This is a genomic window from Streptomyces sp. NPDC104096 (assembly GCF_055584385.1).
This window is the reverse complement of record NZ_JBVJMD010000001.1, coordinates 1-54501: the sequence shown is the minus strand read 5'-3', so window position 1 is coordinate 54501 and position 54501 is coordinate 1. Positions and strand designations below refer to the sequence as shown.

The 54501-nt window shown below is 71.5% G+C and carries 58 protein-coding genes (1 of these 58 only partly in view); 17 read left to right on the top strand and 41 right to left on the bottom strand.

The window, feature by feature from the left end; genetic code table 11:
* Positions 1–175, bottom strand: partial view of an AMP-dependent synthetase/ligase gene (locus ACZ60B_RS00290; RefSeq protein WP_469382922.1) — the start only. It extends 1748 nt beyond the left edge of the window; the window shows 175 of its 1923 coding nt (coding positions 1–175); it begins with the start codon at positions 173–175; its stop codon lies off the left edge, out of view.
* Positions 176–520: 345 nt separating this feature from the next.
* Here ACZ60B_RS00290 and ACZ60B_RS00285 point away from each other — a divergent pair, with 345 nt between their 5' ends.
* Positions 521–1426: a MaoC family dehydratase gene (locus ACZ60B_RS00285; RefSeq protein ID WP_469382920.1), complete on the top strand. Its 906-nt coding sequence runs from the start codon at positions 521–523 to the stop codon at positions 1424–1426.
* Here ACZ60B_RS00285 and ACZ60B_RS00280 read toward each other — a convergent pair.
* From ACZ60B_RS00280 to ACZ60B_RS00245, 8 genes are all read right to left on the bottom strand, one after another.
* The gene (locus tag ACZ60B_RS00280) at positions 1423–2187 is read right to left on the bottom strand and encodes a TetR/AcrR family transcriptional regulator (protein ID WP_469382918.1); all 765 of its coding nucleotides are present in this window, start codon (positions 2185–2187) and stop codon (positions 1423–1425) included. The two genes, ACZ60B_RS00285 and ACZ60B_RS00280, sit on opposite strands and share 4 nt — an antisense overlap.
* A 73-nt stretch (positions 2188–2260) precedes the next feature.
* Entirely contained in the window at positions 2261–2572 is a 312-nt protein-coding gene (locus tag ACZ60B_RS00275; protein WP_469382917.1) for a DUF4229 domain-containing protein, read from the bottom strand.
* 98 nt (positions 2573–2670) lie between these two features.
* Positions 2671–3195, bottom strand: a complete 525-nt coding sequence (locus ACZ60B_RS00270; protein ID WP_469382915.1) for a GNAT family N-acetyltransferase — start codon at positions 3193–3195, stop codon at positions 2671–2673.
* Positions 3196–3282: 87 nt separating this feature from the next.
* Entirely contained in the window at positions 3283–4446 is a 1164-nt protein-coding gene (gene mqnE / locus ACZ60B_RS00265) for an aminofutalosine synthase MqnE (protein ID WP_469382913.1), read from the bottom strand.
* A gap of 60 nt (positions 4447–4506) precedes the next feature.
* Positions 4507–4962, bottom strand: a complete 456-nt coding sequence (locus tag ACZ60B_RS00260; RefSeq protein WP_385777524.1) for an Lrp/AsnC family transcriptional regulator — start codon at positions 4960–4962, stop codon at positions 4507–4509.
* Between the two features lie 93 nt (positions 4963–5055).
* Positions 5056–5703: a UbiX family flavin prenyltransferase gene (locus ACZ60B_RS00255; RefSeq protein WP_469382911.1), complete on the bottom strand. Its 648-nt coding sequence runs from the start codon at positions 5701–5703 to the stop codon at positions 5056–5058.
* A gap of 121 nt (positions 5704–5824) precedes the next feature.
* Positions 5825–6727, bottom strand: coding sequence for a menaquinone biosynthesis prenyltransferase MqnP (mqnP, locus tag ACZ60B_RS00250; RefSeq protein ID WP_469382909.1), 903 nt, complete (start codon positions 6725–6727; stop codon positions 5825–5827).
* The gene (locus tag ACZ60B_RS00245; protein WP_469382907.1) at positions 6724–8175 is read right to left on the bottom strand and encodes a menaquinone biosynthesis decarboxylase; all 1452 of its coding nucleotides are present in this window, start codon (positions 8173–8175) and stop codon (positions 6724–6726) included. The genes mqnP and ACZ60B_RS00245 overlap by 4 nt, the downstream gene beginning before the upstream one ends.
* Positions 8176–8263: 88 nt before the next feature.
* Between ACZ60B_RS00245 and ACZ60B_RS00240 the strand changes: the two genes are divergently transcribed.
* A complete protein-coding gene (locus ACZ60B_RS00240) occupies positions 8264–8662 on the top strand; it encodes a PLD nuclease N-terminal domain-containing protein (RefSeq protein ID WP_469382905.1) in 399 nt (132 codons plus the stop codon).
* 11 nt (positions 8663–8673) lie between these two features.
* Positions 8674–9126 carry a hypothetical protein gene (locus ACZ60B_RS00235; protein ID WP_469382904.1) on the top strand — a complete coding sequence of 151 codons (453 nt, stop codon included), beginning with the start codon at positions 8674–8676 and terminating at the stop codon, positions 9124–9126.
* A gap of 43 nt (positions 9127–9169) precedes the next feature.
* On the opposite strand, the gene ACZ60B_RS00230 is transcribed toward ACZ60B_RS00235, so the two are convergent.
* Positions 9170–9937, bottom strand: a complete 768-nt coding sequence (locus tag ACZ60B_RS00230) for a CDP-alcohol phosphatidyltransferase family protein (RefSeq protein WP_469382902.1) — start codon at positions 9935–9937, stop codon at positions 9170–9172.
* Positions 9938–10136: 199 nt separating this feature from the next.
* Here ACZ60B_RS00230 and ACZ60B_RS00225 point away from each other — a divergent pair, with 199 nt between their 5' ends.
* On the top strand, positions 10137–10586 hold the full coding sequence (locus tag ACZ60B_RS00225) for a nucleoside deaminase (RefSeq protein WP_469383529.1): 450 nt from the start codon (positions 10137–10139) through the stop codon (positions 10584–10586).
* Positions 10587–10611: 25 nt separating this feature from the next.
* Here ACZ60B_RS00225 and ACZ60B_RS00220 read toward each other — a convergent pair whose 3' ends face one another.
* The 10 genes from ACZ60B_RS00220 to hemL all read right to left on the bottom strand — a co-directional run bounded on the left by ACZ60B_RS00220 (position 10612) and on the right by hemL (position 20616).
* The gene (locus ACZ60B_RS00220) at positions 10612–11019 is read right to left on the bottom strand and encodes an SRPBCC domain-containing protein (protein ID WP_469382900.1); all 408 of its coding nucleotides are present in this window, start codon (positions 11017–11019) and stop codon (positions 10612–10614) included.
* Between the two features lie 38 nt (positions 11020–11057).
* Positions 11058–12020: a CU044_5270 family protein gene (locus tag ACZ60B_RS00215; RefSeq protein ID WP_469382898.1), complete on the bottom strand. Its 963-nt coding sequence runs from the start codon at positions 12018–12020 to the stop codon at positions 11058–11060.
* Positions 12017–12622 (bottom strand): RNA polymerase sigma factor, encoded by a 606-nt coding sequence (locus tag ACZ60B_RS00210; protein ID WP_469382897.1) that lies wholly within the window; start codon positions 12620–12622, stop codon positions 12017–12019. The genes ACZ60B_RS00215 and ACZ60B_RS00210 overlap by 4 nt, the downstream gene beginning before the upstream one ends.
* Positions 12623–12699: 77 nt before the next feature.
* A complete protein-coding gene (ccsB, locus tag ACZ60B_RS00205) occupies positions 12700–13779 on the bottom strand; it encodes a c-type cytochrome biogenesis protein CcsB (RefSeq protein ID WP_469382896.1) in 1080 nt (359 codons plus the stop codon).
* Positions 13776–15494, bottom strand: coding sequence for a cytochrome c biogenesis protein ResB (gene resB, locus ACZ60B_RS00200; protein WP_469382894.1), 1719 nt, complete (start codon positions 15492–15494; stop codon positions 13776–13778). Before resB ends, ccsB begins: the two co-directional genes overlap by 4 nt.
* Before the next feature lie 3 nt (positions 15495–15497).
* Positions 15498–16271, bottom strand: coding sequence for a cytochrome c biogenesis CcdA family protein (locus tag ACZ60B_RS00195; protein ID WP_469382892.1), 774 nt, complete (start codon positions 16269–16271; stop codon positions 15498–15500).
* A 1-nt stretch (position 16272) separates the two neighbouring features.
* On the bottom strand, positions 16273–16905 hold the full coding sequence (locus tag ACZ60B_RS00190; protein ID WP_469382890.1) for a TlpA family protein disulfide reductase: 633 nt from the start codon (positions 16903–16905) through the stop codon (positions 16273–16275).
* A 114-nt stretch (positions 16906–17019) separates the two neighbouring features.
* The gene (locus tag ACZ60B_RS00185) at positions 17020–18381 is read right to left on the bottom strand and encodes a polysaccharide deacetylase family protein (protein ID WP_469382889.1); all 1362 of its coding nucleotides are present in this window, start codon (positions 18379–18381) and stop codon (positions 17020–17022) included.
* A gap of 181 nt (positions 18382–18562) precedes the next feature.
* Positions 18563–19210 carry a histidine phosphatase family protein gene (locus ACZ60B_RS00180; RefSeq protein WP_351617517.1) on the bottom strand — a complete coding sequence of 216 codons (648 nt, stop codon included), beginning with the start codon at positions 19208–19210 and terminating at the stop codon, positions 18563–18565.
* Between the two features lie 74 nt (positions 19211–19284).
* On the bottom strand, positions 19285–20616 hold the full coding sequence (gene hemL / locus ACZ60B_RS00175) for a glutamate-1-semialdehyde 2,1-aminomutase (protein ID WP_469382887.1): 1332 nt from the start codon (positions 20614–20616) through the stop codon (positions 19285–19287).
* 481 nt (positions 20617–21097) lie between these two features.
* On the opposite strand from hemL, the gene ACZ60B_RS00170 reads away from it, so the two are divergent.
* Complete coding sequence (locus ACZ60B_RS00170) at positions 21098–21724, top strand: hypothetical protein (protein ID WP_469382885.1); 627 nt, start codon at positions 21098–21100, stop codon at positions 21722–21724.
* Between the two features lie 115 nt (positions 21725–21839).
* Here ACZ60B_RS00170 and ACZ60B_RS00165 read toward each other — a convergent pair whose 3' ends face one another.
* Entirely contained in the window at positions 21840–22613 is a 774-nt protein-coding gene (locus tag ACZ60B_RS00165) for an MBL fold metallo-hydrolase (RefSeq protein WP_469382884.1), read from the bottom strand.
* 89 nt (positions 22614–22702) lie between these two features.
* On the opposite strand from ACZ60B_RS00165, the gene ACZ60B_RS00160 reads away from it, so the two are divergent.
* Positions 22703–23395, top strand: a complete 693-nt coding sequence (locus ACZ60B_RS00160; RefSeq protein ID WP_469382882.1) for a CGNR zinc finger domain-containing protein — start codon at positions 22703–22705, stop codon at positions 23393–23395.
* A gap of 31 nt (positions 23396–23426) precedes the next feature.
* Here ACZ60B_RS00160 and ACZ60B_RS00155 read toward each other — a convergent pair whose 3' ends face one another.
* From ACZ60B_RS00155 to ACZ60B_RS00140, 4 genes are all read right to left on the bottom strand, one after another.
* On the bottom strand, positions 23427–24869 hold the full coding sequence (locus tag ACZ60B_RS00155; RefSeq protein WP_469382880.1) for a HAMP domain-containing sensor histidine kinase: 1443 nt from the start codon (positions 24867–24869) through the stop codon (positions 23427–23429).
* Positions 24870–25715, bottom strand: coding sequence for a response regulator transcription factor (locus ACZ60B_RS00150; RefSeq protein ID WP_469382878.1), 846 nt, complete (start codon positions 25713–25715; stop codon positions 24870–24872).
* A 145-nt stretch (positions 25716–25860) separates the two neighbouring features.
* Positions 25861–26451 (bottom strand): FMN reductase, encoded by a 591-nt coding sequence (locus ACZ60B_RS00145; protein ID WP_469382877.1) that lies wholly within the window; start codon positions 26449–26451, stop codon positions 25861–25863.
* Complete coding sequence (locus tag ACZ60B_RS00140; protein WP_469382875.1) at positions 26448–27563, bottom strand: LLM class flavin-dependent oxidoreductase; 1116 nt, start codon at positions 27561–27563, stop codon at positions 26448–26450. Before ACZ60B_RS00140 ends, ACZ60B_RS00145 begins: the two co-directional genes overlap by 4 nt.
* Positions 27564–27687: 124 nt before the next feature.
* On the opposite strand from ACZ60B_RS00140, the gene ACZ60B_RS00135 reads away from it, so the two are divergent.
* Entirely contained in the window at positions 27688–29232 is a 1545-nt protein-coding gene (locus ACZ60B_RS00135; protein ID WP_469382874.1) for an MFS transporter, read from the top strand.
* Positions 29233–29286: 54 nt separating this feature from the next.
* Here ACZ60B_RS00135 and ACZ60B_RS00130 read toward each other — a convergent pair whose 3' ends face one another.
* On the bottom strand, positions 29287–30177 hold the full coding sequence (locus tag ACZ60B_RS00130; RefSeq protein WP_469383527.1) for an NADP-dependent oxidoreductase: 891 nt from the start codon (positions 30175–30177) through the stop codon (positions 29287–29289).
* Between the two features lie 176 nt (positions 30178–30353).
* Here ACZ60B_RS00130 and ACZ60B_RS00125 point away from each other — a divergent pair, with 176 nt between their 5' ends.
* Positions 30354–30770, top strand: coding sequence for a winged helix-turn-helix transcriptional regulator (locus tag ACZ60B_RS00125; protein WP_469382872.1), 417 nt, complete (start codon positions 30354–30356; stop codon positions 30768–30770).
* On the opposite strand, the gene ACZ60B_RS00120 is transcribed toward ACZ60B_RS00125, so the two are convergent.
* On the bottom strand, positions 30767–31246 hold the full coding sequence (locus ACZ60B_RS00120; protein WP_469382871.1) for a MarR family winged helix-turn-helix transcriptional regulator: 480 nt from the start codon (positions 31244–31246) through the stop codon (positions 30767–30769). The two genes, ACZ60B_RS00125 and ACZ60B_RS00120, sit on opposite strands and share 4 nt — an antisense overlap.
* 198 nt (positions 31247–31444) lie before the next feature.
* Positions 31445–31882, bottom strand: coding sequence for a hypothetical protein (locus tag ACZ60B_RS00115; RefSeq protein ID WP_469382869.1), 438 nt, complete (start codon positions 31880–31882; stop codon positions 31445–31447).
* Positions 31883–32141: 259 nt separating this feature from the next.
* On the opposite strand from ACZ60B_RS00115, the gene ACZ60B_RS00110 reads away from it, so the two are divergent.
* Positions 32142–32480, top strand: coding sequence for a YnfA family protein (locus tag ACZ60B_RS00110; protein WP_469382867.1), 339 nt, complete (start codon positions 32142–32144; stop codon positions 32478–32480).
* 175 nt (positions 32481–32655) lie between these two features.
* On the top strand, positions 32656–33432 hold the full coding sequence (locus tag ACZ60B_RS00105) for an SDR family NAD(P)-dependent oxidoreductase (protein WP_469382866.1): 777 nt from the start codon (positions 32656–32658) through the stop codon (positions 33430–33432).
* 112 nt (positions 33433–33544) lie between these two features.
* Here the strand turns inward: ACZ60B_RS00105 and ACZ60B_RS00100 are convergent, their stop codons facing one another.
* The 3 genes from ACZ60B_RS00100 to ACZ60B_RS00090 form a co-directional block, all read right to left on the bottom strand.
* Positions 33545–33868: a hypothetical protein gene (locus ACZ60B_RS00100; protein WP_469382865.1), complete on the bottom strand. Its 324-nt coding sequence runs from the start codon at positions 33866–33868 to the stop codon at positions 33545–33547.
* Entirely contained in the window at positions 33856–34146 is a 291-nt protein-coding gene (locus tag ACZ60B_RS00095; protein ID WP_469382864.1) for a hypothetical protein, read from the bottom strand. The genes ACZ60B_RS00100 and ACZ60B_RS00095 overlap by 13 nt, the downstream gene beginning before the upstream one ends.
* Positions 34147–34237: 91 nt before the next feature.
* Positions 34238–35431: an RtcB family protein gene (locus tag ACZ60B_RS00090; RefSeq protein ID WP_469382862.1), complete on the bottom strand. Its 1194-nt coding sequence runs from the start codon at positions 35429–35431 to the stop codon at positions 34238–34240.
* A gap of 226 nt (positions 35432–35657) precedes the next feature.
* Here ACZ60B_RS00090 and ACZ60B_RS00085 point away from each other — a divergent pair, with 226 nt between their 5' ends.
* From ACZ60B_RS00085 to ACZ60B_RS00075, 3 genes are all read left to right on the top strand, one after another.
* Entirely contained in the window at positions 35658–36521 is an 864-nt protein-coding gene (locus ACZ60B_RS00085; protein WP_469382861.1) for a DUF3558 domain-containing protein, read from the top strand.
* A gap of 118 nt (positions 36522–36639) precedes the next feature.
* Positions 36640–37590, top strand: a complete 951-nt coding sequence (locus tag ACZ60B_RS00080) for a DUF3558 domain-containing protein (RefSeq protein ID WP_469382859.1) — start codon at positions 36640–36642, stop codon at positions 37588–37590.
* 152 nt (positions 37591–37742) lie between these two features.
* The gene (locus tag ACZ60B_RS00075; protein WP_469382858.1) at positions 37743–39056 is read left to right on the top strand and encodes a DUF2637 domain-containing protein; all 1314 of its coding nucleotides are present in this window, start codon (positions 37743–37745) and stop codon (positions 39054–39056) included.
* A 92-nt stretch (positions 39057–39148) separates the two neighbouring features.
* Here ACZ60B_RS00075 and lysS read toward each other — a convergent pair whose 3' ends face one another.
* The gene (gene lysS, locus ACZ60B_RS00070; protein WP_469382857.1) at positions 39149–40915 is read right to left on the bottom strand and encodes a lysine--tRNA ligase; all 1767 of its coding nucleotides are present in this window, start codon (positions 40913–40915) and stop codon (positions 39149–39151) included.
* A 141-nt stretch (positions 40916–41056) separates the two neighbouring features.
* Here lysS and argS point away from each other — a divergent pair, with 141 nt between their 5' ends.
* On the top strand, positions 41057–42823 hold the full coding sequence (gene argS, locus ACZ60B_RS00065) for an arginine--tRNA ligase (protein ID WP_469382856.1): 1767 nt from the start codon (positions 41057–41059) through the stop codon (positions 42821–42823).
* Between the two features lie 103 nt (positions 42824–42926).
* Here argS and ACZ60B_RS00060 read toward each other — a convergent pair whose 3' ends face one another.
* The 5 genes from ACZ60B_RS00060 to ACZ60B_RS00040 are packed head-to-tail and all read right to left on the bottom strand — an operon-like array spanning position 42927 to position 47648.
* Positions 42927–44495 carry a serine/threonine-protein kinase gene (locus ACZ60B_RS00060; RefSeq protein WP_469382854.1) on the bottom strand — a complete coding sequence of 523 codons (1569 nt, stop codon included), beginning with the start codon at positions 44493–44495 and terminating at the stop codon, positions 42927–42929.
* A 56-nt stretch (positions 44496–44551) separates the two neighbouring features.
* The gene (locus ACZ60B_RS00055) at positions 44552–46519 is read right to left on the bottom strand and encodes a P-loop ATPase, Sll1717 family (RefSeq protein WP_469382852.1); all 1968 of its coding nucleotides are present in this window, start codon (positions 46517–46519) and stop codon (positions 44552–44554) included.
* Between the two features lie 48 nt (positions 46520–46567).
* Positions 46568–46885 (bottom strand): type II toxin-antitoxin system PemK/MazF family toxin, encoded by a 318-nt coding sequence (locus ACZ60B_RS00050; RefSeq protein ID WP_469382850.1) that lies wholly within the window; start codon positions 46883–46885, stop codon positions 46568–46570.
* Positions 46873–47088 carry a hypothetical protein gene (locus ACZ60B_RS00045; RefSeq protein ID WP_469382848.1) on the bottom strand — a complete coding sequence of 72 codons (216 nt, stop codon included), beginning with the start codon at positions 47086–47088 and terminating at the stop codon, positions 46873–46875. Before ACZ60B_RS00045 ends, ACZ60B_RS00050 begins: the two co-directional genes overlap by 13 nt.
* 8 nt (positions 47089–47096) lie before the next feature.
* A complete protein-coding gene (locus ACZ60B_RS00040; protein WP_469383568.1) occupies positions 47097–47648 on the bottom strand; it encodes a hypothetical protein in 552 nt (183 codons plus the stop codon).
* Between ACZ60B_RS00040 and ACZ60B_RS00035 the strand changes: the two genes are divergently transcribed.
* Together ACZ60B_RS00035 and ACZ60B_RS00030 are read left to right on the top strand one after the other, a co-directional pair.
* A complete protein-coding gene (locus ACZ60B_RS00035; RefSeq protein ID WP_469383524.1) occupies positions 47602–47727 on the top strand; it encodes a DUF397 domain-containing protein in 126 nt (41 codons plus the stop codon). The genes ACZ60B_RS00040 and ACZ60B_RS00035 overlap by 47 nt on opposite strands.
* Before the next feature lie 81 nt (positions 47728–47808).
* Positions 47809–48594, top strand: a complete 786-nt coding sequence (locus tag ACZ60B_RS00030; RefSeq protein WP_469382846.1) for a DUF4253 domain-containing protein — start codon at positions 47809–47811, stop codon at positions 48592–48594.
* A 19-nt stretch (positions 48595–48613) separates the two neighbouring features.
* Here ACZ60B_RS00030 and ACZ60B_RS00025 read toward each other — a convergent pair whose 3' ends face one another.
* The 3 genes from ACZ60B_RS00025 to ACZ60B_RS00015 form a co-directional block, all read right to left on the bottom strand.
* Positions 48614–49516, bottom strand: a complete 903-nt coding sequence (locus ACZ60B_RS00025; protein ID WP_469382844.1) for an SAM-dependent methyltransferase — start codon at positions 49514–49516, stop codon at positions 48614–48616.
* Positions 49517–49624: 108 nt separating this feature from the next.
* On the bottom strand, positions 49625–50617 hold the full coding sequence (gene hemB / locus ACZ60B_RS00020) for a porphobilinogen synthase (RefSeq protein WP_469382842.1): 993 nt from the start codon (positions 50615–50617) through the stop codon (positions 49625–49627).
* A 166-nt stretch (positions 50618–50783) separates the two neighbouring features.
* Entirely contained in the window at positions 50784–51272 is a 489-nt protein-coding gene (locus ACZ60B_RS00015) for a hypothetical protein (protein WP_469382840.1), read from the bottom strand.
* Between the two features lie 270 nt (positions 51273–51542).
* Here ACZ60B_RS00015 and ACZ60B_RS00010 point away from each other — a divergent pair, with 270 nt between their 5' ends.
* Positions 51543–52964 carry a helix-turn-helix domain-containing protein gene (locus ACZ60B_RS00010; RefSeq protein WP_469382839.1) on the top strand — a complete coding sequence of 474 codons (1422 nt, stop codon included), beginning with the start codon at positions 51543–51545 and terminating at the stop codon, positions 52962–52964.
* Between the two features lie 70 nt (positions 52965–53034).
* On the opposite strand, the gene ACZ60B_RS00005 is transcribed toward ACZ60B_RS00010, so the two are convergent.
* On the bottom strand, positions 53035–54057 hold the full coding sequence (locus ACZ60B_RS00005; RefSeq protein ID WP_469382837.1) for a helix-turn-helix domain-containing protein: 1023 nt from the start codon (positions 54055–54057) through the stop codon (positions 53035–53037).
* Positions 54058–54501: the final 444 nt, after the last annotated feature.

The window sequence follows — 54501 nt, the reverse complement described above, 5'->3', positions numbered from 1 at the left end:
CCGCCTCGGCGTTGTCGAAGGGCAGGTCGGCGAGGGACCCGTGGGTCACCGGCGGGGCCAACGGCGGTACGTGCGCCTCCCGTACGGCACCGTTCAGCCGCCGTGTCTCGGGCTCCACGAGCCGTGGCCCTGCGGCGTCGGCGAACGCGGCGGAGGTCGGAAAGGGAGTGGACACGGGCGGCTCCTGTGGCGTGCGGCGATGAGGCCGCCGCTTGCGTTCGTACGCGCCTCGCGCGCCGAGGCGGTCACCGGCGAGGGCCCGCGAAGAGGGGGTTACCGGCGGTCAGGCAGGAAGCGTACGAGGCTCCTGTGATGAGGCTGTGCCGGTTACGGGTCGGTCCGGGGCCAGGGATGTGCAACATCGGCAAGGACGTGAGGAAGGTTCACGTCCGGTGTCCGACCGCGGGTTCTCCATGGGCGCCGAAGGCGTCTTCTCATCCCTCTCCCCCTCCCGACCTTGACTTACCTGCGGTAACCTTACTCCAGAGTCAGCATTTTGGACCCGAGCGGGGAGTGGGACATGACCGACCGCAGTGCGCGCATCGCCGACCCCGCGCCCGGCCGGCTGCTCACCCGTCCCCCCGCGCTCGCCCCGCTGCTGGCCCGCGGCGCCCTGCGCTCCGCCTTCCGGCGCCCGGCCCCCGACGCCGCGTTCCCGCGCACCCGCCTGGTGCTGCCGGACCTGCGCGTCGACCTCGTACGGCTGGCCGCGTACGAGCGGGTGTGCGGCTTCGCCACCGGCGAGGACGCGCTGCCGATCACCTACCCGCACGTCCTCGGCTTCCCGCTGGCGATGCGCCTGATGAGCGGCCGGGACTTCCCGCTGCCGCTGCCGGGCCTGGTCCACACGTCGATCGAGATCACCCGGCACACCGCCCCGCCTGTCACGGGCGTCTACGAACTCGGCGCGTACGTGGCGGGGTTGGCGCCGCACCGACGCGGCACCGAGGCCACCGTGGTGACCGAGGCACGGGCCGGCGGCGCCGTCGTCTGGGAGTCGCGGAGCACATATCTGGCGCGGCACCGCACGGCCGGATCCACCACCGCGTCACGGTCGTCCGACGGCGAGCCGGGTCCCGATCCGCTCCCCGTGGTCGCCGAGTGGCGCCTCGCCGCCGACCTGGGGCGGCGCTACGGTGCCGCCTCCGGCGACCGCAACCCCATCCATCTGCACCCGCTCACCGCCCGCCTGTTCGGCTTCCCGCGCACCGTCGCGCACGGCATGTGGACGGTGGCCCGCTGCCTCGCGGCGCACGGCACCCCGCCTTCCGCCCGGGTGCGGGCGGAGTTCCGGGCGCCCGTGCTGCTGCCCGGGACGGTGGAGTACGCGGCGGCGGACGGACGCTTCGAACTGAGGGGAGCGGACGGGCGCGTCCATGTGCGCGGGCAGGTGGGCCCGCCCGTACCGGGCTCGGACGGGCCCTAGCCGACCCGCCCCTGGTGCTCGGGCTCCGTGGGTGACCACGGGCGTCCCTCCATCAGGTTGCCCAGGCCCGCCCAGGCGAAGTTCATCAGGGTGGCCGCGGCCTGCCGGGCCGAGACGCCCTCGGTGGTGTTGGCCCAGGCCGCCAGGGACTCGGCGGCACCGACGAGGGCCTCGGCGAGCCCGGCCACCTCGCGCTCGGGCAGGTCGGCGTCGGGCCGGTCGGGGTCGGGCAGATCGAGGCCGGACAGGGCGGGTTCCCGCCGGTCGGGGTCCTGGGCGCGGTCGCTCGCCCCGGCGCAGCCGGGGGACCGCGGGTGGGCCTCCCGCGCGGCGGCCCCGATCAGCCGGGTCACGAACGCGACGATCTCCTCGCGCATCGCCGTGACCTCGGCGGCGAACCGCTCGCCGTGCGTACGGGCCTGGAGGTGCAGCACGGACCAGGCGTCGGGGTGCTGCGCGGTGTGGGTGAAGAACGCCCGCAGCCCGTCCCAGAGCTGGCGGTCGGCGCCGAGCCCCGGCCGCACCCCCGACTGCACGGCCTCCGTGAGCGCGGCGGCCTCCCGGCGGATGCAGGCGGTGAAGAGGTCTTCCTTGGAGTTCAGGTACAGATAGACCAACGGCTTCGACACACCGGCGACTTCGGCGATCTCGTCCATCGACGCGGCCGCGTAGCCCCGTTGGCCGAAGATCCGCACAGCGGCGTCCAGCATCTGCTGCTCACGGACCGCACGCGGCATCCGCTTGGTCTTCACGGCACCCATGGGGAAAGGATAGTTGGGCGCCGCAGCCATCCCGTGGGACGCGAAGGCCGGGCCGCCCGGGAGGGCGGGCGGCCTAGGAGGCCTGGCGCTGTGCGGCGGAGGCGTTCTCCGCGGCGTCCGCCGCATCGTCCTCCTGGGACCGGCTGGTCTCGAGGTTGGCCTTCATCCGGTCCACGCGTCCCGAGACCTGGACGGAGGCGCGGTCGCGCTCCTTGCGCAGCACCACGAAGCTGATGGGCGCCGAGATCACCAGGGCCAGCAGGGCGACCCACATGATGTTGGAACCGCCGAGGCCGTGCGGAACGACACCGGCGTAGACGAGGCCCCAGACGACCACGAAGCAGCCCGCGAAAATCCCGAGGCGCATCAGCGTGTAGCGGAGCATCTCAATCCACTCTTCCGTCTCGAATACTTCCGAACGTCCCATAGGGCGTCGTCCAGTGAAGCATGCCGGGTCCCCGGCCCCACAGCCGGGGCGGGCGGTCACAGCAGGGGCAGCAGCATGGTGATGTCGTCGCGGTCGTCCCCCGGCGCCACCCGGATCGCGTCGGGCACCCGCCCGACCTCCTTGTAGCCGCAGGAGCCGTAGAACCGCTCCAGGTCGTTGCCGCCGCGGCAGGTGAGCCGGATCGCGTCGATGCCGGCGAAGGTGCGGGCCGAGTCCGCCGCGGCCGCGAGCAGGTCGCGGCCGTACCCCTTGCCCTGGTGCCGCGGGTGCACCATCACCGTGTACAGCCACACCCAGTGCTTCATCAGCCGGTGGGTGTTGAAGGTGAGGAACGCGGTCGCGGCGACGTCCCCCCGCTCGTCGTGCCCGACCAGCAGCCGGGTGCGGCCCTCGGCCATGGCCACGAAGTGCTTGACGAGTTCCGGGCGTATGTCCTCCCGCACCACGGGCGGTACGAAGCCGACGGAGCCGCCCGCGTTGGACACATCGGTCCACAGACCGAGGATGCCGTCACGCAGGGCGGGATCGACGGCGGGATCGAGAGTGAAGGTAAGGGACATACATGGAGTGTACGCATTACATGACGTCACCCGGGCCGCCGCACGCCCCGCCCCGACCCCCTCGTCCCGCCGTCTCGGACCGCCGTCTCAGACCCGCATCGGCTGGGGGGACTCGCGGCGCGCCGGGTCCGGTCCGTCGTACTCGCGGATGATCTCGTAGCGCGTGTTGCGCTCCACCGGGCGGAAGCCCGCGTCGCGGATCAGGTCGAGCAGGTCGTCCCGGGTGAGCTTGTTCGGCGTGCCGTAGTTGTCGGCGTCATGGGTGATCTTGTACTCGACGACCGAGCCGTCCATGTCGTCCGCGCCGTGCTGAAGGGCGAGCTGGGCGGTCTGCACCCCGTGCATCACCCAGAAGACCTTCACGTGCGGCACGTTGTCGAACAGCAGCCGGGAGACCGCGAACGTCTTCAGCGCCTCGGCACCGGTGGCCATCTGGGTGCGCGCCTGGAGCCGGTTGCGGACCTTGCCGTCCTTCATGTCCACGAAGTCGTGCTGGTAGCGCAGCGGGATGAAGACCTGGAAGCCGCCGGTCTCGTCCTGGAGCTCACGCAGCCGCAGCACGTGGTCGACGCGGTGGCGGGGCTCCTCGATGTGCCCGTACAGCATCGTGCACGGGGTCTTCAGACCCTTCTCGTGCGCGAGCCGGTGGATGCGCGACCAGTCCTCCCAGTGGGTGCGGTGGTCGACGATGTGCTGCCGGACCTCCCAGTCGAAGATCTCGGCGCCGCCGCCGGTCAGGGACTCCAGACCGGCGTCGATGAGCTCGTCGAGGATCTCGGAGGCGGTCAGCCCGGAGATGGTCTCGAAGTGGTGGATCTCGGTCGCCGTGAAGGCCTTGAGCGAGACGTTCGGCAGGGCGGCCTTCAACTCGCGCAGGGAGCGCGGGTAGTACCGCCACGGCAGGTTCGGGTGCAGCCCGTTGACGATGTGCAGCTCGGTGAGGTTCTCGCCCTCCATCGCCTTGGCGAGGCGGACGGCCTCCTCGATGCGCATCGTGTACGCGTCCTTCTCGCCCGGCTTGCGCTGGAAGGAGCAGTACGCGCAGGACGCGGTGCACACGTTCGTCATGTTGAGATGACGGTTGACGTTGAAGTGCACGACGTCGCCGTTCTTGCGGGTGCGCACCTCGTGCGCGAGACCGCCGAGCCACGCCAGGTCGTCCGACTCGTACAGCGCGACGCCGTCCTCACGGGTGAGCCGCTCACCGGCCCGGACCTTGTCCTCCAGCTCGCGCTTGAGCCCGACATCCATGTGTTTCTGCCTCTCCCTTTCGACCTGCCGACGAACCCTGCCAACCGTACGCCCGAGGTCCTAGACCTCTTCCGGCAGCTCGCCCACCCGGTTCTCCCACTTCGTGGACAGCACGATGGTGGTACGGGTCCGGGAGACGCCCTTGGTCCCGCTGAGCCGGCGGATGATCCGCTCCAGGCCGTCCACGTCACTGGCGCGCACCTTGAGCATGAACGAGTCGTCGCCCGCGATGAACCAGCAGTCCTCGATCTCGCTGAGGTCCTTCAGCCGCCGGGCCACGTCCTCGTGGTCGGCCGCGTCGGACAGCGAGATGCCGATCAGGGCGATCACGCCGAGCCCGAGGCTGGCGGCGTTCACGGTGGCGCGGTATCCGGTGATGACCCCGGCCGCCTCCAGCCGGTTGATGCGGTCGGTGACGCTGGGTCCCGACAGGCCGACGAGGCGTCCCAGCTCCGCATAGGAGGCCCGGCCGTTCTCCCTCAGGGCCTGGATGAGCTGCCTGTCCACCGCGTCCATGCGATCGAAGCCTTCCGATGAATGGGTCCGGGCGGCGCCCGGACCTCCTGAAGTCGAGGATGGTGCTGGTACTGCCTGGCCGCCGTGGGCCGCTCAGGCCGGGCGGGAACCGCCGAGCTCGCCCTGCCAACGGCGGTAGAGGGTGTGCCCGACGCCCGCCGCGTCGAGGACCCGGCCGGCGACGAAGTCCACCAGGTCCTGGATGTGGGTGGCGCCCGCGTAGAACGCCGGGGAGGCCGGTACGACACTGGCGCCCGCGTCGTCCAGGGCGACCAGGTGCCGCAGGGTCTGGCCGTTCAGCGGGGTCTCCCTGACGGCCACGACGAGACGGCGGCGCTCCTTGAGCGTGACGCTCGCCACCCGCTGGAGCAGGTCCTTCGACAGACCGAGCGCGACCCCCGCGACACACGCCGTCGAGGCCGGCACGATCAGCATCCCCTTCGCGGGGTACGACCCCGAGGACGGGCCCGCGGCCAGGTCTCCGGCGTTCCAGTACCGCACCCCGTCGAGGTCCGCCTCGAAGGTGTCCGGCTTGCCGTCCGCGCCCCGCGCCAGCCACTCCCGCAGGTCGTCGCGCCAGTGCGCGTCCCGGAAGGAGATACCGGTCTCGTCCAGCAGGGTGAGCCTGGAGGCCCGGCTGACGACCAGGTCGACGCTCTCGCCCGCGGCGAGCAGCGCACGCAGGACGGCGGCGGCATACGGCGTACCGGACGCGCCTGACACCCCCACGATCCAAGGCACGCGCTCTGTTTCTCCTGCGTTCACACCTTGAGCGTACCGGCGCGCCGCACGGTGCTCAGGACCGGCCGCCCGCCTTCGGGTCGACGGGGGGCGAGGGAGCCGGTGGGGATCGCCGGCCGGGTCAGACGGTCAGACCCCGGACCAGGAGGTCCAGCAGCGCGCACACGAACAGGGCGATGCCGATGAAGCCGTTGACCGAGAAGAACGCCCGGTTCAGCCGGGACAGGTCGGTCGGCCGGACGATGGTGTGCTCGTAGAGGAACGCGCCCGCGACGATCACCAGGCCCAGCCAGAAGAACGCGCCCGCGTCCGTGGCCAGCGCGTACCAGACGAACAGCGCCGTCGTGATCGCGTGGCAGGCTCGCGCCCCCCAGATCGCGGCCGGGATCCCGAAGCGGGCCGGGACCGACCTGACGCCGATCTCCCGGTCGGTCTCGACGTCCTGGCAGGCGTAGATCAGGTCGAAGCCGCCGATCCAGACGCCGACGGCGAGACCGAGGATCACCGCGTCCCAGGACCACTCGCCGGTGACCGCCAGCCAGCCGCCGACCGGGCCCATCGCCTGGGCCAGACCGAGGATGGCCTGCGGGAAGTTCGTGAACCGCTTGCCGTAGGGGTAGACCACCATCGGGATCACCGCGACGGGCGCCAGGGCCAGGCAGAGCGGGTTGAGCAGGGCCGCCGAGCCGAGGAAGACGACCAGGGCGATCAGGGCACCCGTCCAGGCGTGCCGCACCGACATCGCGCCGGTCACCAGCTCGCGGTGGGCGGTCCTGGGGTTACGGGCGTCGATCTCGCGGTCGATGATCCGGTTGACCGCCATGGCGAAGGTGCGCAGGCCCACCATGCAGACGGTGACCAGGAGCAGACCGCCCCAGTGGATGTTCCCGTCCAGCTCGAACATCGCGGTCAGCGCGGCGATGTAGGCGAAGGGCAGCGCGAAGACCGAGTGCTCGATCATCACCAGGCGCAGGAACGCCTTGGTGCGGCCCGGCTGCGGGATCGCTGCGGAGGCGCTGCTCACAGTCCGTATTCCTTCCAGCGGCGGTCCACCATGGCCGCCGTATCGGGGTCCGACAGGACCATCTCCGGCCACCCGCCGTCCCTGGTGTAGCCCTCCTCGGGCCACTTCCGGGTCGCGTCGATGCCCGCCTTGCCGCCCCAGAACTGCTGGTAGGAGGCGTGGTCGAGGTGGTCCACGGGCCCCTCGGCGACGGTGAGGTCGCGGGCGTAGTCGGTGTTGCCCAGCGCCCGCCAGGCGACCTCGTGCAGGTCGTGCACATCGCAGTCGGAGTCGACGACCACGATCAGCTTGGTCAGCGACATCATGTGCGCGCCCCAGACGGCGTGCATCACCTTCTGGGCGTGCTTGGGGTACTTCTTGTCGATCGAGACGATCGCGCAGTTGTGGAAGCCGCCCGCCTCGGGCAGGTGGTAGTCCACGATGTCGGGGACGATGATCTTCAGCAGGGGCAGGAAGAAGCGTTCCGTCGCACGGCCGAGCGGTCCGTCCTCGGTCGGGGGCCGCCCCACGACGATCGACTGGAGCAGCGGCCGCTTGCGCATCGTCACGCAGTCGATCTTCAGCGCGGGGAAGGGCTCCTGCGGGGTGTAGAAGCCGGTGTGGTCGCCGAAGGGACCCTCGGGGAGCATCTCGCCCGGCTCCAGCCAGCCCTCCAGGACTACCTCGGCCTGCGCCGGGACCTGGAGCGGTACCGTCTTGCAGTCGACCATCTCGATCCGCTTCCCCGCGATGAACCCGGCGAAGAGGTACTCGTCGATGTCACCGGGCAGCGGCGCCGTGGACGCGTACGTCACGGCGGGCGGGCAGCCGAACGCGATCGCGACCGGGAGCCGCTCGCCGCGCCGGGCCGCCACCTGGTAGTGGTTGCGGCTGTCCTTGTGGATCTGCCAGTGCATGCCGATCGTGCGCCGGTCGTGGCGCTGGAGGCGGTAGAGACCCAGGTTGCGGATCCCGCTCTCCGGGTCCTTGGTGTGGGTCAGCCCCAGGTTGAAGAAGGAACCGCCGTCCTGCGGCCAGGTGAAGAGCGCGGGCAGCCGGTCGAGGTCGACGTCGTCCCCGTGCAGCACGACCTCCTGCACCGGGGCGTCCTTGACCTTCTTCGGCGGTACGTGCGTCATCGCGCCGAGCTTGCCGAACGCCTCGCGCACCCCGACGAACCCGTGCGGCAGCTCGGGCCGCAGCAGGCCGCCGATCTTGTCGGAGATCTCGCCGTACGACTTCAGGCCGAGCGCCTTCAGCAGCCGCCGGTCGGTGCCGAAGACGTTCATCGCGAGGGGCATGTCGGAGCCCTTCACGTTCTCGAAGAGCAGCGCCGGGCCGCCCGCCTTCTGGACCCGGTCGACGATCTCCCCGACTTCCAGATACGGGTCGACCTCGGCCTTGACGCGCTTGAGGTCTCCCTCGCGCTCCAGGGCCCTGAGCAGGGAGCGAAGATCGTCGTAAGCCATGCGGTCCAGTATCCGGTACGGGCTACTCTGACCCCGTCACCGGGGGCCCGTGCCGCCCCGCCGTCGCTCACTGGGGGATCGTTCGACCATGCTCAGGTATCTGCCGTTCCTGCTGGTGCTGGCCCTGTGGATCTACGCCTTCATCGACTGCCTGAACACGCCGGAGGAGGAGGTCAGAGGCCTGCCCAAGGTGGTCTGGGTCATCATCATCCTGCTCTTCGGCGAAGTGCTGGTCGGTCCGATCGCCTGGCTGGTCGCGGGCCGCAACCGCGGGGTGCCCGCCGGGGGTTCCACCCCTTCCGAATGGCACCGCAACCACCGGACGACGTTCGTCGCGCCCGACGACAACCCCGAGTTCCTCAAGTCCATCAAGGCCGAGAACCGCAAGGACGAGGCCCTGCTGAAGGACTGGGAGGCCGACCTGCGGCGGCGCGAGGAGGAGCTGCGCCGGCGCGAGGAGCGGACCGGGTCCGACGAAGAGTCCTGACGGCACAACAGGTGAGCAGAGGACAGAACTGGGCGCTCGCCGCCGTGGTGGTGCTCCCGGTGGCCTTCCTGGGCTGGGGGGCCTGGTCGTTCGCCACGGCCTTCGGGGGTGACCCGATGAGCCGGGCGGAGAGCGTCCCGTGCGAGGACGCCATGCGCTTCGCGGACCACGACGGGCTGCCCGAGGGGGCCCACGACGCGAAGTGCACCGCGCTGAGCTGGCTGGACACCCAGTACACGGTGCGGTTCACGATCGCGCGGACGCAGCTGGACGCCTGGCTGGAGGAGTCCTATCCCGACACGCGCCTCACGGCGGCGGAGTGCGACGGGGAGCCGTCGGCCGACGTCTGCGCGCACATCGAGCTGAACCCGCCCGCCCAGGGCGGGGCGGTGGCGATCGACATCGGCGTGCGGTACGCCGACGCCTCGACCGCGGTCGTGGAGTTCGCGCCCTTCGACGTGTGACCGGGCCGGGCGTCCGCCTCGCCCGGCCCAGGGCCCGCCCGGCTCAGCGCAGCCGGGACGACGACAGGATCGACAGCAGGTGGGCCGGGACCATCACCCAGGTGATGACGGCGAGCGCGCCGAGCGCCCAGCGGGTCGGTTCGATCCCGCCCGCCGCCGCGTCGGCGACGGCCGCGGCCAGCAGGACCAGGGACGCCTCGATGCCGTTGGTGACCCGGTGGATCTTGAAGGCGGCGGCCAGGCGCCGGACCGTGGCCACACCCTGCGAGCGCGGCCGGGTCGCCTCGTCGTCGGCGACGGTCAGCCCGCGCCGGGCGCGTGCCACGTCCACCAGGTCGGTCGAGGCCTTCAGCAGCACGACGCCGAGGGCGGCGGCTATGCCGACCGAGAGCCAGCCGCCGAAGCCCGACTCGGCGGCGCGGTAGCCGGCGCCCGCGAACAGGGCCGCGTCCGCCAGATAGGCGCCGAGCCGGTCGACGTAGATGCCGGTCGCGCTGTTCTGGCCCTTCCAGCGGGCGACCTCGCCGTCGACACAGTCGAAGAGCAGGAAGAGCTGCATCAGGACCACCGCGAGGACCGCGCCGGTCAGGCCCGGGATCATCAGCGCCGCACCGGAGGCGACCCCGCACACCACCATCGTCCAGGTGAGCTGGTCCGGGGTGACGGGGGTGCGCACCAGCTGGCGGGTCAGTCGCAGCGAGATCCTGCGCATGTACAGCCGGCCCGCCCAGTGCTCGCCGTTGCGGCTCGCCAGCTTGGCCTGCGGCTGGCAGACCTCGCGCAGCTCCTCCAGAACCGGCGCAGCAACCATGGAACTTCCCTCCCGACCGGGCCCGAGTGCCGCCGACGCGGCAATGATCGGGCCAGGGTACAGAGCGGGTTTCCGCGGCTTCGCCCAGGGCTTGCCGGGCGGGGGCTTCCCGCTTGTTGCCCCGATGTCCCGGTCCCAGCACAGTGGAGCGATGGATCCCCGGCAGAGTGACCACAAGGACCGGTCGGCCGCTGAACGCATGGACCGGTCGGCCGCCCGCGCCTGGCTCGCCACCGCCCTCGCCGAGGCGCGCACCGGTCTCGCCGAGGGCGGCATCCCGATCGGCGCCGCGCTCTACGGCGCCGACGGGGCCGTCCTGGGCCGTGGCCACAACCGGCGCGTCCAGGACGGCGACCCCTCGACGCACGCGGAGACGGCCGCGTTCCGGGCGGCCGGCCGACAGCGGTCGTACCGCGGGACGACGATGGTGACCACCCTCTCCCCGTGCTGGTACTGCAGCGGGCTGGTCCGCCAGTTCGGCATCTCCCGGGTGATCGTCGGCGAGGCGGTCACCTTCCACGGCGGCCACGACTGGCTGGCGGAGCACGGCGTGGAGATCGTGCTCCTGGACGACGCGGAGTGCGTCGCACTGATGCGGGACTTCGTCAGGGACAACCCGGCCCTGTGGAACGAGGACATCGGCGAGTGAGCCCCGGCCGCCGCCGTGAGCCGGGCTAGGGCCCGTCCATCATTTCGACCAGTCGTTCGAATTTTTCCCGCCAGGACGGCTCGGTGCCGGTCCCGCTCTCCTCGCGGAACTCGTGCCGGAACCGCAGACAGGTCCCCGCGTCCCCGTCCCGCTCCAGGTGGAAGCGGATCCTGCCGCCCCCCTCCACCGTGTACTCGGCGACCCGCTCCACGTCCCACGCGGTGACCCGCCCGCTGCCCAGCCCGCGCAGGGTGACCGCGCCGTCGAGCCGGGGTTCGAGGACCTCGGCCTCGGTGAACCAGCCCGCCAGCCCCTCCGCCCCGGCCAGCGCGGGCCAGACCCGCTCCGCCGGCACCGGCAGCCGCACCGTGAAGTGCAGGGTGTGCTCGTTCCCGTGCGTCACGCTGATGCCCTGCTCGACGGAACCGGCCATGACACCAGCGTGACCCCGACCCGCGCGATGCGCACCCCTTACGGGCGCTGCCCCGCCTTGTCGACGATCGCCCGGCGCCGGACGGCGGTGTCCTGGACGACCGTGCCCTTCTTCACACCCGCGTGGTCCCGGGTGACGGTCTGCCGCTCTCCGAGCAGCTCATGGGTCTTCTCGTCGAAGATCCACTCGACCCGGACCGGGTCCTCGGTGTCCTCGCGCGCGATGGCGACGCCGTGCCGTCCGAGCGCGTCGACCGCGTCCTCGGCGACGGTCACCCCGGGAATCCGGGCGACCGCCCGGTAGAGCGCCGCGCTCTGCGCCGGCGGCACGATCGCTGTGCTGATCATGCTGCCGGCCAGGAGGAACACGGCCTGATGCCGGTCCTGGACAAAAGTCCTGTCCTTCCAGGTGACGGCGTGGAGGGTGAATCCCGTCCCGGACACTTTGGCCAACCAGGCGTACATCCCGTCCGGGGTCGTGGGCAGGGACTTCAGGTGGTTGTAGCTGGACGACCAGTCGTGGAACGGGCTCTCGGGCGGGAGAGCCGACCGGGAGCGATCTCCCCTCGGGTCGGCCGCATCCCGGATCAGGCCGTCCTGCCGGGCGTCCACGGACTCCCAGGTCTCCACGCGGTGCAGCGGCACGATCTCGGTCGTCTTCCCGTCCGCCGACCGCTTCGCGTACGACATCCGGGTGTCGACGTACACGAACTGGTCGTCCCGGATCCTGCCGTACGCGTTCTCGTGCTCGGCCGCCAGCGCGATGTCCTCCAGGAGCGTCGCCGACGCCGAGGTGGGCGGCTCGACGCCGCCCGACGACGGCAGGGCCGTGAAGGCGACCGCCGCGGCGGTGGCCACGGCCGCCGCCGCGAGCGCGGGCCGCAGCCAACGGCTTCTCGTGCCCGAGGACGCTTCGTCGGTGTGCCGGATCTCGGTCATCAGATGCTCCTTGAGGAGTCGGTGACGGCCCGGCGGAAGGTCGTGCTCCGGAAGCTCGGTCATGGGTTTCCCTCCTTCAGGGCCCCGACCGCGGTGCCGCGGTCACCTCTCATCTGTCCGCTCGTATGCGGTGGTTCCAGGTGTTTCGCGAGCTTTGCCCTGGCCCGCGAGAGCCTCGACCGCACGGTCCCGACGGGCACCCCCAGCGCCTCCGCGGCGGCCCGGTAGTCCAGCCCGGACCACACGCACAGCGCCAGCACCTCCCGCTCGGCCCGTCGCAGCCTCGTCAGGGCCGTCCGTACGACGGCCAGCCGCTCGGCGTCGTCGACCCGGCCGGCCACCTCGTCGGCGAAGTCCCGTACGGCCTCGTCGCGCGGGAGGCGGGCCACGGCCGCCGCGTGCCTGCGGGCCGCGCGGCGGGTGTTGCGCGTGACGTTGGTGGCGATGCCCAGCAGCCAGGGGCGCAGGGAACCGCCGTCCGCGTCGAGCCGCCCGCGCAGCCGCCAGGCGTCCAGGAAGGTCAGCGAGACGATGTCCTCGGCGGCCGTCCACTCCCCGGTGAGCCGGTAGGCGTGGTTGTACACGGAGCGCGCGTAGGCGTCGAAGAGGTCGCCGAAGGCGTCGTGGTCCCCCGCGCGGATGCGTCTTCGCAGATTCGTGTCCACACCCCTCTGCCTGTCCGTACGACAAAGGCCGGTTCCCATGACCTGGGTCACGGGAACCGGCCTTCACCGGAGGGCGGTCAGACGCCCGCGTACGAGTGCTTGCCGGAGACGAAGATGTTGACGCCGTAGTAGTTGAAGAGCCAGCAGCCGAAGGCGATCAGCGCGATGTACGCGGCCTTGCGGCCCTTCCAGCCGGCCGTGGCGCGGGCGTGCAGGTAGCAGGCGTAGGCGACCCAGGTGATGAACGCCCAGGTCTCCTTGGGGTCCCAGCCCCAGTAGCGGCCCCAGGCGTCGCCCGCCCAGATCGCGCCCGCGATGATCGTGAACGTCCACAGCGGGAAGACGGCCGCGTTGACGCGGTAGGAGAACTTGTCGAGGGACGCCGAGGCGGGCAGCCGCTCCAGGAACGAGGTCGCGAAGCGGCCGGGCTCGCCGCCCTGGGCGAGCTTGTTCTCGTAGGAGTCCTTGAAGAGGTAGAGGATCGTGCCGACCGCGCCGACGTAGAAGACCGCGCCGCACAGGATCGCCGTCGAGACGTGGATGTACAGCCAGTACGAGTGCAGGGCGGGCACGAGCTGGTCGCTGGCGGTGTACAGGACCGTGACGGCCACACCGAGGTCGAGCAGGACCGTGGTGATCAGGAACAGGCCGAGCCAGCGCACGTTCTTCTTCAGCGCGAGCAGCGCGAGGTACACGCCGACGGCGACCGTGGAGAAGGTGATGTTGAACTCGTACATGTTGCCCCACGGCGCCCGCTCCACCGAGGCCGCGCGGGCGATCACACCGCCCAGCTCGACGAGGAAGGCGAGCACGGTGAGCGAGATGGCGATCCGCCCGTACAGGTCGCCCTGCACGTCGCCGCCGTGCGCGCCCGGCCCGTCCGGCACGTCGCGGGAGCCGGTCGCGGACCGCACGACGACCTTCGGCCGCTCCAGCACCGCCGTGCCGCCGGCCGTCTGCACGGTGACGGCGGGGCCGCTCTTCGCGGCCGGCGCGGAGGTCAGCGCGGCGGCGGTGCGGCCGACCTTGCTGCGGCTGCCGAAGAGCCATTCGGCGATGTACGCGAAGAAGGCCAGGGTGTAGACGGCCATCGCCGAGTAGATCAGCGTGTTGCTGATGTTCGCGAGGTGTTCGTTGGTCGCGGTGGCGAGAGTCACTTCTTCTCAGCCCCTTCGGCAGGTACGGCTGGGGTGTCGGGGGATTCGGACGGGTCGTCGGGCTCGGGGGCCCCGGGGGCCTGGTCGTACAGGGTCCCGGCGAGGTCGCCGAGCTCCTCGGGCAGCTTCGCGGACTCGCTGCGGCCCAGGCCGCCCATCTCGACGACCGTCACCCCGTCCGCGCCGCGCGTGGCACGGACCCACACCCGGCGGCGCTGGATGAACAGGGAGCCCGCCAGGCCGAAGATCGCGGCGGTCGCGCCGGCCAGTGCCCAGCCGCTGCCGGGCTGCTGCGTGACCTGGAAGTTCGCCCATTCCTTGGTGCCGTCGTAGGTGATCGAGCCGGCGCCGTTCGGCAGGGTCATGGTCTCGCCGGGCTTCAGGTTCTGCCGGAGCTGCTGCTTCTTGGCGTCCTCGAAGTACTTCATGTGCTTCTTGTCGAGCTGGTACACGCTCTGCGGGATGCCCGAGTCGACCCCGAGGTCGCCGTGGTACGGCGCCAGGTTCAGCACCGGGTTCAGCATCGCCGGGAACTGCGAGGACACCACGCTGCCGCCGCCGTAGGTGGGCAGGAAGAACGCCTGGAAGCCGAGCTGTTCGGACACGCCCTGGGCGTTCTTGTAGCCGTCCATGACCTTGATGGCGCCGGAGGAGGTGACGTTGGAGTCCAGCGGCAGCAGCGGTACGGCGTTGTGGAAGACGACGTCGCCCTTGCCGTCCCTGACGGTCACCACGGGGGCGTAGCCGTGGGCGGTGAGGTAGACCTTCGAGTCGCCGATCTCCAGCGGCTCGTTGACCTTGACGGTGGTCCTGCGCTCCTTGCCGTAGGCGCCCTCGCTGTAGGTGACGGCCGCCTGGTAGGTGCGCGGGGTGCCCTTGTTGGGGCCGGTGAGCTCGTAGGTGCCGGTGAACTTCTTCAGGACGAAGCTGAACGGCACCAGGTCGTCCGTGCCGAAGAGGTTGCCGGACTTGAAGTCGTCGTAGGAGATGAGCGTGTTGGAGAAGCCGTCGCCCTCGACGACCAGCTTGTTGCCCTCGGACTTGAACAGCTGGCCCCAGGCGAAGGCGGTCAGCATCACGATCAGCGCGATGTGGAAGGCGAGGTTGCCGACCTCGCGCAGGTAGCCCTTCTCGGCCGCGACGGCGTCGCCCACCGGGTGGGCGCGGAAGCGGCGCTTCTTCAGCAGCGCGAGCGCGGCCTCGCGGACCTGCTCCGGCGAGGCCTCGGTGCGCCAGGTCGTGTACGCGGGCAGCCGGGTCAGCCGCTTGGGCGCGCCCGGCGGGCGGCCGCGCAACTGACCGACGAACTGCCAGGTGCGGGGCACGATGCAGCCGATGAGGGAGACGAACAGCAGGATGTAGATCGCGGAGAACCACACCGAGCTGTAGACGTGGAAGAGCCCGAGCCGGTCGTAGACCGCGGCGAGGGTCGCGTGGGCGTCCCGGAAGTCGGCGACCTTCGTCGCGTCGGTCCCGGACTGCGGGATCAGCGAGCCGGGGATCGCGCCGAGCGCCAGCAGCAGGAGCAGCAGCAGCGCGACCCGCATGGAGGTGAGCTGCCGCCAGAACCAGCGGGCCCAGCCGACGACGCCCATACCGGGCGGGTTCGCCGACGACTCCAGGGGCGCGGTGGACAGCTGGGAACCGGCGGCGCCGAGGTCGTCGGGGGCGGTCGCGGCCCCGTCGGTCGGCGTGCCGGTCGTCGTCTTGCTCATGGATCAGATCCCCACAGTGAAGCCGGTGGACCAGGTCTGGAGGTCCTGCACGATGTGGTCCCACGCGCCGGTCAGCAGCAGCAGACCGGTCACGATCATCATGGTGCCGCCGATGCGCATCACCCAGGCGTAGTGGCGCTTGACCCAGCCGAAGGCGCCGAGCGCCTTGCGGAAGGCGACCGCGGCGAGCACGAAGGGCACACCGAGGCCCAGGCAGTAGGCGACGGTCAGTATGGCACCGCGGCCCGCGCTCGACTGCTGGGCGGACAGGGCCAGCACCGAGGAGAGGGTCGGCCCGATGCACGGCGTCCAGCCGATGCCGAACAGCGCGCCCAGCAGCGGCGCGCCGACCAGCCCCGTCACGGGCCTGCGGTGGAAGCGGAACTCCCGCTGGGTGAGCCAGGGCATCAGCCCCATGAAGAAGACGCCCATGAGGATCATGAGCACGCCCAGCACCTTGGTCAGGACGCCCTTGTTGTCCTGCAACGTGGAGCCGAAGTAGCCGAACAGCGCTCCGCCGGAGACGAACACGGCCATGAAGCCGAGCACGAAGAGCGAGGCGCCCGCGACCATCCGGCCGCGCCGGGCCTCGGCCAGGTCGGTTCCGGTGACCCCGGTGACGTAGGCCAGATAGCCGGGTACGAGCGGCAGGACGCACGGGGAGAAGAAGGAGATGAGGCCGGCGAGCAGGGCGAGCGGCAGGGCGACGAGCAGGGCGCCGTTGAGCACGGTCGGGTTCGGGTCCGTCGCCGCGGCGAGCAGGGACACTCCGGTCACGTCACTTCTCCGCGAGGACCGGGGAGATCATCTTGCGCAGCTTCTCCTCGCTGAGCGCGGACAGCGAGCGGGCGGCGATCTTCCCGTCCCGGTCGAGGACGAGCGTGGAGGGGATCGCCTGCGGGTTGAGGGTGCCCTTGGCGAAGCGGAGCATCAGCTTGCCCGTCGGGTCGTACAGGCTCTGGTAGCTGACGCCGTACTGCTTCTCGAAGGCGCGGGCGGGGCTGGTGCTGGTGTCGCGGGTGTTGATGCCGACGAACTGCACGCCCTGGTCCTTGAGGTCCTGGTGGACCTTCTCGAAGCCGGACGCCTCGGCGCGGCACGGCGGGCACCAGGAGCCCCACACGTTCAGGACGACGACCTGGCCCTTGTACGCGGCGACGTCGAGCTGCTTGCCGTCGACCGTCTCACCGGACAGGTCGGGGGCGGCGGCCCGCTCCCCCTTGTCGGCGGTCGCGATGCCGTCCTCGCCCAGGACGAAGTTGGTGTCGCCGCCGCCCCCGGACGTGCCCCCGGACGTGCAGGCGGACAGCAGCAGCGCGGCCACGGCGGCACCGACGGTGCTCAGGGCGGCGGCGCGGCGCGGGCGGATCCTGGTCGTCGAACGCGAGGAGGTGCGGGTGGCGGCACTCATGTGAAAAGTTTCGCATGGCCGTTCCGGGGATCTCGGGCACCCCCCTTGCGGGCGGAAACCCGCATTTCAGGCGGCGCTTCGGACGGCTTCCGCGGCTGCGGTCCAGAGGGTCTTTCAGGTGGCCGTGGCGGGGGGCGTCGCCGTGGCGGGGGCGGAGTTCGCGGGGGCGCCGGTGGGGGCGACGGGGGTGCCGGGGGTGTTCGCCGGGGCGGGACCGAGGAACTCCTGCCAGCCGCCGGCCGGCCGCTGGCCCACGTCCAGCGTGCGCAGCTTCGCCAGCACCTCCGGCCGCTGTACGTCGAGCCAGTCCGTGAACTGCCGGAAGGAGACCAGCCGTACGTCCGCGCCCTTCTCCTTCTCCCGCGCGATGTGCAGGAAGGCCTGCTCCACGGCGTCCATGTAGATGCCGCCGTTCCAGTGCTCGAAGTGGTTGCCTATGAAGAAGGGAGCCCGGTTCGTCTCGTATGCCCGCTGGAAGCCGGATATGTACGCCTGGGCGGCCTGCTGACGCCAGTGCGGGTAGTTGTGGGCGGGCGCGTTGGTGGAGTTGACCGACTGGTTGGCGAGGATGTTGTAGTCCATGGAGAGGACCTCGAAGCGGTGCCCGGGGAACGGCATCTGCTGCAACGGCAGATCCCAGATGCCCTGCCGCTTGCCGGGCCAGACCTGCCGGCCGCCGGGCGAGGAGGCGTCGTAGCGCCAGCCGAGTTCGCGGGCGGCGGGCAGCAGGTTGTCCTGCCCGAGCAGACAGGGCGTACGGCCGCCGACGAGTTCCTTGTCGTAGTCGAAGGGCAGCGGCTCCAGATCGGTCCAGCCGGTGTTGGTCCGCCACTCCTTCACGAACGCCTTGGCCTGGGCTATCTCGCTCTTCCACTGCCGCGGGGTCCAGTGGCCGACCGAGCCGCTGCCGCCGCAGAAGTGCCCGTTGAAGTGGGTGCCTATCTCGTGGCCCTCCAGCCACGCGCGGCGGATGTTGGTGAGCGTCGCGCGGACGTGGTCGTCGGTGAGGTAGCCGATGTCGGAGGCGCCGCGCGGGTTGTTGGGCGGGTCGTAGAGCCGCTTCTTCGACTCGGGCAGCAGGTAGAGCCCGGACAGGAAGAAGGTCATGCTCGCGCCGTGCTCCTTGGCGAGGTCCAGGAAGCGCGGGAAGAGGCCGTTGCCGACCTCGCCGGCTCCGTCCCAGGAGAAGACGACGAACTGCGGCGGCTGCTGCCCGGGTTCCAGCGGCACGGGGGCGGCGGGCTGGTGCGGCTGACGGCCGCTGAAGGAGGTCGAGCCGTCGCCGAGGGGGCGCGCGATGTGGGTCGGCTGTCCGCCGGGGGTCGCGGAGGGGCTCGCGGAACCCCGGGGGCTCGCGGAACCGTCGGCGCGGGTCGGGCCCTTGGAGGGTGTGGAGGTGCCGCACGCCGCGAGGCCGGCGGCGGTCGCGGCGCCCGCGCCGAGAGCGAGTGCTCCCCTTCGAGTCGGATTGCGCATGGCATCCCCCGTTCGTCGCGTTCTCTGGTGGTCACTCATTCAGAGGACGCGACGAACGAGGAGGTTCCGCGCGATCACACGGATCTCGCGACGGCTGTCACGAACGGGCCATGGAACACCGGAGGTCGCTTTCGCGTCGGCGTCAGCGCCCCCGCAGGTACCCCTGGGTCCGTACCGGCGGCTATGCCCCGAAAGCCTTGCCCTGCCCCTTGACCGGCTTGGCGCCGGCGAGGAGATGGGCCGGGACGAGATCGCGGGCCGGCTCGGTGTAGCCGACGGAGACGATCTTGTCGCCCTGGTACGTGAAGGTCGTCAGCGAGGCGAGCGTGCACTGGCGCTTGCGCGGATCATGCCACAGCCGCCGCCGCTCGACATAGGAGCGCACAATCCAGATCGGCAGCTGGTGACTGACCAGTACGGCCTCATGGCCGCGGGCCGCGTCCTTGGCCGCGTCCAGCGCCCCCATCATCCGTACGACCTGGTCGACGTAGGGCTCGCCCCAGGACGGCTTGAACGGGTTGACCAGGTGCTTCCAGTTGTCGGGCTTGCGCAGCGCGCCGTCCCCGACACCGAAGGTCTTGCCCTGGAAGACGTTGTCGGCCTCGATGAGCCGGCCGTCGGTGGCGAGGTCGAGTCCGTGCGCCTTGGCGATCGGCGTCGCCGTCTCCTGCGCCCGCTCCAGCGGGGAGGCGACGACGTGGGTGACGTCGCGGGAGGCGAGGTGCTCGGCGACCCGGTCGGCCATCTGCCGCCCGAGCTCGGACAGGTGGTAGCCGGGCAGCCGCCCGTACAGGATCCCGTCCGGGTTGTGGACCTCGCCGTGCCGCATGAGGTGGACGACGGTGAGTTCGCCGTCGCTCGCGCCGGTGCCGCGACCGGCGGTGCCGTTGCCGTTGCCGATGCTCACGCCGTGGCCTCCGCGGCCGCTCGGGCCGCCGCCGGGAGGGCGTCGGCGATCCGCTGGAGGGCACGCTCGTCGTGGGCCGTGGAGACGAACCAGGACTCGAAGGACGAGGGCGGCAGATAGACGCCGTTCGCCAGCAGCGACTGGAAGAAGGCGGTGAAGCGGAAGGACTCCTGCGCCTTGGCGTCCTCGTAGTTGCGGACCGGGCGGTCCGTGAAGAAGACGGAGAACATGTTGGAGGCGGTCTGCAGCGTGTGCGCGACGCCCTCCTTGCCCAGGGCCTCGGAGACCAGTGCCTGGATCTGCCGCGACACGGCGTCGACCTTGGCGTACGCGGCGTCGTCGAGCAGGCGCAGCTGGGCGAGGCCGGCGGCGGTGGCGACGGGGTTCCCGGAGAGGGTGCCCGCCTGGTAGACCGGCCCGGCGGGCGCGAGGTGCTCCATGACGTCGGCGCGACCACCGAAGGCGGCGGCCGGGAAGCCGCCTCCCATGACCTTGCCGAAGGTCATCAGGTCGGGCTTGACCCCGTCGACGCCGTACCAGCCGGCCCTGCTGGTGCGGAAGCCGGTCATCACCTCGTCGGAGATGTACAGCGCGCCGTTCTGCGCGCAGGCGTCCTTCAGGCCCTGGTTGAAGCCGGGCAGCGGCGGTACGACGCCCATGTTGCCCGGCGACGCCTCGGTGATCACGCAGGCGATCTCACCCGGGTGCCGGTGGAACGCCTCGTGCACGGCCTCCAGGTCGTTGTACGGCAGCACGATGGTGTCGCCGGCCTGGGCGCCGGTGACGCCGGGGGTGTCGGGCAGCGCGAAGGTGGCCACCCCGCTGCCGGCCGCGGCCAGTAGGGAGTCGACGTGCCCGTGGTAGCAGCCGGCAAACTTGATCACCTTGGCCCGCCGGGTGAACCCGCGCGCGAGCCGGATCGCGGACATGGTGGCCTCGGTGCCGCTGGAGACCAGCCGCACCTGCTGTACGGGCTCGACCCGCGCGACGATCTCCTCGGCGAGCGCGACCTCGCCCTCACCGGGAGTACCGAAGGAGGTGCCGCGGGAGACCGCGGCCTGCACCGCGGCGATGACCTCGGGGTGCGAGTGGCCGAGGATCATCGGGCCCCAGGAACAGACGAGGTCGACGTATTCCCGACCGTCCGCGTCGGTCAGGTACGGACCGGTGCCGGACACCATGAACCGGGGCGTACCGCCCACCGCGCGGAAGGCGCGGACCGGGGAGTTCACCCCGCCCGGCGTGACGACGGCCGCGCGGTCGAACAGGGCCTGCGAGGCAGGCGCTTCGTAGGGATAGGGCGCTCCTGAAGAGGGCGATTCGCTCATGACCTGCGACTTCTCCGACCTTCTCCGACTTGTTCGGACTCCGCTTGCTGCGTGACCTCCTCAGAGTAGGCCAGGGCCGGGGGACGGCAGGGAGCAGCGGGGCGCCCCGCGCACCGGCCGGACGGCGGGTCGTGACCGACCGTGCCCGAGCCGGAACGGTCCGAGCGGGGAGACGGCCGACCGGGACCGGCCCGGGCAAATCGGTGGACCGCCCCGTACCATCTGCGAAACTGGCACCTGATACACAGAGCAACGGACGGACCGAGCCGTGCCGGACCGCGCGCGCCTGCCCGGGCTCGCTCGAAGGCCTGCCCGGGAGCTCGCCCAGGGGCTCGTACAGGGCTCGTTCTCGGCTGGGAAGATCCTGTGGGCCGTTGTTTCGGCGCACGTTTCGGCGAGCGACCGTGGGGGAGGTCACTGTCACGATGATCGGGTTGCGCGGCGGGGGCCACGCGTCCTAGAAAAGCAGTCGGGTGGAGATATGCATCGCGGTGGCGGGCTGGGCGAAGGGACCGACGGTCTGGGTCCTCGACGCGCCCAACGGGGAAAACACCGGCGCGAGGCGGAGGAGCCGCACGAAACACTTCAGGCACATGGTGCACCGTTGGAGTCCGACCGGCTCGACCGTGAGGTCGGCCGGCTCAGGGCCGGTAGCAGGAATGGTGGTCGGGTGGGGGTGACGTACAAATACTTCGGCGCGCCTGACGGCGCGACGGCGGCCCGCGTCCCGATCTCGATGCGTCCCGAGGAACTCGGCGGCGACGAGCTCGGCATGGGCGGCATGTTCACCAAGATCAAGCCGGAGACGATGGCGGCCATGGTGCTGACCGGCATCCAGGGTGTCCCCCTCAACAAGGTGCCGCCCCTGGAACTGGTCGTCCTGCACCCCGACTACGCGGTCGTGAAGCTCCCGACCACGGTCGTCGACCCCCTGCGCGAGGTGGGCGAGGAGGCGGTGGGCGCGGCGGCGTTCATCTGGTCGACCGTGCCGGACCGGGGCGGCCCGCGGGACGCGTTCAACGTCTACCAGCTCCTGCACGAGTGGCAGGACTTCTCCCACCGACTGCACGAGGCGGGGCACCAGCCGTACTGCCTGGTGTGGCCGTGACCTGAGGTTTCTTACGAACGGGCGGAGCTTGCGGGCTCCGCCCTCGCCGTCTGTGCGCCCAGCGGTCCCGCCCAGGCCTTTCGCTCGGATCAGCCCGGCGTCGCGCGGTGCCGGTTCAGTCCAGTTGCAGCCGGTCCGCCAGTCCCGCCGCCTCGAACGCCGCGACCAGGTCCTCGCGGGTCTCCGTGAAGTGCGCCCAGCTGTCGCAGTGCGCGGGTACGACCCGACGGGCGCCGAGGATCGCGGCGGCCTCGGCGGCTCCGGCACCGTCGAGGACGAGCAGGGCGCCGTCGAAGAGCGGCTGGATGCGGGGCGCCCCCGCGAAGAGCACGGCGGTGTCCACCGGGCCGAACCGGCCCGCGATCTCCCTGACCAGGTCGAGCGAGGCGTTGTCGCCACTGACGTAGACCGTGGGCAGGTCGTCCGAGGTCAGCAGGAAGCCGATGACCTCGCCGGAGATCGGCTCGGCGCCCTCGGGACCGTGCAGGGCGGGGGCGGCCGTGACGGTGACGGCGCCGCCGTCGGGCCGGTCCAGTCGCGCGGACTCCCAGGGGGCCAGCCCGCGGGCCGTGCCGCCCAGGCGGCCCGCGCCGCCGCGGGTGGTGAGGGTGAGCGGCACGTCCGCGAGCAGGGCCCGGCCGGAGCGGTCGAGGTTGTCGGGGTGCTCGTCGTGCGAGAGCAGCACCGCGTCCACGGGGCCGAGGTCGCCCGGCTCGACGGGGGACGGGACGGTCCTGGTCAGGGTCGGACCGCCGGGGGTCGGGTAGTGACCGGTCCCGTCGAAGGTCGGATCGCTGAGGAAGCGCAGTCCGCCGTACTCGATCAGGGCGGTGGGGCCGCCGAAGACCCGGACGGGAATCTGCTCGGTGGTCGCGTCGACAGGGGACATCAGAAAGCACCTCACGGATTAGAAGTCACTTATCCGTGAGGAACCGTAGTCGCTTCTCACGGATGGGCGCAAGACGTACCATGAGAGCCATGCGGAAGAACGAGGCCGGGAAGCCTGCCGAGCACGAGGAGGCCCAGAGGGCCGTGACGTCCGAGGAGGGCGGGATACCGGTCGCGCCCGGAGCGGACCGCTATCCCGCCCTCGACCTCGCCAACAGCGCCGTCGCGCTGACCGGCGGGCAGGTCCTCGATCTGCTGGGCACCCCCGCCGCCGCGACCCGCTGGCTCGTCGACCACGGTCTGGCGCCGGCCGACGCGGAACTGCGGGAGACCTGCGCCGCCCAACTGCGCTCGCTGCGCGAACAGATCCGCGCCCTGGTCTCCTCCCGGGTCGACGGCCACCCCGCCCCCGGCAGCGCCCTGAACGGTCTCAACGACGCGCTCACCCGGGCGCCCGCGGTCTCCCTGCTGCAGTGGGACGCCGCCCGCGGTCTGCACCGGGCCCTGTCCCACCCGACCACCCGGATCGTCGAGCGCGCCCTGGCGACCCTCGCCGCCGACGCCGCCGACCTGCTCACCGGCCCCGACGCGGACCGGCTCACCGCCTGCGGCTCCCCGCCCTGCAACCGCTATCTGCTGCGGCACGGCCGCCGCCACTGGTGTTCCACCCGGTGCGGCGACCGCGCCCGCGCCGCCCGCGCCTACGCCCGCCGCACCGGCGCAGACACCGGCACTGGCACCGGCACCGGCACCGGCACCGGCACCGGCACCGAGGAGAACTGACCTCGCCGGGACGGGACGAGCGGGAGCGGGCTCAGGATTCGCCCCGCCCTCGCCCCTCCACCGGTCCCCCGCCCACCGTGAACCCGATCACCGAGCCGCCGCCCTCCCGCCGGAAGGCGAACGGCGCGCCTTCGTGCGCCAGGGCCACCTCCCGCACGATGGACAGGCCCAGACCGGAGCCGGGCAGGGCACGGGCGTCGGCGGCACGGTAGAAGCGGTCGAAGATCCGGATCAGGTCGGCGCCCGCGATGCCGGGGCCCCGGTCGAGGACCTCCACCCGGACCGTGCCCGGCCGGGCCGGGCCCGCGATGTGCAGCTCGATGGGCGCGGTGCCGTCGCGGTCGAACTTCGTGGCGTTCTCCACGAGGTTGGACATCGCCCGCTGGAGCAGCCCGGGCCGCCCGTGGGCCGTGGTGTCGCCGCTCACGCGCAGCACGATCTCCCGCCCGGTGCGGCGCCGGGCGAGACCGACCACGTCCTCGGCGATGTCGGCCAGGTCGACCGGCTGGGCCGGCTCGGCGTCGGACTGGCCCGCGGCGAGGTCGACGAGCTCGTTGACCAGATCGGTCAGCTCGCGCGCCTCCTGGGTGAGGTCGGCGACCAGATCCTCCCGGGTGGCGGGCGGGAGTTCGTCGATCCTGCGCAGCAGCGAGATGTTCGTACGCAGTGAGGTGAGCGGGGTCCGCAGCTCGTGGCCGGCGTCCTGGACCAGCCGGCGCTGGTCCTCCTCCGACTGGGCGAGCCGGCCCAGCATCCGGTCGAAGGCGCGACCCAGCCGGCCCACCTCGTCGTATCCGGTCACCGGCACCTGCACGCCCAGGCGGCGGGTGCGGGCGACGTCCTCGGCGGCGGAGGTGAGGACGACCAGCCGGCGGGTGACGCGCCGGGCCAGCCACCAGCCGAACAGCCCGGCCGCGGTGACGACGGCCGCCATCAGCACCAGGGTGCGCTGCTGGAGCGTGCGCAGCAGGTCCTCGGTGTCGCTGAACTCCTGCGCGACCTGGACCGCGCCCCGGCCGCCGCCCAGGGAGACGGTCGCGACCCGGTAGACGTCGTTGCCGACGTCGACGTCCTTGTGCTCGGCGACCAGCCCGGCGGTGGCGGCCGCGGCGGCCGTGCGGTCGGCGTCGGCGACCGGCAGGCCCGGACTGCCCCGGTCGACGACCGCGCCGTCCGGGCCGAGCACCTGCACATCGGTGCGCGGGGGCCGTACGACGTCGTGGCCGGGCGCGGAGGAGGAGAAGTCGTCGGGTGTCATGCGGTGCTGGCCGACCTCGTCGCGCAGGTCCTGCACGACCTCGTCGAACACGGTCTGCTGGTCCACCCGCACGAGACGGGCCGCCGCGCTGTACGACAGGATGCCGACCAGCACGGTGACGGCCGCGGCCACCGCCGCGAACGACACCGCGAGGGTGGTGCGCAGCGAGAGCAGACCGGGCCGTCGCCAGGTCAGCAGCCGCCGGAAACGGCCCACTCAGTCCTCCCGCAGCACATAACCCACACCGCGCACCGTGTGGATCAGCTGCGGCGCGCCGGGCTCGTCGAGCTTGCGGCGCAGGTAACCCACGTACACGGCGAGGTTCTTGGAGCCGGGCCCGAAGTCGTAGCCCCAGATGCGGTCGTAGATGGTGGAGTGGTCGAGGACGATGCCCGCGTTGCGCACCAGCAGTTCCAGCAGCTCGAACTCGGTGCGGGTGAGCTCAAGTTCACGTGTGCCGCGCCAGGCCCGGCGCGCCTGCCGGTCCATCCGCAGACCGGCCGCCTCGATGTGCCGGCCGGGCTGCGAGGGGCCCGGCACCGAGCCGGACGCCGGACCCGGGGAAGCGCCCGGCGCCGTACCCGCTCCCGCTCCGGTCGACGGATCGGCCGGCGATCCGGCCGGCCCGGACGGGATGCCGGGCGCCCCGGCCGGGGCCTCGCCCGCGGTGTCGGCGGGGGCCGGGGTCTCGACCGGGGTGGTGCGGCGCAGCAGCGCGCGCAGCCGGGCGAAGACCTCCTCGACGTCGAAGGGCTTGACGACGTAGTCGTCGGCTCCGGCGTCCAGGCCCGCGATCCGGTCGGCGGTCTCCACCAGCGCGGTCAGCATCAGGATCGGGGTGCGGTCGCCCTCGGCACGCAGCACCCGGCAGACCTGGAGTCCGTCGATGCCGGGCATCATCACGTCGAGGACGAGCACGTCCGGCGGGGTGCGGTGGGCGTGCGCCAGCGCCTCGACGCCGTCGGCGACCGCGGTGACCTGGTAGCCCTCCAGGGCCAGGGCGCGTTCCAGCGCGTGGCGGATGGCGCGGTCGTCTTCGGCGAGCAGCACAGTCTGGGGCACGGACCCAGTCTGCCAAGCATCGCGGGTCGGACGACCTGATGATCTTGCCCAGGCCGCCCTTCTTACTGGCCTCTCACCCGCCCGGCCGCAACCCGCGCCGGGCGGCCTCCCACCCCGCCCGGCCGCGACCGGACCGGGCGGCCGTTCACCCCGCGGACCGCAGGGCGGCGAGCCGCTCGGCGAACGGCACCACGTCGAGGTCGTCCCTGACCGGCGCGGCCGCCGACAGCCCCCGCGTCAACGCGGCCAGTTCCCCCGCCGCCCGCTCGATCCGCCCCTCCAGGCCCTCCGCTCCCCAGTCCTCCGACGCCGCGTACACGCCCGTCGGCACGACCACCGCCCGCAGGTACGCGAACATCGGCCGCAGCGCGTGCTCCAGCACCAGCGAGTGCCGTGCCGTACCCCCGGTCGCCGCGATCAGCACCGGCTTGCCCGCCAGCGCGTCCTTGTCGAGCACGTCGAAGAACGACTTGAACAGCCCGCTGTAGGAGGCCGTGAACACCGGCGTGACCGCGATCAGGCCGTCCGCCCCGGTCACCGCCGCCTGGGCCGCCGCGAGCTTGCGCCCGGGGAACCCGTTGGTGAAGTTGTGCGCGATCTCGACCGCGAGGTCGCGCAGCTCCACCACCTCCAGCTCGACCTCGGCCTGCCGGCCGACGGCCGCCGCCAGCCGGTCGGCCAGCAGTCGCGTGGACGACGGCACGCTCAGCCCCGCCGAGACGACGACGAGCTTCATGCCCCGACCTCCTTCTTGTCCTTGTCGGCCTTCTTCTCCGCCGCGGCGGCGGCCAGCAGCGACGCGTGCGTCGGCGCCTCCGGGACGTCCGCCGGACGGCCCTTCGCGAACTCCTCGCGCAGCACCGGCACGACCTCCTCGCCCAGCAGGTCGAGCTGCTCCAGCACGGTCTTCAGGGGCAGCCCCGCGTGGTCCATCAGGAACAGCTGGCGCTGGTAGTCGCCGGCGTACTCGCGGAAGGACAGGGTCCGCTCGATGACCTGCTGCGGGGAGCCCACGGTCAGCGGGGTCTGCTCGGTGAAGTCCTCCAGCGAGGGCCCGTGCCCGTAGACCGGCGCGTTGTCGAAGTACGGACGGAACTCGCGCACGGCGTCCTGGGAGTTCTTCCGCATGAACACCTGGCCGCCTAGGCCGACGATCGCCTGCTCGGCCGTGCCGTGGCCGTAGTGGGCGTACCGGGACCGGTAGAACTCGACCATCCGCTTGGTGTGGTCGGCGGGCCAGAAGATGTTGTTGTGGAAGAAGCCGTCGCCGTAGAACGCGGCCTGCTCGGCGATCTCCGGGGAGCGGATGGAGCCGTGCCAGACGAAGGGCGGCACGTCGTCCATCGGCCGCGGAGTGGACGTGAAGCCCTGGAGGGGCGTGCGGAACTTGCCCTCCCAGTCGACGACGTCCTCACGCCACAGCCGGCGCAGCAGGGCGTAGTTCTCGATGGCGAGGTTGATCCCCTCGCGGATGTCCTGGCCGAACCACGGATAGACGGGACCGGTGTTGCCGCGGCCCATCATCAGGTCCACCCGGCCGTCGGCCAGGTGCTGGAGCATCGCGTAGTCCTCGGCGATCTTCACCGGGTCGTTGGTGGTGATCAGGGTCGTGGACGTGGAGAGGACCAGCTTCTCGGTGCGCGCGGCTATGTAGCCGAGCATGGTCGTCGGTGACGAGGGCACGAACGGCGGGTTGTGGTGCTCGCCGGTCGCGAACACGTCCAGCCCGACCTCCTCGGCCTTCAGCGCGATGGCGACCATGGCCTTGATGCGCTCGCGCTCGGTCGGTGCACGGCCCGTGGTCGGGTCCGGGGTGACGTCGCCGACGCTGAAGATGCCGAACTGCATGGTCGCTCAACCTCCAAGTTGTTGATGATTCAACTATACCCCTCCAACCGGACCCGGCCCGCAGGTATTCCGCCCGCGGACATTCGATTTGACGACCGGGGGTCGCGCGCGGATATTTATCTGCGTGACACAGATACTGCATTACGAAGATGATGATCGCCCGCGCACACCTCCAGCCCCGGCTCCGGCTCCGGCTCCGGCTCCGGCTCCGGCTCCGGCTCCGGCCGCAGACGGAACTCCGGCGGCCCGCCACCCCCTGCCCGCCCGCGCCCGCTGGGCGGTCCTCGCCGTGGTGCTGGCCGCCGACGTCCTGGACCTCCTCGACGGAACGATCACCAACATCGCCGCCCCGGCGATCGCCCGCGACCTGGGCGGCGGCCAGGGCCTCGTCCAGTGGCTCGGCGCCGCCTACGCCCTCGCGCTCGGCGTGCTGCTCGTCCCCGGCGCCCGGCTCGGCGACAAGTACGGCCGCCGGCGGCTGTTCCTGACCGGCCTCGCCGGATTCGTGGCCGCGTCGGCCGCCTGCGGACTCGCCCCGAACCCGACGGTGCTCGTCCTGGCCCGGCTCACCCAGGGCGCCTTCGGGGCCCTCGTCGTCCCGCAGGGCTTCGGGATCCTGGCCGCCACCTGGCCGCGCGACCGGATCGGCAAGGCGTTCAGCCTGTTCGGCCCGGTGATGGGCCTGTCCGCCGTCAGCGGCCCGGTGCTGGCCGGACTCCTCGTCGACGCCGACCTCGCCGGACTCGGCTGGCGCCCGATGTTCCTGATCAACCTGCTGCTCGGCGGCGCCGCCCTGCTCGCCGCCGTACGACTGCTGCCCCGCGACCCCGGCAGCCGCGACACGGTCGTCGACGGCCCCGGGACCGCCCTGCTCGGCGGGGCGATGCTCTGTCTGCTGGGCGGACTCATCGACGGCGCGGCCCGCGGCGCCTCGGCCGGGGGAGGTCCGGCCGGAGACGGCCCGGCCGTCCGCCCGCTCGCCCTCCTGCTGCTCGGCCTCGCACTGGCCGCGGCCTTCTGGCACCGCCAGCGCACCGCCGCACACCCGCTCCTGCGGCCGTCGCTGCTGCGCCACCGCGGCTTCACCTCGGGCCTGCTGCTCGGCGTCGCCACCTTCGCCGCCGTCTCCGGCCTGCTCTACGCCGTGTCCCTCTACCTGCAACAGGGCCTCGGCCGCTCCCCCGCGGGCGCCGCACTCGGCCTGGTCCCGCTGTCCGCCGGGATCGTCGTCGCCTCGATCGCCTGTTACCGGCTCGTCCACGCCTTCGGCCGCCGGCTCGTGGCCACCGGCCTGCTGATCATCCTGGCGGGCTGCGCGGCCCTGCTCCTGCTGTGCACGTTCGACCGGACCGGCGCCTGGGAACTGGTCCCGCCGCTGTTCGTCATCGGCGTCGGCATGGGCACCTGCTTCGGCACGGTCTACGACGTCACGATCGGCGACATCGCCCCCGAGGAGGCGGGCAGCGCGAGCGGCTCCCTCAACGCCGTGCAGCAGCTCGCCAACGCGATCGGCGCGGCCGCCGTGACGACCGTCTACTTCCGCGCCGCCCACCACGGCGAGACCCACGCCATGACGGTGAGCCTCACCGTGGTCGCCGCGGCGGTGGCCCTGTGCCTGCCGTTCGTACGCCTCCTGCCGCGCAGGGCGCCCGAGGAGCACGGCCACTGAGACCGGCGGCCGGACCCGGGAAAGGGCCCGTGGGACGTACGGGGACCTGTCGGCTCAGGGAAGGAGGACCAGCCGCCCCCGCACCCCGCCCTCCGCCAGCCGGGCGTGCGCCTTGACCGCGTCGGCCAGGGCGTACGTCCCCGCCACCCGGAGCGTCAGCACCCCCTCGTCCACCAGCCGCACCAGCTCCGCCAGCCGCTCCCCGTCGGCGCGCACCTCGACCGTGCCGGTCCGCACACCCCGCACCGCGCCGGGCGCCGCCCCCGGAATCACCCCGGCGTAGGCTCCCCCGTCCCGCACCCACGCCAGGGCGGTCCCGCCGAGCACCGCCGCGTCCAACACGGCGTCGAAGCCCGCCGGTTCGACCTCCCCGGCCGTGAAGTGCGCCGCGCCCAGGGACCGGACGAGCTCCTCGTCCTCCTCGCGGGCCAGCGCGGTCACCGACACCCCGCGCCGGGCGGCGAGTTGGACGGCATAGCCACCCACGGCGCCGGCCGCGCCCGTCACCAGCAGCGACTGCCCGGGCGCCAACTCCAGCATATCCAGGGCCTGTACGGCGGTCAGGCCGTTCAGCGGCAGGGTCGCGGCGGACACGGCGTCGGCCGTCGCGGGCGCCGCGGCCACCGCGTCCGCGCCGACGACGACGTACTCCGCGTGCGAACCCAGCGGCTCGGCCACGCCGGGGGCGAGCGCCACCACCTCGTCGCCCACGTTCCACGCGGCGTCCCGGCCGACCGCGTCCACCGTCCCCGCGACGTCCCAGCCGAGGCCGATCGGAGCGCCCGTCCCCCCGAACACACCGGACCGCACCGCCGCGTCGACCGGGTTCAGCGCGGCCGCCGCCACCTTGATCCGGACCTGTCCGGCACCCGGCTCGGGCACGTCGGTCTCCACGACCCGCACGGTCTCGGGACCGCCGAAGGACGTCACCACCACGGCACGCATCATCACAACTCTCCCCGCATTCCCGGCTTCCCGGATCTCTGCTTCTCGGATTTCTCGGCTTCGCGACAGGTGCGGCGCCTTCGCGCCGTCCCGTGCCGCTTCCGCAACCCTAGGAAGAGCTACTATCTATCGGGAAGTAGTTACCTGAAGGTGCCTACCGCACCCGGAAGAGAGCCATGGCGACCACGACAGCGGCCCAGCGGCGCGAACAGGCGCGCTTCGAGTACGACGCCTTCCTGCGCAGCTGCCCCACCAACCAGCTCCTCGACCGCATCAGCGACAAGTGGGTCAGCCTCGTCGTCTCCGCGCTGGCCGCCGGCCCGCTGCGCTACAGCGACCTCGCCCGCAGGATCGCCGGAGTGAGCCCCAAGATGCTCACGCAGACCCTGCGCTCACTGGAGCGCGACGGCATCCTCACCCGCACGGTCACCCCGTCCGTCCCGGTCCGGGTGGACTACGAGCTCACCCCGCTGGGCGGCAGCCTCGCCCACCTGCTCACCGCGGTGAAGGCCTGGGCGGAGACCCACTTCGACGAGGTCCACACGGCCCGGGAGCGCTACGACACCGAGAACAACGCCCCGAGCGCGCCCTAGACCCGCCCCTCCCGCAACCGGGTGATCTGCTCCCCGCTGAAGTCCACGGTCCGCCGCATGTGCCCGATGATCAGGGCCAGTTCGGTGTTGTCCAGGCCGTCGAAGAGGGAGCTCCAGCCGCCGGCCAGCCGGTTCCACATCTGCCCGAACTCGGCGATCCGCTCCGGCACGGTCGCCACCAGCACCCGCCGCCGGTCCCCCGCGTCCCGCTGCCGGACCACGTACCCGGCCTTCTCCAGCCGGTCCACCAGCCGGGTCGCCGACCCGGTCGTCAGGCCCGTCAGCTCCGCGATCCGGCCCGTGGTCACCGGCCCGCCCTCGAGCGTGAGCAGGTTCAGGCACTGGAGATCGGTGGGATGCAGGCCGAGATGGTCGGCGACCGCCTGGTTGAACAGGGCGTACGAGGCCATGTAGCGACGCGAGACGGTGGACAGCTCGTCCAGCAGCCGCGACCGCTCGTTCTCCGACCCGGACATGCCCACTCCTCTTCACCTGCGCCGTGCAGAGATCGTACGACGCAGAGAGCGCGCCGCGACCGGCCGGACCGGCCCGACAGGCCGGACGACGGGTCGATCGGCCAGAAGTAGTCCGACCCACACGTGTCTAGCAGGAAACCAGGCGATCCCCGCACCCCGAAGGAAGACGCGCCCCCGTCCCAGGGGCGCGCCCCTCACTCAGAAGGAGTACGGGTCTCCCGTGTCCAGGACCAGCACCCGCTGCCGGTCGTTCGCCCGGTTGCGGTCCACCGTGCCACCGGCCCACACCGTGTCGAGCGCCAGCGTCACCTGCTGCGGCCGGCCGCGCAGCCGCAGCACCAGCGCGATCCGCTCGCCGAACCCGTCCGCGGCCAGCGCGCCCGTCCGGCACACCACCTCACGCACCCCCGTACGGACGCAGCCGCCCGGCAGCCGCTGCCGGTCCGCGAGCGGCGCCGACCACAGCAGCCGCACGGTCGCGTCCGGCACGGCGGACGGGCCGTGGTCGTACGGGGTCAGCCGCACGTCGAGCAGGCCGCCGCGCAGCACCGCCGTACCGTGGTACGCCAGGTCGGCCTGCGGCACGCCCGCGGCACCCGCGAACGGCGTCGTCCCGCCGACGGCCGCCAGCGCCACCCCGCACACCACGAACCCCCGGGTGGCACGCGCCCCACGCGCCCCGCACGACCTCCGTACCCGCCGCTCCTCCCCGGTCCGCCGCGTTCCGCGTGCCCTACGTGGTCTCCGCATGCCGACACCACTCCTCACTCCGCTCGCTCCACCCCGGTCGCGGGGGTGTCACCCGGATGTATCCCACGCACGGCCGACGGCAGGCGCCCTCCAACAGGTGACGCCCCGGCCCCGGCCGTGCCGAGGGGCGTGCCAAGCTGCCGGTATGTCGATCGTCCGCTCCGCCGCCCTGTTCGTCGCCGCCGCGTTCCTGGAGATCGGCGGCGCCTGGCTGATCTGGCAGGGGCTGCGGGAGCACCGCGGCTGGCTGTGGATCACCGGTGGCGTCCTCTCGCTCGGCGCGTACGGGTTCGTCGCCACCTTCCAGCCCGACGCCCACTTCGGGCGCATCCTCGCCGCGTACGGCGGGATCTTCGTCGCCGGTTCGATCCTGTGGGGCGTGGTCGCGGACGGCTTCCGCCCCGACCGCTGGGACCTGGTGGGCGCCGCGATCTGCCTGGCCGGGATGGCCGTGATCATGTGGGCGCCGAGGCACGGCGGCTGACCGCCCGCCCCTCGGAACGCCCGTTCGCCCGAACGCACCCGTCGCCTACCCTGAGCGGGAACGACCGCCCGTGAGCCCGCGCCACCCGCAGGCCCACGCGCGGGCACCAGCCGCACCACCCACCGACCCGAGTCGTCCGCGGACCCGAGCCGTCCGCACGCCCGAGGAGCAGCCCATGGCCACCGCCGCACCGTCCGCCGCCTCCCGCATCGCCGTCGTCACCGGTGCGAGCGGCGGAATCGGAGCCGCCACGGCCCGGCAGCTCGCCGCGGCCGGCTACCGCGTCGTCCTGACCGCCCGCCGCGTCGACCGCATCGAGGCGCTGGCGAAGGAGATCACCGCGGCCGGCCACTCGGCGACCGCCTACCAGCTCGACGTGACCGACCGCGCGGCCGTCGACGAGTTCGCGAGCGCCTTCAAGACCGTCGGCGTCCTGGTCAACAACGCGGGCGGCGCACTGGGCGCGGACCCGGTCGCCACCGGCGACCCGGCGCAGTGGCGCACGATGTACGAGACGAACGTCCTGGGCACGCTGAACCTGACCCAGGCGCTGCTCCCCAAGCTCGACGCGAGCGGCGACGGCACGGTCGTGGTCGTCTCCTCCACCGCGGGCCACGGCACCTACGAGGGCGGCGCGGGCTATGTCGCCGCCAAGCACGGCGCCCACGTCCTCGCCGAGACCCTGCGCCTGGAGATCGTCGGCCGGCCGGTCCGGGTCATCGAGGTCGCGCCCGGCATGGTCAAGACCGACGAGTTCGCGCTGACCCGCTTCGGCGGCGACGAGGAGAAGGCGGCGAAGGTCTACGCGGGCGTCGCCGAGCCGCTGACCGCCGACGACGTCGCGGACACCATCACCTGGGCGGTGACCCGCCCGGCCCACGTCAACATCGACCTGCTGGTCGTCCGCCCGCGGGCCCAGGCGTCCAACACGAAGGTCCACCGGGAGCTGTGACGGCGGACGCCGAGGGCCGGCCGAACCGGACGTCCGACGCCCCCGCCCGGCCCGCGGCATCCGCGTCGTCGCGTTCGTGATGATCCACGCGGTGCGCCACGCGAAGTGAGCCTCAGGGCGCCGAGCAGTCCGGGTCGTCGACGATCACCGCGTTGGCCGGGATGATCACGACAGCGTCGTCGTCCTCCTGCACGAACCGGGTGGTGGCGTACGCCCGCCTGCCGTCCCCGACGCACTTGGTGGCGAGGTTGCCGAAGCCGTCCGGGAAGTTGTACACCTCGGCCGGACTGTCCTCCCCGGCCCGTCCGGCCACCGGGGCGTCGGCCTTGCCCCGCTCCTGGTAGTGCTCCCTGGAGCAGCCGCCCAGCAGCACGACGAGCAGCAGCGCGCCGCAACCGGCGGCGGCGCGCCCGGGGCGCCGGCTCAGGAGGCGCACGTCTTGTCCTCGACGATCTGCACGTTCGACGGACCGCTGGCGTTGGTCGTGACATAGGCGCGGAAGCCGTGCCCGACGCACTTGGTGGCGAGGTTGCCGAAGCCGTCCGGCATGTTGAAGACCTCGGCCGGGGTGTCGTCCCCCGCCTTGCCCTTCACCGGGGCGTCCCCCTTGCCCCGCTGGTCGTCGTAACTCTGCGAGCAGCCCGCGAGCACGACCCCCGCGGCCAGAACCAGACCGGCGGCCCCGGCCACGACACGTATGCGCTGACGCCTCATCGCGATTACCCCCGTATCGATGCGTCGGATCTGCACGCCAAGACAGCCCCGACCCCGTCTCCGGTTCCCCGCGGCCCCGCGGCCGGGCGGCTCAGCCCTTCACGCAGACGACCTGCTTCAGCTTCGCCACGACCTCCACGAGGTCGCGCTGCTGGTCGATGACCTGCTCGATCGGCTTGTAGGCGCCGGGGATCTCGTCCACGACACCGGAGTCCTTACGGCACTCCACGCCCCGGGTCTGCTCCTCCAGGTCCTTGGTCGAGAAGCGGCGCTTGGCCGCGTTGCGGCTCATCCGCCGACCGGCGCCGTGCGACGCCGAGTTGAAGGCCTTCTCGTTGCCGAGGCCCTTGACGATGTACGAACCCGTGCCCATGGAGCCCGGGATGATCCCGTACTCGCCGGAGCCGGCCCGGATCGCGCCCTTGCGGGTCACGAGCAGGTCCATGCCCTCGTAGCGCTCCTCGGCCACGTAGTTGTGGTGGGCGCTGATCTCCGGCTCGAAGGTCGGCTTCGCCTTCCTGAACTCCTTGCGGACGACGTCCTTCAGGAGCGCCATCATGAGCGTGCGGTTGTACTTCGCGTACTCCTGCGCCCAGAACAGGTCGTTGCGGTAGGCCGCCATCTGCGGGGTGTCGGAGACGAAGACCGCGAGGTCGCGGTCGATCAGCCCCTGGTTGTGCGGGAGCTTCTGCGCCACCCCGATGTGGAACTCGGCCAGTTCCTTGCCGATGTTCCGGGAGCCGGAGTGCAGCATGAGCCACACCGAACCGGACATATCTACGCAAACTTCAACAAAGTGGTTCCCGCTTCCCAGCGTTCCCATCTGCTTGGTGGCGCGTTCCTGCCGGAACTTCACCTCGTCCGCGATCCCGTCGAACCGGCCCCAGAAGTCGTCCCACCCCGCGGTCGCCAGGCCGTGGAAGCCGCCCGGGTCGACGGGGGCGTCGTGCATGCCGCGTCCCACCGGGATCGCCTGCTCGATCTTCGAGCGCAGCCGGGACAGGTCGCCGGGCAGGTCGTTCTCCGTCAGCGAGGTCCTGACCGCCGACATCCCGCAGCCGATGTCGACGCCCACCGCCGCGGGGCAGACCGCGCCCTGCATGGCGATGACCGAGCCGACCGTCGCGCCCTTGCCGAAGTGCACGTCCGGCATCACGGCCAGGCCCTTGATCCAGGGCAGGGTCGCGACGTTCTGGAGCTGGCGCAGGGCCACGTCCTCGACCGCCGCGGGGTCGGCCCACATACGGATCGGAACCTTCGCGCCCGGCATCTCCACGTACGACATATCGTCCTCATTCCCCCGGAATCAAAAGAAAAGCCTGAAACCGCAAAACCGGCGCCAAGGTCGACGTATGGGACAACGGACCGGCGTCCACGGCAGTGCGTGCGATACACATTGTCTCCAGGGACCGCCCCCGTGCGGCAAGCGAATAACCAGCGGGGACACTGGCAGGCCCGGGACCGTTCCCGGGACCGACACCCACCGAGACACCGTCGAAGGGAGCCTCACCGTGCAGCGGAAGGCGTACGTACCCGGCGTCGCCGCGCTCCTCGCGGCAGTGCTGGCCGGCTGCACCGGTAGCTCCGGCGAGGGCAACACCACCGACAACTCCAACCCCGGGGAGGCCGGCGCGGTGACCGCCGAGGCCCAGCCCGGCAAGTACCGCACGCTCCCCGAGCCGTGCGGCGCGGTCGGCCACGGCACCCTCGACTCCCTGCTCCCCGGCATCGCGCAGATCACGGACGAGGCGCAGCGGGACACCGCCTACCAGGGCCAGGCGACACTGGCGTACGACAACGACCGCAAGGTCGGCTGCCGTTGGAAGATCGATTCACCGGACGCGACCGACCATCTCCTCGTCGACTTCGAGCGGGTGGTGTCGTACGACAACACGGTGAGCGACGACAGCCAGGCCGAGCAGCTCTTCGCGACGAAGGTGACGGCGGCCGACCTTCCGGCGCCGGCCGCCTCCAGTTCCGGGAGCGCCCCGGCCGGGGCCGCCGGCGGGTCCGCCGACCCGGGCGCGGGCGCGACTTCGGCGCCGTCCGCGTCGGCCTCCGCGTCCTCCTCGCCCTCGGCGTCCCCCTCGGGCACCTCCTCGCCGTCCGCCTCGTCCACCGTCGCTCCGGCCGACCTCCAGCCCCGGGTTCTCGACGGTCTCGGCGACGAGGCGTATCTCGACGACGCGCTCAGCAGCTCCGGTTCGACGGTCAAACAGCGCACGGTGACTGTGGCGTTCCGCACGTCGAACGTCATCGTGACGGTCGTGTACGAGGAGCAGCCGGCGATGGTCGGGGTCGTCCCGGACAGCGCGGAAATGCAGGACAGGGCCCGGAAACTGGCCTCGCAGCTCGCCGACTCACTGCCCGGCTGAGGCCACTTCGGGGCCCGGCCGGTGCGGTCCGCAAAGCGGACGAAGCACGACCGGGCCGCTTCCTCACCGCGTACCGTGGCCCCTCGGACCCGATCCGACCGCAGGAACCACGAGCGTCATGAGTGAAGGAACCATGCAGCGACGAGCCCAGCGAGACGGCCAGTACGAGCAGCGAGTCCGGCGAACGAAGCGCCTTCGCCGTGCCCTTGTGGGTGCGGCGGCGGTCCCCGTGATCCTGGTCGCGGCGGGCTGTTCCTCGGACTCCGGCGCGGACTCCGGATCCGCCTCCGGCTCCGATGACAGCACGCAGCAGGGCTCCGGGGGTGGTGCGAACCCCTCGGCGAGCGCGTCCCCGACGGTCCAGGCGGCGGCGTTCCGGAAGCTGCCGAAGGCGTGCGGGGTGCTGTCGGCGAAGACGCTGACCGAGCTGGTGCCCAAGGGTGCGAAGTCGGCCAAGGAGGGCGCGTCGGACGACGCGGCGTCGCGTGCCAGCTGTTCCTGGAGCAGCCTGGAGAACAAGGGCGTGAAGGGTTCGCAGTTCCGCTGGCTGAACGTCTCGCTGCTGCGCTTCGACTCCGACGCCGCGCGCGGCAGCGGCGAGAAGCAGGCGCAGGCGTTCTACGCCAAGCAGGTGCAGGACGCCCGGGCGGTGCCGGAGGCGAAGAACGCGGCGGCGCAGCCGCTGGCCGGCACGGGTGACGAGGCGACGACCGTGCGCTACGACCTGAAGAAGAAGGAAGGCGCCTTCAAACAGCAGACGGTCGTGACCCGGGTGGCGAACGTGGTCGTGACGCTGGACTACAACGGCGCGGGCCTGGCCGGCGAGAAGGCCCCGAACGCCGACGACCTGGTGAAGGCCGCGCAGAAGGCGGCGAAGGAGGCGACGGTGGCCGTGGCGTCGGCGAACGGCGTCGACACCGGCTCCGGCTCCGACGGCAAGACGGGCGGCGACGCGGGCACGACAAGTCCCTCGCCGTCGAAGTCGGCGTCGAAGGCGGCGTCGCCGTCGGCGTCGGCGTCCAAGGCCGCGAGCGCGTCCCCGTCCACGTCAGCGTCGAAGAAGAGCTGACTGTCACACTCGGCGGTCAAATCCGCGCCCGTTCAGGCATTTTGCGGAAGCCCGGCCCTTTCGGAGCCGGGCTCCTGACCCACCGGCAACGCGTCCGCCGTACACATGTGCCACTCTGTTGCGCGCAACAACACGCAAGGGGAGGAGTACGGGTGGCCGCGCCAATCCAGCTGACTCGGATGCACCGCGTTCTCATAGGCGTGGTCGTGACCGGCGCCGTGATCATCGCCGGCATCGGCTTCGCCGGTTCGTACGCCGCCGTGCGCGAGCTGGCGATCAAGAAGGGGTTCGGGAACTTCTCCTATGTCTTCCCGATCGGCATCGACGCGGGCATCTGCGTCCTGCTCGCCCTCGACCTGCTGCTGACCTGGATCCGGATCCCGTTCCCGCTGCTGCGCCAGACCGCATGGGTGCTGACCGCGGCGACCATCGCCTTCAACGGCGCCGCCGCCTGGCCGGACCCGCTGGGCACCGGCATGCACGCGGTGATCCCGATCCTGTTCGTCGTCGCGGTCGAGGCCGCCCGGCACGCCATCGGCCGGATCGCCGACATCACCGCCGACAAGCACATGGAAGGCGTCCGCCTCACCCGCTGGCTGCTCTCCCCCCTGCCGACCTTCCTGCTCTGGCGCCGGATGAAGCTCTGGGAGCTGCGCTCCTACGAGCAGGTCATCAAGCTGGAGCAGGAACGTCTCGTCTACCAGGCCCGCCTGCACTCCCGCTTCGGCCGCACCTGGCGCCGCAAGGCACCGGTCGAGTCGCTGATGCCGCTGCGCCTGGCCCGCTACGGCGTCCCGCTGTCCGAGACCGCCCCCGCGGGCCTCGCGGCGGCGGGCATCGAACCCGTCCTGCTCCCCCCGGCCCCGCAGCCGGCGATCACGGCGGAGGCGCCGGCCCCGCTGGCCGCCGCCGCCCCGCGCGCGGTGGAGGCGGCCCCGGAGCGGCAGCAGCAGGCGCCCGCCGCGCAGCAGCCCGCCCCGGCCGACGACCGCCCGTACGCCCCGGAGCCCGCGTTCGTGCCCGACCCGAACCAGAGCCCGTGGTTCGTCGAGCCCCCGCAGCAGGCCGAGTACCGGGGCGGCTACGACCCGACCTACGACCCGGAACAGCAGTACGCCGCCTGGTTCGCCGAGCAGCAGACCGCCCAGCAGTACCAGGACCAGTACGACGAGGAGCCCCCGCTCCAGGAACCCTCCCCGGAGGAGACCGGCACCTTCCCCATCCCGGCCGGCCCCAACCGCACCCGTCAGCTCGGCGAGGGCGGCGGCACCCCGGAGCCGGACGAGGAGGCGTACTACCAGGTCTTCAAGCAGGCGATCAACGGCGGCTACCCCACCCCGCGCGAGTTCAGCGACAACGTGCAGGTGACCTGGGGCGTCTCCGTCATGGACGCCGACGCCAAGCGGATGGTGCTGCGCTTCACCAACCGCCACACCGCCGAACTCCAGGACGACCACATCGCGTGAGCGGTCCGCGCCCACGAGGAGCGGGTACGACGACGGGGCGCCCGGTGAGAACACCGGGCGCCCCGTCGTCGTAGTACCAGGACCGGGAGCGGCTACTCCCCGAGCAGCGCCCGCACCCGCTCCTGGCCCACCGCCAGCAGCAGCGTGGGCAGACGCGGGCCGGTGTCACGGCCGACGAGCAGGTGGTACAGCAGCGCGAAGAACGTGCGCTGGGCGGTCTTGATCTCCGGCGGGAGCTCCTTGGGCGTGGCGTCGGCGGAGAAGCCGGCCTGGACCTTGGGAACGCCGTAGACGAGGTGGGTCAGACCGTCGAGCGACCAGTGGTCGGCCAGCCCGTCGGCCAGCAGCCGCAGGGACTGCCGGGAGGCCTCGTCGAGGGACTTCAGCAGCTCGCCGTCCGGCTCCTCGCGCACGACGGTCCGCTGGTCGGCGGGGACGTGGGTGTTGATCCACGCCTCCGCCTTGTCGTAGCGGGGACGGGCCTCGTCCACCGAGCCCAGCGGGTTGTGCGGGTCGAGCTCGGACAGGATGCGCAGCGCCTGGTCCTCGTGCCCGGCGGTGATGTCCGCGACCGAGGCCAGCGTCCGGTACGGCAGCGGCCGGGCCGTGCGCGGCAGCTCGCCGTCCGCGGTGCGCACCGCGCGCGCGTGGGCGGCGACGTCCGCCGGGAGCGCGGAGCCGTCGGCGACCTTGGCGTCGAGCTTGTCCCACTCGTCGTACAGGCGCTGGATCTCCTGGTCGAAGGCGATCTTGAAGGACTGGTTGGGCCTGCGGCGGGCGTACAGCCAGCGCAGCAGCTGCGGCTCCATGATCTTCAGCGCGTCGCCGGGCGTGGGCACACCGCCCTTCGACGACGACATCTTCGCCATGCCGCTGATGCCGACGAACGCGTACATCGGCCCGATGGGCTGCTTGCCGCCGAAGATGCCGACGATCTGGCCGCCGACCTGGAAGCTCGACCCGGGCGAGGAGTGGTCGACGCCGCTGGGCTCGAAGACGACGCCCTCGTACGCCCAGCGCATCGGCCAGTCGACCTTCCAGACCAGCTTGCCGCGGTTGAACTCGTTCAGCCGGACGGTCTCGGAGAAGCCGCACTCGTTGCAGGAGTACGTCAGCTCGGTGGTGTCGTCGTCGTAGGAGGCGACCGTGGTCAGGTCCTTCTCGCAGTTGCCGCAGTACGGCTTGTACGGGAAGTACCCGGCGGAACCGGCGCTGCCGTCGTCCTCCGCGGCCGCGCCGGAGCCCTCCGCGGCCTCCAGCTCGGCCTCGTCGACCGGCTTCTGCGACTGCTGCTTGGCCGGTGCCTTCTTGGTGCGGTACTGGTCGAGGATCGCGTCGATGTCACCGCGGTGCTTCATGGCGTGCAGGATCTGCTCGCGGTAGGCGCCGGCGGTGTACTGCTCGGTCTGGCTGATCCCGTCGAACTCGACGCCCAGCTCGGCGAGCGCCTCGACCATGGCGGCCTTGAAGTGCTCGGCCCAGTTCGGGTACGCGGAGCCCTTCGGGGCCGGGACGGAGGTCAGCGGCTTGCCGATGTGCTCGGCCCAGGACTCGTCGACACCCGCGACACCGGCCGGCACCTTGCGGTAGCGGTCGTAGTCGTCCCAGGAGATCAGGTGCCGGACCTGCCGGCCCCGTCGGCGGATCTCGTCGGCGACCAGGTGCGGGGTCATGACCTCGCGGAGGTTGCCCAGGTGGATGGGGCCGGAGGGGGAGAGACCGGACGCGACCACGACGACCGGATCGGCGTCGGGTGACGCCGTTTTGCCCGGGGCCCGACGCTCCGACTCCTCGATGACCTCGTCCGCGAAACGGGAGACCCAGTCGGTGGTCTCGGCGCTCTGAGCCACGATCGGCACGTCCTCTTTTTCTGAAGGAATTCTCTGGGGTACTGACCGTCCCCATTCTCCCAGACCACCACGCGCCTGGGAAAACCGCTTTACCCCCCGTGGGATACTGGGCGGGTCTATCCATTCCACGAGGAGAACGGCATCCATCCCATGGCCTCGGTCACGTCCCTCAGCGACTCCGTACAGCAGCAACTCGCGTCGGCCCTCTCGGCAGCCCTGCCGGACGCCGGTTCCGCGGACCCGCTGCTGCGCCGAAGCGACCGGGCGGACTTCCAGGCGAACGGCATCCTGGCGCTCGCGAAGAAGGCCAAGGCCAATCCGCGGGAGCTGGCGACGCAGGTCGTCGAGCAGGTCCGGTCGGGTGACGTCATCAAGGACATCGAGGTCTCCGGACCCGGCTTCCTGAACATCACGATCGCCGACCGGGCGATCACCGAGAACCTGGCCGCGCGGTACGCGGACAGCGACCGCCTCGGAGTGCCGTTCGCCGCGCACCCGGGCACCACGGTGATCGACTACGCCCAGCCGAACGTGGCCAAGGAGATGCACGTCGGCCATCTGCGCTCGGCGGTGATCGGCGACGCGGTCGTCCAGCTCCTGGAGTTCACCGGCGAGAGCGTCGTACGGCGTCACCACATCGGCGACTGGGGCACCCAGTTCGGCATGCTCATCCAGTTCCTGGACGAGCACCCGCACGAGCTGGACCACAAGTCGGGCGAGGTGAGCGGCGAGGAGGCGATGTCCAACCTCGACCGCCTCTACAAGGCGGCCCGCAAGCTGTTCGACTCCGACGAGGAGTTCAAGACGCGGGCCCGGCGCAGGGTCGTGGACCTCCAGGCCGGTGACCCGCACACGCTCGCCGTCTGGCAGAAGTTCGTGGACGAGTCGAAGATCTACTTCTTCTCCGTCTTCGAGAAGCTGGACATGGAGATCCGGGACCCCGACATCGTCGGCGAGTCCGGCTACAACGACATGCTCGCGGAGACCTGCCGGCTGCTGGAGGAGTCCGGTGTCGCGGTCCGCTCCGAGGGCGCGCTGTGCGTGTTCTTCGACGACGTCAAGGGCCCGGACGGCAACCCGGTCCCGCTGATCGTGCAGAAGTCCGACGGCGGCTACGGCTACGCGGCCACCGACCTGTCCGCGATCCGCGACCGCGTCTTCAACCTGAAGGCGAACTCGCTGCTGTACGTGGTGGACGCCCGGCAGGCGCTGCACTTCCGGATGGTCTTCGAGACCGCCCGCCGGGCCGGCTGGCTGAACGACGACGTCACGGCGTTCCAGCTCGCCTTCGGCACGGTCCTCGGCAAGGACGGCAAGCCGTTCAAGACCCGTGAGGGCGAGACGGTCAAGCTGGTCGACCTGCTCGACGAGGCGGTGGACCGGGCGACGACCGTCGTGCGGGAGAAGGCCGAGAAGGTCGGCCTGTCCGAGCAGGAGATCGTCGAGAACGGCCGGTACGTCGGCATCGGCGCCGTGAAGTACGCGGACCTGTCGACGTCGGCGGTGCGCGACTACAAGTTCGACCTGGACCAGATGGTGTCGCTGAACGGCGACACGTCCGTCTACCTCCAGTACGCCTACGCCCGGATCAAGTCGATCCTGCGCAAGGCGGGCGAGGCCCGTCCCACCGCCCACCCGGAGCTGGAACTGGCCCCGGCGGAGCGGGCGCTGGGCCTGCACCTGGACCAGTTCGGCGAGACGGTGCTGGAGGTGGCGGCGAGCCACGAGCCGCACAAGCTGGCGTCGTACCTGTACCAGCTCGCGTCGCTGCTGACCACGTTCTACGACCAGTGCCCGGTCCTGAAGGCCGAGACCCCGGAGCAGGTGGAGAACCGCCTGTTCCTGGTCGACCTGACGGCCCGGACGCTGCACAAGGGCATGGACCTGCTGGGCATCAGGACGCCCGAGCGGCTCTGACCATTCGTGATCAGGTCTGCGTGATCAGGGCAGGGGGAGCTCCCGCGAGTAAAGACTCCAGGAGCTCTTCCAGCGCCCTGCGGCAGGCGTGAACGCGGTGCTGCTACGCGATGTGGTCCTCCGCCAGCTCCGCCATCAAGCGGTTGGTGAAGCGGCTCGTCATGCGATCGGCCTCACTCGGCGGGAGCGTGATGCCGTACGTCGCCTTCACGCTGTCACTGAACCGGGCCGGGGTGGGGAGGCTACCGTTGATCGACTGTTTGAAGACCTGGTAGTAACCCTCCTCGGCCCGCCGGACTTCCTCCGCAGACGTCTGCGCGGTGGCTCTCTCGACCTCGGACCTGAGCTCTTCGGCCTCCCGTACCCGCTTCTGCTCGACCAGCTGGAGCAGATCCTCGGCCTTCTTGAGCGCGGCACGGCCCTTGACCGCCTCGGAATTGGCCTCCGAGACCAGTTGCTCGGCCGCCTGCGCCTTGGCGAACTTCTCCTCGGCGGCCTTGATGAGCGCATCGCAACGGCCGATGACGGACTTCATCGTCTCGATGGCCTCGCGGCGGGCCCGCTCGTGCAGCTCCTCCGCGCGCTCCAGGATGGCGGTGGCATCCCGGCGGGCCTCGGCAAGCAGTTCGTCCGCGTCCGCGCGAGCCCTTTCGACCAGGGAGTTGCTTTCGGCGAGCGCGGCGGCGTACAGCTGCTCGGCCTCCTCCCTGTTCCGCTCCGTCCACTGGAACTGCTCCCGTGCCCGTTTCAGAATCCGCCCCGACACCGAGTGGCTGTGCCCCAGTTGTGTGTCGTCCAGGATGTTCCTGCCGGGCTCCGTCACCGCATGGTCGGCGAGAAGGACGCTCAGGGTGTCGTAAACAGCCGCCGCGTCCGCCGGGCGGTCTTCCGGGCGTTTGGCGAGCAACTGAAGGATGAGGTCGTTCAAGGGGGTGGGAAGTCCATCGACGAAGGCCGCCGGAGCGATCGCGGTGTCCTGCATCTGCATCCGGAGTACGGCCCACTGGACGTTGCTGGTGAAAGGCGGTCTGCCGGCCACCGCGTGATAGAGGAGACAGCCCAGGGAGTAGAGATCGCTTCGGTGGTCCACCTCTCGGGCGCCCTCGGCCTGCTCCGGAGACATGTACTGCGGGGAGCCGAGCGGCACACCTGTGACGGTGAGTTCCCGGGCTCCGAGGGTCTCCCCCATGAACTTCGCGACCCCGAAGTCGAGGACTTTCACGATCCCCTCGCCGGTGAGCAGCACGTTGGCGGGCTTGATGTCCCGGTGCACCACGCCCTGGCGGTGCGCGGCATGCAGCGCCTCCGCGATCTGAGCACCCCACCCCACGGCAAGCGGCCAGCCCGCCGTCGGCTCTTTGAGCCGACGATGCATGGACTCGCCCCGCACCAGCTCCATGACGAGGAACAGGGTGGGACGCCCGTCGACCGATGCCTCACCCCAGTCGTGCACGGTCACGATGTTCTGATGGGCCAGCCGTCCGGCCAGCTGTACCTCACGCTGGAACCGGGCCTGCGTCTCCAGCTCGTTCATCCCGTACTGCGGATGTACGACCTTCACCGCGACTTCCCGCCGCATCCGCTCGTCCTGGGCGGCCCACACGCTGCCCATCCCGCCGGCCCCCAACGGCCCGGTGATCCGGAACCGCCCGGCAAGCACCTCGTTCAGCACCGGTTCTCTCTCCCGACGGCGTTCTGTCCCGGAACTCCCTTACGAGTATGGCGGCTTCAGTAGCCCGACGAGTCGCCTGAGCTTCCGTGCGACCCGCCCGCGGACCTCCGCAGGCGCCGTTCCTCCTCGTCGAGGCGGCGGACGACGTCGCCGATGCCCGTGGTCTCCTCCAGACCGCCGGCGCGGAGCTGGGCGGCGAGAGTGGTGAAGTAGTGGGCGGCGCGGAGAAGGTAGTCGTCCACGTCGACGCCGACGGACGCGGCGGCGCCCGGAGGGATGCGGTTGACGTCGTCCAGGACGCGGTTGACCTGAACCGTGATCTCGTCCCGGACGTCCCGCGTCAGCGCCACCGCCCGCCCGGTCTGGGCGAGGACGGAGTGGCAGGAGCGCGCGAGCTGCATGAGCAGCCGGTCGTCGCGGTTGAGGGAGGACGCGCCCGACGCCCCGGGGCTGAAGTTGCCCGAAGCGATCCGCGCGTCCATGAGCTGGGGCTCGAAGCGCCGCAGGTCGACGGCGCTGGTCGCACCGAGCGCTGCCCGGAAGCAGGGGTGGACCTGGAACTCCGTCTCATGCGGCTGGACCGGCAGGCCGTTGTCGCCGGTGAACACCACGTCGTTGCCGCGTCGCACGCCGAGCAGGCCGACGCTGTACAGCACGTCGATGACTCCGGAGGGCGTCAGCACGTTGGCGTACGCGGGAAAGTCGTGGTGCAGCGTCGCGGACGCCGTCTCGAAACGGCGAGCGAGCGCGGCACGTGTGACGACGTACCCGGTGTTCTGGAAGAGCGGGAAGAGGTTGCGCAGGAAGGGGTGCGCGACCAGGTACTCCGAGGCCAGGTCCTTGAGCTTCCACTCCGAGAACTGCCGGCCCGCCTGCATCACGTCCACCTCGGTGACGTGGTCCCGCTGCTGCTCCAGCCAGGCCTTTTCCACGCAGGCGTTGAGGAACTGGATAGCATCGCGCGGTCGGGGAAGACAGCGCCGGAAAAGATACGCCGTGATCTCCTCCCCGCCCACCGTCTGTGGGAACAGTTCCTTCCACAACTGCTCCTCGGTCAGCCCGGCCCCGACGGAGGCCTGCGCCCGGGCCAGTGCGAGATCCCGCAGCGCCTGTTCCGTCCAAGCGATCCTGAGCTCATCGCCGTGGAATTTGTCGCCCTCCCCGAACGACAGCGAGTCGTAGATGTCGGCCCGCAGGAACAACAGAAACCGTACGGAACGTCCGTACAGGCTCACCGCATGCTTCGCCGCCAGCAGCAGCCCGATCACCATCGAGTTGCTGTCCGGCTCGGCCGACCACACCTGCTCCAACTGGTCGACCATGAGCAGCAACGGGGGGTGCACGACACCGTCGCAACCCAGATCGGCGAGGGCCCGCACGACACCCTGCTCGACGATCTCCAACTGCCTTGCGGCCCGCGCCCCTTCGGAAGGGGACTGGGCGAGATCCACACTCGCCTTGACTCCGAGCGCCTCCAGTGACAGCGAACTCTGCAGCCCCCGTGCCCCCTGGGCCAGCCGCTCCACCAGCCGGCCCCCACCATCCGGTCCTTCTCCGTTCTGCTTGAGGAACCGCCCGAGCGCCTTCACCGAGTCGGGCTTATCGCCGTGCGCGTCCTTGGCGTGCCCCACCAGATGCCGAGCGGTGTGCACGGCGAACACGTACCGCCAGATCAGCGCCTTGGCCGAGTCCCCCGGCAGCCCTTGCAACTCGAACCGCCGGATCTCCTCGCCCGCGGCCTCGTCAGGAGTGACGAGCACCTTCCCGCCACCGTGCCCGGCATCCGACATCAACCGCATACAGATGGCGCTCTTACCGGACCCCTTACGCCCGATGATCAGCATCTTGCGTCCGCTGAGCGCGGCCCGATAAGCGGCGTTCGACAGGAACCCGCCGCGTAACAACAGCCCCTCGGTCACATCCCGTTCGGCATCCTCGCGCCCGAAGTGCAACTGCGCGAGCACAGGCTGGTCGGCCAAATCGTCCCCCTGGGTCGTCCAGACCTCCACGTTATCGGTGGCCATCGACACCAGGGCGGAAAACACCCGACCGGCAACTTCCGTCGACCGCTATCAGAGACTCAGCACAGCACGCAACGCGATGTCCACGCGTTCCATCTGCTCGCCGGGAACGTCTCCGTGGTACTTCCCCTGCTCGAAGCGCGTCAGCCGGAAGTTGTAGAGGTCCGGCGCGAGGACCACGCCGCGAAGCGGAGTCGTCACCCGCACCGTGACCAGCGACTCTCTCCGCTCCCCGGACGTATCAAGCAGGGCGCACAGAACGGCACCCGGATGGAGTTCGGCGACGTGGTCGTTCTGGACGATGACCACCGTGCGGTCCCGCCCCACCGTGGGGACGGTCCACACCTGTCCGCGCTTCAGTTGTCGCACAGGTCGTCCTCCGCCGCGCTGTAGAGGTCATCCAGGTCGTCGCCGATGCGGGCACTGTCCTCGGCGTACAGCGTCATGGCATCGCGGAGCAGCTGATCTCTTATGGCTCTGGCGACGAACGCCGACAGATTGCCGTCAGCGGCCTCCCGCGCCGCCTGAAGGAGTTCGTCCGGCACGGTCACCGTGAGCTTGCTGGTCGCCATACCATTCGTTATACCACTCGTTGGGCACCGTCGGCAGGACTCATGAACTCCCAGGCCCGCTCGAAGAGCACCGGTATCGGCATGTGCGGCACGACCGCCGTATGTGCCGTGGACCGGTGCTCTCGCGCGTTCGGCAGCAGTCTCAGCTTCGACCGCTCCAGCGGCAGGCGCGGCGCCTTGGCCTCCTGCCAGGAGCCGGGCAGGAACAGGGTGCGTCCGGCCCGCGCTCGGTCGGCCCGTATCACCCGTCCGGACGCGGCGAGTTCGGCGTGCGCGGCCTTGAAGCGGACGGGCTTCCAGCCGGTCCACCGCTTGACGTTCCGGTCGGTCGGGTCGGGCAGGGCGAGCAGCATCAGGTACAGGGCGGCCGCGTCAGCGCCGAGCCCGTACGCGCTCGCGCACTCCTCGACGAGATGGGGTACCGAGCGGTCGGGGTCCTGCTCCCAGCCGGTGACCCGGCCGTCGGTCGCGGTGAGATGCGCGCCCAGCTCAGCGAAGTCCGGCGAGAGCAGCATCCGTATCGCCGCCTGCCCCCACACCGTCCACGTCCGCGACTCCAAGAACCCCGCAGCGGACGGCCCCACCCTTCAGGTCGCCCCGGCCGCCTGGACCGCCTTCATCGGCTTCGTCACCCGCTAGCCCACCACCGACAGCCCGGTCCCGGCCCCCGGCCCACCCGGCGAACTCCCGCTGTCAGTGCCTCCCCCTAGAGTCGGCGCCATGGCGACCCTTCCCAACCCGCTGCCCGCGCTGGCGGCCGACCCGAGCGGACGCTCGCTCGGGCTCCAACTCCCGCTGGGGAGACTGATCGACGCTACCGACGACGGCCCCTGGCACGAGCCGTTGCTGTGGCACGCCGAGCAGCCCGTGTCCGCCGGCAACTGGACGGCACTGGGCGCCCGCGCGGGGCGGGCCGGGCTGCTGCCGGTGCTGCTGGACCTCGGCGGTCGGCAGGGCGGGCCGCGGGAGTGGGGGCTGATGCCCGGGGAGGTGTCCTACCCGGGCGACCACGACGCCGAGGAGGTGCTCGCCGACTTCTGGGACGAGTACGCGGCGGCGGACGACGAGTGGCCGGGACTGTGCGCGCCGCCGGCCCGTACCGCCGATCCGGACAGCCGGGCGGCCGAGGTCGCCGACCTCCTGGCCGAGGAGCGCACCCGGTTCAAAGAGCCGCATCTGGCGCTGGTGCCCGCGCGCCGCAGCGCGGACATCCCGGCGGCCATCGGCTGGACCGGCGCGTTGAACTACGAGAACGACGTCGCCGTGCACTGCGCGGTGCTGCGCTCCTGGGAGGACCGCTTCGGCATACGGGTCGTGGGCCTCGGTTTCGACAGCATGGCCGTCTCGGTCGCCGCGCCGCCCACCACCCCGGAACAGGCCGAGGCGGTGGCGGCGGAACACTTCGCGTTCTGCCCCGACACGCTCCCGCAGGACGGCCCGGACGCCCTGCGGGACTACGCCAAGAGGCTGATCGCGGCGGAGACCTGGTACTTCTGGTGGGACTGAGACCGGCCGGACGCCGGTGTCACACCTTGCGGCCGAGCGCCGCGTAGACGTTGATGTCGGCGTCCGTGACGTCGTTGATGTCGTGGTAGCGGACCTTGTCGATGGCGTCGAGCGTGGCGAGGTACTCGGCCTCGGGCTGCTCGGGGACGGGGGCCGCGTCGTCCGGGTGCCAGTGGTGCGCCGGGACGACGCCCGGCTCGACGAGCTCCAGGCCGCTGTCGGTGAAGAAGCGCTCGACCTCGGCCCGGGTGCGCAGCACGAAGGTGAACCCGCGCTCGGTGTAGGTGCGTTGCACCGCGCGGATGTTCTCGGGGTTGAGGTCCTCGGTGAGGTGGCTGAGCACGACCCGGCTGCCGGACGGCAGGGCGTCGACGAGTCCGCGGACGATCGGGTAGGCCTCCTCGTCCTCGACGAAGTGCAGGATCGCCACCAGGCAGAGGGCGATCGGCTGGTCGAAGTCGATTGTCTTCGCGGCCTGTTCGAGTATCTGGGCCGGGTTCTTGAAGTCGGCGTCGATGTAGTCGGTGACGCCCTCGGGCCCGGAGGTCAGCAGGGCGCGCGCGTGCGCGAGCACCACCGGGTCGTTGTCGACGTAGACGACCCGGGAGTCGGGGATGATCCGCTGGGCGATCTGGTGGACGTTCTCGGCGGTCGGCAGCCCGGTGCCGATGTCGAGGAACTGGCGGATGCCGTCCTCCTTCGCCAGCGCGGTCACCGCCCGGCGCATGAAGTCGCGGTTGTGCCGTACGTCGAGGTAGCCGCGCGGGTTGGCGCCGAGCGCGGCGGCGGCCGCCGCGCGGTCGACGGGGTAGTTGTCCTTGCCGCCGAGGAAGACGTCGTAGACCCGGGCCGGATGAGCCCTGGTGGTGTCGATCCTCCTGCGCAGCTCGGCGGGGTCCTGGCTGAGCGCGTCACCGGACATGGGCGTCTCCCTGGGAGAGTCGGTCATTCAACGGACAACCAATCCTGCGATCAACAACCTAACTCCCCAGGGGAGTTGATCGCGCCCATGTCCGGGTGTCCGGCGCCGTCAGCGCAGCTTGCGCGCCACCTCGGTCGCCCAGTAGGTGAGGATGTTCTGCGCTCCCGCCCGCTTGATGCCGGTCAGCGACTCCAGGATCGCCCGGTCCCGGTCGATCCAGCCCTTCTCCGCGGCGGCCTCGATCATCGAGTACTCGCCGGAGATCTGGTACGCGGCGACCGGCACGTCCACGGCGTCGGCGACCTTCGCCAGGATGTCGAGGTAGGGGCCGGCCGGCTTGACCATCACCATGTCGGCGCCCTCCGCCAGGTCCAGCGCGAGCTCCCGCAGGGACTCGCGGCTGTTCGCCGGGTCCTGCTGGTAGGTCTTGCGGTCGCCCTTCAGCGACGAGCCGACGGCCTCGCGGAACGGCCCGTAGAACGCGGAGGCGTACTTGACGGTGTAGGCGAGGATCGCCACGTCCTCGCGGCCGATCTGGTCGAGCGCGTCGCGGATGACCCCGATCTGCCCGTCCATCATCCCGCTCGGCCCGACCACATGGGCGCCCGCGTCGGCCTGGACCTGCGCCATCTCGGCGTAGCGCTCCAGCGTGGCGTCGTTGTCGATGCGGCCCTGCTCGTCGAGGACACCGCAGTGCCCGTGGTCGGTGGTCTCGTCCAGGCACAGGTCGGACATCACCAGCAGGTCGTCGCCGACCTCGGCGCGCACATCGCGCAGCGCGACCTGGAGAATCCCGTCCGGGTCGGTGCCCGGCGTGCCGAGCGCGTCCTTCTTCGACTCCTCGGGCACCCCGAAGAGCATGATCCCGGAGATCCCCGCCTCCACCGCCTCCGCCGCGGCCTTCTTCAGGCTGTCCCGGGTGTGCTGCACGACCCCGGGCATCGAACCGATCGGCACCGGCTCGCTCACTCCTTCGCGCACGAACGCGGGGAGGATGAAGTCGGCCGGGTGCAGCCGGGTCTCGGCGACCATGTTGCGCATGGCGGGGGTGGTACGCAGCCGGCGCGGACGCGTACCGGGGAAGGATCCGTACTTCGTCATGCCGTCTACGCTACGCCCGCCCCGGAAGCACCTTTGCCGACGATCCGTCGGAGTCCGCGCCGCCCCTCCGTCGGAGTCCGCGCCCGCCGCTCCTGCCCGGACCCCACGGCCGGGGGCCGGGCCCGCGGTGCGCGGACCCGGCCCCGGCCCCGGGAGGGCGGTGCGGTCACTTGCCGGCGATGTGCGTGATCTTGTGGTTGCGGTCCAGGTCGACCACGAGCCGCGTCGGGTCCGACTGCCCCCAGGTGAGGGTGACCGCGACCCGGCCGGCGGTGCCGGTGCCCTTGACCGTCCACTGCGCCGGGACGTTCTGGGCGTGCAGGACGCCGTCCGCCTGGTTGGCGGCCTCCCACTGCTCCACCTCGCGCAGACCGTCGGCCGTGACGTAGAACTTCCGCAGCTGGGTGGCGAGCGCGCCGCCGGTCTCCGGGTCGCTCTTGGCGTCGATGTAGGCCCCGTAGAAGTCGGCGACCTGGGTCACGTTGTCGGACGCCGTGCCGGTGACCGTCGCCTGCGCCGCGGCGGCCTCGACCGCCCGGACCGGGGTCGCCTGCGCCGAGGCGGTGAGCCCGAGCGGCAGGGCCACGGCGGCGACGAGGCCGGCGATCAGAACGGTGCGGCGGACGGTCTTGCGGGCGGTCGTGTTCGTGCTCATGAGTGTGTTCCCCGGTTTCGATGAAGTCGATCAAGTCGATGGAGCGATGGAGCGATGGATTCGTGAGTGCGTCGCCGGGTGCGTTGCGACCCCCTCGACCCCCGTGGCGTGGGGGGCGGACCCGGCGACACCAGAAGCATCGGCGGCCCCTCGGCCGGGGCACAACGAACGACGGCCGACCCGCAACGGTGGAACCGTCCCAGGCCCTGTGACCTCTGAGTACCGGGAGTGCCTGGGATGCCGTCCTGGGACGCGAGACAGGGAGAGCCGGTGTCGTCCCAGGACGAGGTGGAGGAGTTCGCGGCGCTGCTGCGCCGTCTGAAGGACCGCACGGACCGCAGTTACGCGGCACTCGCGCGCCGCCTGAACATGAACGCCTCGACGCTGCACCGCTACTGCGCGGGTGAGGCGGTACCGCTCGGCTTCGCATCCGTGGAACGGTTCGCCGCGCTGTGCGGGGCCACGCCCGACGAACGGATCGAGCTGCACCGGCGGTGGATCCTGGCGGTGGCGGCACGGCAACGCCCCCGGACGGCGCCCGAGCCCGTACCGGAAGCCGCCGGGGCCCGCCCGGCGGACGGCGAGGGCGCCCCGGCCGAGCGGGCGGCCGAGCCCGTGCCCGCCCGTACCCCCGCCCCCGTTCCCCCGGCGGCCGCCGACCCCGTACCCCCGAAGGCCGCCGAGCCCGCACCCGCTCCCCCGGAGATCTCAAAGGCTCCGCAGGCCCCGGAGGGAGGTCTCCCCGGCCCGTCTCCCGAGCCCGCCCCCCTGCCGAGCCCCGCCTCACGACCGCCCTGGTACAGACGCCGCGCCCCCCTCGCCGCGGCCGTCGTGACCGCGCTGATCGCGACCCTGGGCAGCCTGTCCCTGCTGCCGTCCGGGCACTCCTCGGCGCTCGGCGACGACCGGGCCGCCGCGAAGACGACGGACGCCGGGCACAGCTCCGCCACCCCGTCCGCACCCGCCTCCCCCGCCCACGGCCGGCCGTCCGGCTCGCCCTCGGCGAACACCTCCGCCGCGGGCGACCGCTCGCCGGACCCGTCCACGAGCCCGTCCACGACCCCCGCCGCGAAGACCACCCCCGTCGCACCGATCACCTGGACGGCGAACTCCCACCGCTGGGCGGTCGGCTGCGAGCACGACTACGTCATCGACAAGGAGCCCGCGCGGGTGCCGCCGCCCCCGGCCCCGCAGGACGCCTCCCCGTGGGCGAGTTCGCAGGACGCGGTGCACGGCGGCCAGACGATGGTGGACATCACCGTGCAGGGACGTACGGACGCGGCCGTGGTCCTGGAGGCACTGCGGGTGCGTGTCGTGGGGCGGGCCGCCCCGGTGAAGGGCAACGTCTACGCCACGGGCCAGGGTTGCGGCGGCGGCCTGGGCCCCCACTCGTTCACCGTGGATCTGGACAAGGACCGGCCGATCGCCCACCCGGTCGCGGGTTACGAGGGCGAGACGCGCGTGCCGCCGATGGACCTGCCCTACCGGGTCTCCGTGACGGATCCCGAGGTGCTGGCGGTCGACGCCAGGACCGACGGCTGCGACTGCCGCTGGTACCTGGAGCTCGACTGGTCCTCCCAGGGCCGCACCGGCACCGAACGCATCGACGACGACGGCGTCCCGTTCCGCACCAGCGGCACCGAGGGCCTGTCGCACTACTGGTACGCCAACGGCGGCTGGACCCCTAGCTGAGCGAGGCGCTGTCGACTACCGCCTCCTCGGTGACGAGTCGCAGGGAGGGCTCCGGTGCGACTCGCCAGACTCAGACGAAGGCTGGGATGTCCACCGGGGCCACGGGGGCTTCCCCGGGGCGGGCGGCACGGCAATCGCGGCACCACGCTCCCCGGAACGGCGCCCTGAAGACCCTGTTGCAGCCGCCCCCGCAGTCCTCCCAGTCCTCCATGCCGGGTGGGCGGGGCAGCGGCCGACTCGTGAGCGGCCCGCCCCCATCGCCGCCCGGAAGGGGTGGCAGTGCCGGTGGGAGCAGATCCAGCAGGCGGTTACGGAGAAAGCCGGCCGGGTTGCGTACCTGGAGGGGAAGGCCGTTGGTCAGGGCGTAGATCACCGACGATCTGCCGAGACCGTTCTCGAACCAGGGGACGACCAGGGGAGCCAGCCGCCGCACCTCGCACCCGGACAGCGTCAACCGGCCATCGGTCCGACGCAGCCCGGCAAGCAACGCTTCGGCCTTCTCGTGGTGCTCGCCGCGGGGCGGCCCCGGCTCGACGACGGTCGGCTCGGGAGACCTGGCAGGCGGCCCGGCAGACCCGGTCGCGGTGACCGGTCCTCCGCCGCCGTGTACGACGTCGGCTGCCACGACCGGCTCGGACACGGCGTCGGGGGACGGCGCGGCCGTGATCGTCGGGGGTGCCGGGGCCGCCGGGGCGGGGGTCGTTCCCGGCTCTCCCTCCCGCCGGGCCCGGGTGAGCGCGGGGGCGTGGTACGCGAACGTACGCGTGACCACCCGCCCGGAGGGAAGCCGCTCCCGGACCCGCTCGACATAGCCGCGCTCCTCCAGCTCCCTCAGCGCGCCGGAGATCCGGCCCCTCCCCTCGGGGAACCACTCGGCGAGGCTGCGGATGTCGACCCGCGCGCCCTCGGGCAGCGACAGGATGTGCACGGCGATCCCGATGGCGGCCGCGGAGAGTCCGCGGTGCTGGGCGAGGTGGTTGCCGACGATCGTGTACCGGTCGGGCTGGTACTCACGTACGTGCCTGACACCGGAGTGGGTGGCGTTGTGCCGTACTCCCTGACTCGGGGGCAGGGCATCGATAAGCTTGGGCATAGCCATGGGGAAGGTTGCAGCTTCCTCTTTGGTGAGGCCCTCGCACTGGGATTGCCGTCCCGGCGGGGGCCGAAGCATGTGTGGGGATGTGGAGTTGTGGGTGTCGCTTGCGGTGAGAGTGCCCGCCCGATCCGCCCGTGCGCCAGCCGAACCAGCCGCTTTCACCCGCCCGTGTGACGTACACGAGGTTTGGTTGGTCGGAGGGTTTTTCCCCCCGGAGTTCTTTGGTCTTTTACCGCCCGCCGCACCGACGCCCAGGCCACCGGAGACCGCGTTTCCAGGCTTCGGTACGGGCGTCATCGGCGAGGCCCCAGATCGAGTTCGGCCCACACGGTCTTGCACGGGACGGGCCCGGCCCGCACGCCCCAGCGGTCCGCGAACTCCTCCACGAGCAGCAGCCCGTGACCGGACTCGGCCTGCCCCTCGCAGGCGCCCCGCACCCGG

Excerpts from the sequence above, each read along its gene's own strand:
- resB (WP_469382894.1), bottom strand. The coding sequence starts at position 15,494 with ATGAGCAAGACGACGACCGGCACGCCGACCGACGGGGCCGCGACCGCC.
- ACZ60B_RS00260 (WP_385777524.1), bottom strand. The coding sequence starts at position 4,962 with ATGGACGCGGTGGACAGGCAGCTCATCCAGGCCCTGAGGGAGAACGGC.
- mqnE (WP_469382913.1), bottom strand. The coding sequence starts at position 4,446 with ATGGATGTCGGGCTCAAGCGCGAGCTGGAGGACAAGGTCCGGGCCGGT.
- ACZ60B_RS00025 (WP_469382844.1), bottom strand. The coding sequence starts at position 49,516 with ATGTCCGGTGACGCGCTCAGCCAGGACCCCGCCGAGCTGCGCAGGAGG.
- ACZ60B_RS00080 (WP_469382859.1), top strand. The coding sequence starts at position 36,640 with ATGAGTGAAGGAACCATGCAGCGACGAGCCCAGCGAGACGGCCAGTAC.
- ACZ60B_RS00170 (WP_469382885.1), top strand. The coding sequence starts at position 21,098 with ATGCATCGCGGTGGCGGGCTGGGCGAAGGGACCGACGGTCTGGGTCCT.
- ACZ60B_RS00240 (WP_469382905.1), top strand. The coding sequence starts at position 8,264 with ATGCTCAGGTATCTGCCGTTCCTGCTGGTGCTGGCCCTGTGGATCTAC.
- ACZ60B_RS00045 (WP_469382848.1), bottom strand. The coding sequence starts at position 47,088 with ATGGCGACCAGCAAGCTCACGGTGACCGTGCCGGACGAACTCCTTCAG.
- ACZ60B_RS00225 (WP_469383529.1), top strand. The coding sequence starts at position 10,137 with ATGGACCGGTCGGCCGCCCGCGCCTGGCTCGCCACCGCCCTCGCCGAG.
- hemL (WP_469382887.1), bottom strand. The coding sequence starts at position 20,616 with ATGAGCGAATCGCCCTCTTCAGGAGCGCCCTATCCCTACGAAGCGCCT.
- ACZ60B_RS00280 (WP_469382918.1), bottom strand. The coding sequence starts at position 2,187 with ATGGGTGCCGTGAAGACCAAGCGGATGCCGCGTGCGGTCCGTGAGCAG.
- ACZ60B_RS00275 (WP_469382917.1), bottom strand. The coding sequence starts at position 2,572 with ATGCTCCGCTACACGCTGATGCGCCTCGGGATTTTCGCGGGCTGCTTC.
- ACZ60B_RS00130 (WP_469383527.1), bottom strand. The coding sequence starts at position 30,177 with ATGCGTGCCGTGGTGGTGACGTCCTTCGGCGGTCCCGAGACCGTGCGG.
- ACZ60B_RS00055 (WP_469382852.1), bottom strand. The coding sequence starts at position 46,519 with ATGGCCACCGATAACGTGGAGGTCTGGACGACCCAGGGGGACGATTTG.
- ACZ60B_RS00015 (WP_469382840.1), bottom strand. The coding sequence starts at position 51,272 with ATGAGCACGAACACGACCGCCCGCAAGACCGTCCGCCGCACCGTTCTG.
- ACZ60B_RS00190 (WP_469382890.1), bottom strand. The coding sequence starts at position 16,905 with ATGAGTGCCGCCACCCGCACCTCCTCGCGTTCGACGACCAGGATCCGC.
- ACZ60B_RS00145 (WP_469382877.1), bottom strand. The coding sequence starts at position 26,451 with ATGAAGCTCGTCGTCGTCTCGGCGGGGCTGAGCGTGCCGTCGTCCACG.
- ACZ60B_RS00270 (WP_469382915.1), bottom strand. The coding sequence starts at position 3,195 with ATGTCCCTTACCTTCACTCTCGATCCCGCCGTCGATCCCGCCCTGCGT.
- ACZ60B_RS00180 (WP_351617517.1), bottom strand. The coding sequence starts at position 19,210 with ATGCGGCACGGCGAGGTCCACAACCCGGACGGGATCCTGTACGGGCGG.
- ACZ60B_RS00120 (WP_469382871.1), bottom strand. The coding sequence starts at position 31,246 with ATGTCCGGGTCGGAGAACGAGCGGTCGCGGCTGCTGGACGAGCTGTCC.
- ACZ60B_RS00160 (WP_469382882.1), top strand. The coding sequence starts at position 22,703 with ATGCGGAAGAACGAGGCCGGGAAGCCTGCCGAGCACGAGGAGGCCCAG.
- ACZ60B_RS00125 (WP_469382872.1), top strand. The coding sequence starts at position 30,354 with ATGGCGACCACGACAGCGGCCCAGCGGCGCGAACAGGCGCGCTTCGAG.
- ACZ60B_RS00285 (WP_469382920.1), top strand. The coding sequence starts at position 521 with ATGACCGACCGCAGTGCGCGCATCGCCGACCCCGCGCCCGGCCGGCTG.
- ACZ60B_RS00165 (WP_469382884.1), bottom strand. The coding sequence starts at position 22,613 with ATGTCCCCTGTCGACGCGACCACCGAGCAGATTCCCGTCCGGGTCTTC.
- ACZ60B_RS00095 (WP_469382864.1), bottom strand. The coding sequence starts at position 34,146 with ATGAGGCGTCAGCGCATACGTGTCGTGGCCGGGGCCGCCGGTCTGGTT.
- ACZ60B_RS00140 (WP_469382875.1), bottom strand. The coding sequence starts at position 27,563 with ATGCAGTTCGGCATCTTCAGCGTCGGCGACGTCACCCCGGACCCGACC.
- hemB (WP_469382842.1), bottom strand. The coding sequence starts at position 50,617 with ATGACGAAGTACGGATCCTTCCCCGGTACGCGTCCGCGCCGGCTGCGT.
- ACZ60B_RS00185 (WP_469382889.1), bottom strand. The coding sequence starts at position 18,381 with ATGCGCAATCCGACTCGAAGGGGAGCACTCGCTCTCGGCGCGGGCGCC.
- ACZ60B_RS00090 (WP_469382862.1), bottom strand. The coding sequence starts at position 35,431 with ATGTCGTACGTGGAGATGCCGGGCGCGAAGGTTCCGATCCGTATGTGG.
- ACZ60B_RS00245 (WP_469382907.1), bottom strand. The coding sequence starts at position 8,175 with ATGGCTTACGACGATCTTCGCTCCCTGCTCAGGGCCCTGGAGCGCGAG.
- ACZ60B_RS00215 (WP_469382898.1), bottom strand. The coding sequence starts at position 12,020 with ATGACCGAGCTTCCGGAGCACGACCTTCCGCCGGGCCGTCACCGACTC.
- ACZ60B_RS00005 (WP_469382837.1), bottom strand. The coding sequence starts at position 54,057 with ATGCCCAAGCTTATCGATGCCCTGCCCCCGAGTCAGGGAGTACGGCAC.
- argS (WP_469382856.1), top strand. The coding sequence starts at position 41,057 with ATGGCCTCGGTCACGTCCCTCAGCGACTCCGTACAGCAGCAACTCGCG.
- ACZ60B_RS00220 (WP_469382900.1), bottom strand. The coding sequence starts at position 11,019 with ATGGCCGGTTCCGTCGAGCAGGGCATCAGCGTGACGCACGGGAACGAG.
- ACZ60B_RS00030 (WP_469382846.1), top strand. The coding sequence starts at position 47,809 with ATGGCGACCCTTCCCAACCCGCTGCCCGCGCTGGCGGCCGACCCGAGC.
- ACZ60B_RS00110 (WP_469382867.1), top strand. The coding sequence starts at position 32,142 with ATGTCGATCGTCCGCTCCGCCGCCCTGTTCGTCGCCGCCGCGTTCCTG.
- ACZ60B_RS00105 (WP_469382866.1), top strand. The coding sequence starts at position 32,656 with ATGGCCACCGCCGCACCGTCCGCCGCCTCCCGCATCGCCGTCGTCACC.
- ACZ60B_RS00230 (WP_469382902.1), bottom strand. The coding sequence starts at position 9,937 with ATGGTTGCTGCGCCGGTTCTGGAGGAGCTGCGCGAGGTCTGCCAGCCG.